The organism is Pseudomonas sp. ERMR1:02 (assembly GCF_002277815.1).
In the GTDB taxonomy this organism is placed as follows: Bacteria; Pseudomonadota; Gammaproteobacteria; order Pseudomonadales; family Pseudomonadaceae; genus Aquipseudomonas.
The window spans coordinates 1-57,671 of sequence record NZ_NKJI01000002.1; the positions used below are offsets into that span (position 1 = coordinate 1).

Annotated in this window: 41 protein-coding genes and 10 pseudogenes (1 of these 51 running past the window's edge); 24 read left to right on the forward strand and 27 right to left on the reverse strand. The window is 59.5% G+C overall.

The window, feature by feature from the left end; genetic code table 11:
- Positions 1 to 474: pseudogene (locus tag CES87_RS03590) on the forward strand (DMT family transporter); the annotation flags it as partial.
- Between the two features lie 558 nt (positions 475 to 1,032).
- Here the strand turns inward: CES87_RS03590 and CES87_RS03595 are convergent.
- The 5 genes and pseudogenes from CES87_RS03595 to CES87_RS03615 all read right to left on the reverse strand — a co-directional run bounded on the left by CES87_RS03595 (position 1,033) and on the right by CES87_RS03615 (position 6,737).
- Complete coding sequence (locus tag CES87_RS03595) at positions 1,033 to 1,764, reverse strand: hypothetical protein (RefSeq protein WP_128605003.1); 732 nt, start codon at positions 1,762 to 1,764, stop codon at positions 1,033 to 1,035.
- A 354-nt stretch (positions 1,765 to 2,118) separates the two neighbouring features.
- On the reverse strand, positions 2,119 to 2,373 hold the full coding sequence (locus tag CES87_RS03600; protein WP_128605004.1) for a hypothetical protein: 255 nt from the start codon (positions 2,371 to 2,373) through the stop codon (positions 2,119 to 2,121).
- 166 nt (positions 2,374 to 2,539) lie between these two features.
- The gene (locus CES87_RS03605) at positions 2,540 to 3,853 is read right to left on the reverse strand and encodes a hypothetical protein (RefSeq protein WP_128605005.1); all 1,314 of its coding nucleotides are present in this window, start codon (positions 3,851 to 3,853) and stop codon (positions 2,540 to 2,542) included.
- A 176-nt stretch (positions 3,854 to 4,029) separates the two neighbouring features.
- Positions 4,030 to 5,069 (reverse strand): annotated as a pseudogene (locus tag CES87_RS03610) (FUSC family protein).
- Positions 5,070 to 5,113: 44 nt separating this feature from the next.
- Positions 5,114 to 6,737: pseudogene (locus tag CES87_RS03615) on the reverse strand (NADP-dependent glyceraldehyde-3-phosphate dehydrogenase).
- 350 nt (positions 6,738 to 7,087) lie between these two features.
- Here CES87_RS03615 and CES87_RS03620 point away from each other — a divergent pair.
- The 11 genes and pseudogenes from CES87_RS03620 to CES87_RS03675 all read left to right on the forward strand — a co-directional run bounded on the left by CES87_RS03620 (position 7,088) and on the right by CES87_RS03675 (position 16,641).
- Positions 7,088 to 7,975 (forward strand): Dyp-type peroxidase, encoded by an 888-nt coding sequence (locus CES87_RS03620; RefSeq protein ID WP_128605006.1) that lies wholly within the window; start codon positions 7,088 to 7,090, stop codon positions 7,973 to 7,975.
- A gap of 197 nt (positions 7,976 to 8,172) precedes the next feature.
- Positions 8,173 to 8,955 (forward strand): GntR family transcriptional regulator, encoded by a 783-nt coding sequence (locus tag CES87_RS03630; RefSeq protein WP_128605008.1) that lies wholly within the window; start codon positions 8,173 to 8,175, stop codon positions 8,953 to 8,955.
- Positions 8,956 to 9,013: 58 nt separating this feature from the next.
- Positions 9,014 to 10,677: pseudogene (locus tag CES87_RS03635) on the forward strand (fumarate reductase/succinate dehydrogenase flavoprotein subunit).
- Between the two features lie 26 nt (positions 10,678 to 10,703).
- Positions 10,704 to 10,949 (forward strand): ferredoxin family protein, encoded by a 246-nt coding sequence (locus CES87_RS03640; protein ID WP_008060065.1) that lies wholly within the window; start codon positions 10,704 to 10,706, stop codon positions 10,947 to 10,949.
- A gap of 237 nt (positions 10,950 to 11,186) precedes the next feature.
- Positions 11,187 to 12,593, forward strand: a complete 1,407-nt coding sequence (locus CES87_RS03645) for an ABC transporter substrate-binding protein (RefSeq protein ID WP_128605009.1) — start codon at positions 11,187 to 11,189, stop codon at positions 12,591 to 12,593.
- A 139-nt stretch (positions 12,594 to 12,732) separates the two neighbouring features.
- Positions 12,733 to 13,515, forward strand: a complete 783-nt coding sequence (locus tag CES87_RS03650; RefSeq protein WP_128605010.1) for an ABC transporter permease — start codon at positions 12,733 to 12,735, stop codon at positions 13,513 to 13,515.
- Positions 13,515 to 14,363: an ABC transporter ATP-binding protein gene (locus CES87_RS03655; protein WP_128605011.1), complete on the forward strand. Its 849-nt coding sequence runs from the start codon at positions 13,515 to 13,517 to the stop codon at positions 14,361 to 14,363. The genes CES87_RS03650 and CES87_RS03655 overlap by 1 nt, the downstream gene beginning before the upstream one ends.
- Positions 14,360 to 15,322, forward strand: a complete 963-nt coding sequence (locus CES87_RS03660) for a HEAT repeat domain-containing protein (protein ID WP_128605012.1) — start codon at positions 14,360 to 14,362, stop codon at positions 15,320 to 15,322. The genes CES87_RS03655 and CES87_RS03660 overlap by 4 nt, the downstream gene beginning before the upstream one ends.
- Complete coding sequence (locus tag CES87_RS03665; RefSeq protein WP_128605013.1) at positions 15,319 to 15,594, forward strand: DUF971 domain-containing protein; 276 nt, start codon at positions 15,319 to 15,321, stop codon at positions 15,592 to 15,594. The genes CES87_RS03660 and CES87_RS03665 overlap by 4 nt, the downstream gene beginning before the upstream one ends.
- Positions 15,595 to 15,795: 201 nt before the next feature.
- Positions 15,796 to 16,323, forward strand: a complete 528-nt coding sequence (locus tag CES87_RS03670; protein WP_128605014.1) for a cupin domain-containing protein — start codon at positions 15,796 to 15,798, stop codon at positions 16,321 to 16,323.
- A 24-nt stretch (positions 16,324 to 16,347) separates the two neighbouring features.
- Complete coding sequence (locus tag CES87_RS03675; protein WP_128605015.1) at positions 16,348 to 16,641, forward strand: putative quinol monooxygenase; 294 nt, start codon at positions 16,348 to 16,350, stop codon at positions 16,639 to 16,641.
- Positions 16,642 to 16,751: 110 nt separating this feature from the next.
- On the opposite strand, the gene CES87_RS03680 is transcribed toward CES87_RS03675, so the two are convergent.
- From CES87_RS03680 to CES87_RS03690, 3 genes are all read right to left on the reverse strand, one after another.
- Entirely contained in the window at positions 16,752 to 17,660 is a 909-nt protein-coding gene (locus CES87_RS03680; RefSeq protein WP_128605016.1) for a LysR family transcriptional regulator, read from the reverse strand.
- 179 nt (positions 17,661 to 17,839) lie between these two features.
- Complete coding sequence (locus tag CES87_RS03685) at positions 17,840 to 18,577, reverse strand: TorF family putative porin (RefSeq protein ID WP_128605017.1); 738 nt, start codon at positions 18,575 to 18,577, stop codon at positions 17,840 to 17,842.
- Between the two features lie 119 nt (positions 18,578 to 18,696).
- Positions 18,697 to 20,439: an amidohydrolase gene (locus CES87_RS03690; RefSeq protein WP_128605018.1), complete on the reverse strand. Its 1,743-nt coding sequence runs from the start codon at positions 20,437 to 20,439 to the stop codon at positions 18,697 to 18,699.
- Positions 20,440 to 20,542: 103 nt separating this feature from the next.
- Here CES87_RS03690 and CES87_RS03695 point away from each other — a divergent pair, with 103 nt between their 5' ends.
- The 5 genes from CES87_RS03695 to CES87_RS03715 all read left to right on the forward strand — a co-directional run bounded on the left by CES87_RS03695 (position 20,543) and on the right by CES87_RS03715 (position 27,814).
- The gene (locus tag CES87_RS03695) at positions 20,543 to 21,466 is read left to right on the forward strand and encodes a LysR family transcriptional regulator (protein WP_128605019.1); all 924 of its coding nucleotides are present in this window, start codon (positions 20,543 to 20,545) and stop codon (positions 21,464 to 21,466) included.
- Between the two features lie 616 nt (positions 21,467 to 22,082).
- Positions 22,083 to 22,700: a transcriptional repressor LexA gene (gene lexA, locus CES87_RS03700; protein ID WP_128605020.1), complete on the forward strand. Its 618-nt coding sequence runs from the start codon at positions 22,083 to 22,085 to the stop codon at positions 22,698 to 22,700.
- On the forward strand, positions 22,700 to 23,317 hold the full coding sequence (imuA, locus tag CES87_RS03705; RefSeq protein ID WP_128605021.1) for a translesion DNA synthesis-associated protein ImuA: 618 nt from the start codon (positions 22,700 to 22,702) through the stop codon (positions 23,315 to 23,317). Before lexA ends, imuA begins: the two co-directional genes overlap by 1 nt.
- Positions 23,318 to 23,324: 7 nt before the next feature.
- Positions 23,325 to 24,740, forward strand: a complete 1,416-nt coding sequence (locus CES87_RS03710; protein ID WP_128605022.1) for a DNA polymerase Y family protein — start codon at positions 23,325 to 23,327, stop codon at positions 24,738 to 24,740.
- Positions 24,716 to 27,814, forward strand: coding sequence for an error-prone DNA polymerase (locus tag CES87_RS03715; protein ID WP_178081370.1), 3,099 nt, complete (start codon positions 24,716 to 24,718; stop codon positions 27,812 to 27,814). The genes CES87_RS03710 and CES87_RS03715 overlap by 25 nt, the downstream gene beginning before the upstream one ends.
- 130 nt (positions 27,815 to 27,944) lie before the next feature.
- Here the strand turns inward: CES87_RS03715 and CES87_RS03720 are convergent.
- The 7 genes and pseudogenes from CES87_RS03720 to CES87_RS03750 form a co-directional block, all read right to left on the reverse strand.
- A pseudogene (locus tag CES87_RS03720) lies at positions 27,945 to 28,345 on the reverse strand (flavin reductase family protein).
- Between the two features lie 12 nt (positions 28,346 to 28,357).
- Positions 28,358 to 29,844 (reverse strand): annotated as a pseudogene (locus tag CES87_RS03725) (amidohydrolase family protein).
- A complete protein-coding gene (locus CES87_RS03730) occupies positions 29,841 to 31,037 on the reverse strand; it encodes an amidohydrolase family protein (protein ID WP_128605024.1) in 1,197 nt (398 codons plus the stop codon). The pseudogene CES87_RS03725 and the gene CES87_RS03730 overlap by 4 nt, the downstream one beginning before the upstream one ends.
- A gap of 148 nt (positions 31,038 to 31,185) precedes the next feature.
- Positions 31,186 to 32,259, reverse strand: coding sequence for an extracellular solute-binding protein (locus CES87_RS03735; protein WP_371858172.1), 1,074 nt, complete (start codon positions 32,257 to 32,259; stop codon positions 31,186 to 31,188).
- An 18-nt stretch (positions 32,260 to 32,277) separates the two neighbouring features.
- Positions 32,278 to 33,066, reverse strand: a complete 789-nt coding sequence (locus CES87_RS03740; RefSeq protein ID WP_128605025.1) for an ABC transporter permease — start codon at positions 33,064 to 33,066, stop codon at positions 32,278 to 32,280.
- Entirely contained in the window at positions 33,063 to 33,980 is a 918-nt protein-coding gene (locus CES87_RS03745; protein ID WP_128605026.1) for an ABC transporter permease, read from the reverse strand. The genes CES87_RS03740 and CES87_RS03745 overlap by 4 nt, the downstream gene beginning before the upstream one ends.
- Before the next feature lies 1 nt (position 33,981).
- Positions 33,982 to 35,064 (reverse strand): ABC transporter ATP-binding protein, encoded by a 1,083-nt coding sequence (locus tag CES87_RS03750; RefSeq protein ID WP_128605027.1) that lies wholly within the window; start codon positions 35,062 to 35,064, stop codon positions 33,982 to 33,984.
- A 140-nt stretch (positions 35,065 to 35,204) separates the two neighbouring features.
- Between CES87_RS03750 and CES87_RS03755 the strand changes: the two genes are divergently transcribed.
- Together CES87_RS03755 and CES87_RS03760 are read left to right on the forward strand one after the other, a co-directional pair.
- Positions 35,205 to 35,894 carry a GntR family transcriptional regulator gene (locus CES87_RS03755; RefSeq protein WP_128605028.1) on the forward strand — a complete coding sequence of 230 codons (690 nt, stop codon included), beginning with the start codon at positions 35,205 to 35,207 and terminating at the stop codon, positions 35,892 to 35,894.
- Between the two features lie 185 nt (positions 35,895 to 36,079).
- Positions 36,080 to 38,710, forward strand: coding sequence for an excinuclease ABC subunit UvrA (locus CES87_RS03760; protein WP_128605029.1), 2,631 nt, complete (start codon positions 36,080 to 36,082; stop codon positions 38,708 to 38,710).
- Positions 38,711 to 38,838: 128 nt separating this feature from the next.
- Here the strand turns inward: CES87_RS03760 and CES87_RS03765 are convergent, their stop codons facing one another.
- From CES87_RS03765 to CES87_RS03795, 7 genes and pseudogenes are all read right to left on the reverse strand, one after another.
- Positions 38,839 to 40,782 carry a response regulator gene (locus CES87_RS03765; protein WP_128605030.1) on the reverse strand — a complete coding sequence of 648 codons (1,944 nt, stop codon included), beginning with the start codon at positions 40,780 to 40,782 and terminating at the stop codon, positions 38,839 to 38,841.
- A pseudogene (locus CES87_RS03770) lies at positions 40,772 to 41,646 on the reverse strand (sensor histidine kinase). Before CES87_RS03770 ends, CES87_RS03765 begins: the two are co-directional and overlap by 11 nt.
- Positions 41,639 to 42,649: an ATP-binding protein gene (locus tag CES87_RS03775; protein ID WP_128605356.1), complete on the reverse strand. Its 1,011-nt coding sequence runs from the start codon at positions 42,647 to 42,649 to the stop codon at positions 41,639 to 41,641. Before CES87_RS03775 ends, CES87_RS03770 begins: the two are co-directional and overlap by 8 nt.
- Entirely contained in the window at positions 42,646 to 43,050 is a 405-nt protein-coding gene (locus tag CES87_RS03780) for an anti-sigma regulatory factor (RefSeq protein WP_128605031.1), read from the reverse strand. Before CES87_RS03780 ends, CES87_RS03775 begins: the two co-directional genes overlap by 4 nt.
- Entirely contained in the window at positions 43,047 to 43,409 is a 363-nt protein-coding gene (locus CES87_RS03785) for an STAS domain-containing protein (protein WP_128605032.1), read from the reverse strand. The genes CES87_RS03780 and CES87_RS03785 overlap by 4 nt, the downstream gene beginning before the upstream one ends.
- A 4-nt stretch (positions 43,410 to 43,413) precedes the next feature.
- A complete protein-coding gene (locus CES87_RS03790; protein WP_128605033.1) occupies positions 43,414 to 44,265 on the reverse strand; it encodes an STAS domain-containing protein in 852 nt (283 codons plus the stop codon).
- Between the two features lie 305 nt (positions 44,266 to 44,570).
- Positions 44,571 to 45,092: a DUF4142 domain-containing protein gene (locus tag CES87_RS03795; RefSeq protein WP_128605034.1), complete on the reverse strand. Its 522-nt coding sequence runs from the start codon at positions 45,090 to 45,092 to the stop codon at positions 44,571 to 44,573.
- A 206-nt stretch (positions 45,093 to 45,298) separates the two neighbouring features.
- Here CES87_RS03795 and CES87_RS03800 point away from each other — a divergent pair, with 206 nt between their 5' ends.
- Both CES87_RS03800 and CES87_RS03805 read left to right on the forward strand, forming a co-directional pair.
- Positions 45,299 to 45,532 (forward strand): DUF465 domain-containing protein, encoded by a 234-nt coding sequence (locus tag CES87_RS03800; protein WP_128605035.1) that lies wholly within the window; start codon positions 45,299 to 45,301, stop codon positions 45,530 to 45,532.
- 120 nt (positions 45,533 to 45,652) lie between these two features.
- Positions 45,653 to 45,871, forward strand: coding sequence for a hypothetical protein (locus CES87_RS03805; RefSeq protein ID WP_128605036.1), 219 nt, complete (start codon positions 45,653 to 45,655; stop codon positions 45,869 to 45,871).
- Positions 45,872 to 45,883: 12 nt separating this feature from the next.
- Here CES87_RS03805 and CES87_RS03810 read toward each other — a convergent pair whose 3' ends face one another.
- A complete protein-coding gene (locus CES87_RS03810) occupies positions 45,884 to 47,029 on the reverse strand; it encodes an SRPBCC family protein (protein WP_128605037.1) in 1,146 nt (381 codons plus the stop codon).
- 115 nt (positions 47,030 to 47,144) lie between these two features.
- Positions 47,145 to 48,007 (reverse strand): annotated as a pseudogene (locus CES87_RS03815) (LysR family transcriptional regulator).
- A gap of 250 nt (positions 48,008 to 48,257) precedes the next feature.
- On the opposite strand from CES87_RS03815, the pseudogene CES87_RS03825 reads away from it, so the two are divergent.
- Positions 48,258 to 50,885: pseudogene (locus CES87_RS03825) on the forward strand (glucosidase).
- Positions 50,886 to 51,034: 149 nt separating this feature from the next.
- On the opposite strand, the gene CES87_RS03830 reads toward CES87_RS03825, so the two are convergent.
- From CES87_RS03830 to CES87_RS03840, 3 genes are all read right to left on the reverse strand, one after another.
- Positions 51,035 to 52,882 carry an amidohydrolase gene (locus tag CES87_RS03830; RefSeq protein ID WP_128605358.1) on the reverse strand — a complete coding sequence of 616 codons (1,848 nt, stop codon included), beginning with the start codon at positions 52,880 to 52,882 and terminating at the stop codon, positions 51,035 to 51,037.
- Positions 52,883 to 53,174: 292 nt separating this feature from the next.
- Entirely contained in the window at positions 53,175 to 53,489 is a 315-nt protein-coding gene (locus CES87_RS03835; protein WP_008154977.1) for an SCP2 sterol-binding domain-containing protein, read from the reverse strand.
- A 78-nt stretch (positions 53,490 to 53,567) separates the two neighbouring features.
- Positions 53,568 to 54,278, reverse strand: coding sequence for a histidine phosphatase family protein (locus CES87_RS03840; RefSeq protein WP_128605038.1), 711 nt, complete (start codon positions 54,276 to 54,278; stop codon positions 53,568 to 53,570).
- A 201-nt stretch (positions 54,279 to 54,479) separates the two neighbouring features.
- Between CES87_RS03840 and sohB the strand changes: the two genes are divergently transcribed.
- Complete coding sequence (gene sohB, locus CES87_RS03845; RefSeq protein ID WP_128605039.1) at positions 54,480 to 55,502, forward strand: protease SohB; 1,023 nt, start codon at positions 54,480 to 54,482, stop codon at positions 55,500 to 55,502.
- A 228-nt stretch (positions 55,503 to 55,730) separates the two neighbouring features.
- A pseudogene (locus CES87_RS03855) lies at positions 55,731 to 57,671 on the forward strand (dermonecrotic toxin domain-containing protein); it runs 1,960 nt beyond the window's last position.

Sequence of the window (57,671 nt, forward strand, 5' to 3'; positions counted from 1 at the left end):
CGCCCATGGCGGGCAGGGCGAGGGCGGTAACGAGTATCTGATTGGCATTGTGCTGGCGTTGGGTGCTGCGTTTCTCTACGCGATTGCCGCGTTGATCATCAAGCGCCTGACCGGAACGCCGCCGCATCTGATCGCGTTGGTTCAAGTCAGCACTGGCGTGCTGTTGCTTGCGCCGTTCGCGCACTTTTCGGCGCTGCCGCAGACATCCAGCGCCTGGGCAGCCTGATCACACTTGGCATCGTCCATACCGGCGTGATGTACGTGCTGTTGTATGGCGCGATCCAGAAGCTACCGACGACATTGACGGGCGCGCTGTCGTTCATCTATCCAATCGCGGCGATTTTCGTCGACTGGTTGCCTTCGGCCACCGCCTGGAGCCACTGCAATGGATCGGTGTTGCCGCGATATTGCTGGCCGCTGCGGGATGCAGCAGGCTGGAGCCTGAAGTTTCGGCGGCCTGTGTCGCACTCATAGGCCGTGTAGGCTCAGCGTGAAAAAGTATTTTGAATGGAGTCTATTTTCTCTTCCGTACACAGTAAGACGCATAGTAGTTATCTGCTCCAAGGGTGCTGAAGGCATGCGCTTTTTCGCTGTCTGCAATAAATGTCCCGCTGGCTTCAAGCCAGCCGGGAGCATTTTTGATATCTGAAGGTGCCAGGTTCCATTCATCCGAGCAGTCTTTTTTGAAAATCAGAAAAATCTCGATTTGGTCATGGTTCAACTTTCTGAACAGTGGCGTGGTACTGATGTGATGACTGTCGAGTAAAGTAGCGCATTGAGACTGCAGTTGTTCGGTTTGTGCTCTCCAATCAACGTTCTGCAAATGTATTGATTTGCGTAGGGTCGGTAGATACCAATCGACCCACTCGCCGTGGAGTGGCTAACATGTTGAGTTGCACGAGAAAATAAAGGAAGACAAACACCTTCAGGGATAAACACGAAGTGAGCCATGTTTTTGTCGGAACTAGTCTCTAAAGAATTTTGCACGATGAAATCTCCCGAGCTTCCTTTTGGATCAAGTAATCCATCATTTCACTGAAGTATTGCGTTTGTTAGGCGTTTCATTTTTGGTCCGGGAAATTGATTCTTTCTGATCAATATCTGCGTTGTGTTGCTGTAGCTGCACAATAGGAAATGAGTTGAAGAAAAATCTACTGTCGTCCCTGAAACCACAATCAAATAGGTTCGGCTTCGGGATTTCCGGCTTGGTTCGGTAGGCAGTAAAGTCTGGGGTAATAATTTTTGGTTGGCGAAGTAGGGTTTCGTCGGGCTCTGTTCCAAAAAAACAGACCCATTCAACGTGATTGTGGTTGAACGATTATTGTGAGACGCAAGTGAGTTCTGATCGTGACTATAGAAATGAGTGATATTTTTTTGAGTTATACGCCTCTCGGTTCGGCGTTTTGTTGCTTCAGGGTCGTCAAGGTTTAATGCAGCCAGTTTTCGATTTTCTGCCTCGTAGAGCACCTTTTCAGCAAAGGTTAACAGGGCTGGTTCATCAATTAAATGTAGCATGTAAGGTGAAAAGGCATCCTGTTCTCCATGCAATCGTTTTTCATCTGATGAAAATTTACCGTAATCTATATTTCTAGCGGTAGGCTGAGTCATGTGAATGATACTGCTGTCGCTTCCTCTTGGTATTTCATCGGCATTAACAAACTCGCCGATGTTTTTGCTAGTGGTAAGAGTGGCTATGTGAGGTTGGGCGCTCGCGCTGAGTGTATTGAATCCACTTACCGGCGTTCGATAGGTGCTAATTTGCATTGGGGCGGCCTAATGGGATGACATGAAAACGGATCGGTGTTAACCAGTCCGTTTGATTGAGGGTATGTAGTTATGAGAAGTTTACCTATTTTCGGAAAGACTATCATTCATCAAGCGTGCTGTGACGAAGTGTTGCAGGATTCGTTCCTTCTGCGATTTTAAGTTGTTGAAAATATGTTCGTCTGCCGTGATATTGTTGTCGAGGAATGTCTGATAAGCAGTGCCCAGATCATCAACCATGTAATACAGAAAAAGAGAAAGGTCTGATGGGTTTCAGGGTGGGTCGCTCTGAGTGGAAACTGGCTGATATATTCGTTGGCGAGTGCTGCCCGACTTTCAAATAGGCTCAACAATTTATTGTCGGGTTGCACGTTTCTTAGTTTTGAGTTGTGCTGCGTGTAAAGCATCTTTGATGCCTTTTACTATGCCAATGATTTCGCCCATAGGAATCAATCGACGAGGGTCAATAATAAATTTAATGTTGTTCAGGTCGCGCTTCAATGGAGCGCAAAACGCTTCGTTTGTTCTTTCTCTCAACTGAGTACGTGCGGGGAAAGCGTCGGTCTCTGAGCAGTCGGTTCTAAGCTTCGCATTTTGGTCATAATTCATGAGCATTGGAACTATTTCAAGTACTGTTTCTTTCAGTCCATCGCTTCCCTGTATCAACAGAGGGATTTTATCGAGCGCCTCTGGAAGGTTGTCATATGTACCATTTGTTTGTTGAAAAGGGGGGCGTTGGTCAGTTCAGTGCCGGAGTTGCTGAATGTTGCAACGGTTATGCTTTGCAGCGGCTTGATCCTTTTTTGGTAATGAGATCTCGTATTTGAGAGTTAAGGAGTTGCTTCTGATCTGTCATGTACTCGATGAATTTTTTCGGGTCGTTATTCTTAAAGCCGCCTAGCACAAAATTTTGTAAGGGAGTGAGATTGACGGCTTCCTCTAATTCTTGCTGACAAAGAAACGGCTGACACCTGTCTATGCCGTGAAATGTCATTAGTTCCGCACTCCGGCTCTCACCGTGATCAAGTCCGTCCTTGTTGCTGGCCGAACGATGGTGCGCAATCATTTCGGTGCGAATTCCGGTTTCTATTGGGATGTGGCTATCCGGGTTTTTGATGACTACATAACATGCGCCAGGGACTTCGCAAAATTCATTCTTGAGACTTTCGAATGTTGGAAATTTTGTGGCGGCTTCGCTGCGGGTGTAGCGAATGGATTGGTTGGTGTCGTAAGGGAAAGCCGCCAGGCATTGTTCTTTGTTTGCTTCTAGTGTTCCTGTTATACGAGTGGTTATGATTTTGAATTCGGCCGCATAGTTGCTGTTGTCAAAGTGAAACATCCACTCCCTGTACTTGCCGTCGTCTTTGCTGGCGGGGTTGTCCATAAATCGAAAGTTTGAAACGGCTGGGATATCACCCAATTGGAAGGCTGCCTTGAAAAGTTGCAAGGGCGTCAATTTTGCGTTTAGGCAACGAATATCTGTGATGTTTGGTTTTATATTTTGAGATGAAAAATCTACTTTCGAATAGTCCTCTTTCACGATGGCGTGGTTATACATGACGTCATCGTAGAAATCTTTGAAGTCGGCGTACGCTAATATGTCAACTTCGCTTGCGGATACGCCGAAGGTTGTCCATTCTTTTAAAGTCAATGAAAATTCATCTTTTAAATCTTCATCTATCAGCGATAACAGGTCGCAGCGCAGTGCCGCTGCTTGCTCATGATTGGACAGCTGTTTGTAATTCAGTCGTTCCGTTTTACTCAAGTCCATAATGGCTTGAAATCGATTGGGGATTGAGCTTGTCGTCTGAAATTGTCCGAGAATGGTATTGAACAAGGCTGGTTCTCTTGCTATCTGTGCAAGCGTGCATTGAATCATTTTGTCGGTAAATGTTATTGTTAGTTTGTTTATGTCTATTTCTATGATTTCGTGCGGTGAGAACAGGGCGTTAGTTGTGTTGTTTGTGCCGCGAAGTAGATAAACCATCTTGCGACTCTCATCATAAATGAGGCGCTCTGCGTAGTTGGTTTGTACTTTTGCGAGAGGAGAAGAGGAGGGTTGGGCACAAGAAATCCTGTTGACTAACACGATAAATTCCTTTTTATGTCTGTGGGGGTTGTGCATTCATTGAAGCGGGTCATTCTAGTAAGCAGTGTTGTTCTGGCTATCAAAAACAGCTTATTGGGTTTGGCGGAGGGATATGGTTTTTGAAGCAGGATTTAACAATCAAAAATCGTGATGAGTGGTCTTCTTTCAAAACTGCCTTAAATATTCCAACCCGGCGCGGTCTTGGCCAGCCGCTGGCGCATCTCGCCAATGTTGGCAGCCAGTTGTTGAGTCAATAATCGGTAACCGTCCAGCGCGTTATAGACTGGCGCATCGAGACCGACAGCCGGCAACTCCATGGTTCGACTCAACCGTTGGGTGGTGCCTGACTTCAGTGCCCGGGCCATACCGATCAATTGCACGCGATCAACCGGTGCTCTGCCTTTAGCGCCGATTGCAGGTGAGACATGGCGTCAGCGTCACTGGTATCCGGTCGGCTATTGCCGAGAATCTCCAGGGTGCTGACAATCATGCGCAGGTGACGTTGAATGGCATCGAGTTCGGTCATCGAAATCTTCACTTCTTTGGACACCGACGGCATCAGTGAGCGCAGTTGCACCATCACCGCGTTAAGGCGCCCCATAAGCTTGAGGTGTTCGTCTGCGGTGACGGGTTGACCGTTGATAATGCGCCCGTAGATCGACGCGCAGTCGCGCAACGCGTCGGCCAGGTTGTAACGCCAGGAATAGACAGCGTAGAGCGGTAGGGCGAAGGAAAACGCCAAGGCCAGGGCAATGCCAATCAGGATATCGACTCCGCGCCACACACCATCCGTGACCGGGTTATCACCGTGCCCCGCGACGATGAACACGGTAATGGCCGCCAGCAACGCGGTGTAGCCGCCCTTGCCGATGGCGTGGTACGAAAAAAATCCGCAAATCACCGCCATCGCAAAATAAGTCAGCCAAGGCATGCCGAGCCAGGCCTGTTGCACCACCAACACCAGACCGATAGCCGCCCCGACCAGGGTGCCAATGGCCCGCTCGGCGGCTTTTTTGCCGATATTGCCGTGGTGCTGCAAGCCACCGATTACCACCAGCATCGTGACTGACGCCCACTCGCCGTGGGGCAGGTGGATGCCGGTGGTCAGCAGGATCGAGGCAAGTAACCCCAGTGAAACGCGTACCGCGTGAATCACCCGGGCGTGGCGATAGCGCCGATACGGGTCCAGCAGCGGACGCAGTAGCCGGCGCAGCATCGGTGGTAATCGACTCGCTCTGGATGTGCTCAGGCTGGGTCTCCTCAGAAAATGTAGTCAGTGGTCAAAAAGCTCGAACTGCGCCCACTGATGATCTCGCTGATCAGCTCCTTGTTGGTCTCCTGAAACTTGGTCGCCACCAATGTCCGAATCGAAAACACCCGTAATGCGTCATGCACCGACAAGGTACCCTCGGCGGAGTTTTTGCGGCCATTGAACGGGTAGGTGTCGGGGCCGCGCTGGCACTGGGCGTTGAGGTTTATACGGCCGACTTGATTGGCGAAAGTGTCCACTAATCGGCCGACGGCTACCGGATTGGTACCGAAGATGCTCAGTTGCTGGCCGAAGTCCGATTCCAGGACGTAATCGATCACTGTGTCCAGATGGCGGTACGGTACGATCGGCACCACCGGTCCGAACTGTTCTTCCTGGTAGACGCGCATCTGCGGGGTTACCGGGTACAGCACCGCCGGATAGAAGAACGACGCCCGGGCCTCGCCGCCGTTGGGGTTCACCACTTTCGCGCCTTTGCCGACGGCATCGGCCACCAGCGCGTGCAGGTAGTCGACCTTGCCTGATTCCGGCAACGGCGTCAGGGCCACACCGCTGTCCCACGGCATGCCGGGTTTGAGGGTGGCCAGTTTGGCGTTGAATTTCTCGATGAAGGTGTCGACCACGTCTTCGTGGACAAACAGGATTTCAGCGCCGTGCAGCGCTGGCCGTTGAACGACAGTGAGCCGGTGAGCGCTTCGGTTACGGCGTTGTCCAGATCCACTTCCGGCAGGACGATACCGGGGTTCTTCGCATCCAGCCCAGCGCAGCACGCAAGCGATGGGGGCGCGGATGCAATTTCTTCAGGTCACTGGCGGCCTTGTTGGTGCCGATAAACGCAAAGATATCGATCTTGCCACTGGCCATCAGTGCGCTGACGGTCTCGCGACCGCTGCCATAGATCACGTTGATCACCCCGGCCGGGAAACTGTCGCGGAAGGCCTCCAGCAGCGGGCGAATCAGCAGCACGCCGAGCTTGGCCGGTTTGAACACCACGGTGTTACCCATGATCAGCGCCGGAATCAGGGTGGTGAAGGTTTCGTTCAACGGATAGTTGTAGGGGCCCATGCACAGCGCGACGCCCATCGGCACGCGGCGGATCTGCCCGAGGGTGTCTTGCTCGAGTTCGAAGCGGCTGGAGCGGCGGTCGAGTTCTTTGAGGGCGTTAATGGTGTCGACGATGTAATCGCAGGTGCGGTCGAACTCTTTTTCCGAATCCTTGAGGTTCTTGCCGATTTCCCACATCAGCAGCTTGACCACCGCCTCGCGCTGTTCGCGCATATGTCGCAGGAAGGTTTCGACATGCTGAATACGTTCGGCCACGCGCATGGTCGGCCACAAACCCTGGCCACGATCGTAAGCGCGGACCGCAGCGTCCAGAGCGGTCAGTGCGGTCTCTGCATCCAGCAACGGCGTGCTGCCAAGGATGACTTGTTCGTCACCCAGCGCACCGCTCAGGTACACCGGGCTGCGCACCAGGGCGAGGGGCCCGGGCCAGGTTTTCAGTACGCCATCGACCAGGTATTCACGCTGCTCGATCCGGCCTTCGAGGCGGTATTTTTCCGGGATGCTGCCGGCTTCGGGAAACAGGTTGCCAAGGAGATCTGCTGTGCTCATGTCGCTACCCCGTGTGAGATGTCAGCCGTACGCTAGGTTATATGCCCTGATGATGCCCCTGTAGGAGCGAGCTCGCTCGCGAAGGTCGTAAACGATGACGCGTAAAATCAGACGCCCCGCGGCGTTTATGAGTTCATCGCGAGCAAGCTAGCTCCTACAAGGGCCCGATTTTTTAAGTCGATCGAGCGGCGATGGGCAGAGTAGAGGGGTTGAGGGTCTGGATCTTGTGTCTCAAGCGTAGACCGCTTTGGGCGATTCTTGAAACGTAGTTGAAATGCGACTTTTGACCGCAGGGCACACAACGGCCGGTGCTGCGGTTAAACTTGGCGTTCTTTCTAAAAGGAGTTCATATGAGTTATTACCAGCCGGGCATTCTCGCCACCCCAGTTCCGCCTCACGCCCGTCATATGTTCTTCGCTCTCGAATCCGCTACTGAGCTGCCGGCCGCGCTCGACAAGTTGTTGCAGCTGGTGGACGGCAAGTCGGCTGTGGTCGGTTTCGGTGAATCCCTGGTCAAGGCGCTCGATAGCAACATTGAAGGGCTGCGGGTGTTCCCGGCGCTGACCGGCGTCGGCGTGGACAACCCATCGACGCAACATGCGCTGTGGTGCTGGTTGCACGGTACCGACCGTGGAGAGTTGCTCAATCGCAGCAACGCTTTTGCCGCCGCATTGGCCCCGGCCCTGCGCCTGGTGCAGGTCACCGAAGGCTTCCGCCACCGCGATGGCCATGACCTGACGGGCTACGAAGACGGCACCGAAAACCCACGAGACGAAGCCGCTGCGGCTGCGGCGCTGGTGGGTGAGGGCGCTGAAGGTACGGTCGGTGGCAGCTTTGCCGCGATCCAGCAGTGGCAACATGACCTTAAGCGTTTCCACGCCATGCCTTCCCATGAAACCGATGACATCATGGGCCGGCGCTTGAGCGACAACGAAGAACTCGATGACGCGCCGATCTCTGCCCACGTCAAACGCACCGCCCAGGAAAGCTTCGCGCCCGAGGCGTTCGTGGTCCGTCGTTCGATGCCATGGATCGAAGACGACCGCGCTGGCCTGATGTTCCTCGCCTTCGGTTTCTCCCTTGATGCATTCGAAGTCCAGCTGCGGCGCATGAGCGGGCTGGAAGATGGCATCACCGATGGCCTGTACCGTATCAGCCGACCGATCACTGGTGGCTACTACTGGTGCCCGCCGCTGAAAGACGGCCGACTGGATCTGCGCGCCCTGCGTATCGCCTGATTTGAATTAAATCTGTAGGAGCCGGCTTGCTGGCGATCAATGCGGCGCGGTTTGTCAGACAGCACGCGTTATCGTTAACGTTTTTCGCGAGCGAGCTCGCTCCTACAGAATCTAACCTTATACCCAAACAATATTTCTCAAGCCTGTCTTTAGAACTCTAAGATCACGTCATAACTCGTTATGACAAGTGATCTCAGATGACCGATAACGTTCTTTCTCTCAGCCTTCTATCCAATAGCAGTGTCCCGCTACACACTCAGCTGCGAGACGTACTCCGAGCACGCATTCTCGACGGCGAATACCCGCAAGACAGCCAGATGCCTTCCGAAAGCGAGCTCGGCGCGCTGTTCAAGGTCAGTCGCATCACCGTGCGCCAGGCCCTCGGCGATCTGCAAAAGGAAGGGCTGATCTTCAAGATCCATGGCAAGGGCACCTTTGTCGCCAAACCCAAAACCTTCCAGAACGTCAGCACCCTGCAAGGCCTGGCCGAGTCCATGACCGGTCGTGGCTACGAGGTGATCAACCGCCTGCGCAGTTTCAAGTTCATCGCCGCCGACAAGCTCGTTGCCGAGCGTTTGCAGGTTGCCGAAGGCGAGACCGTGGCGCAGATCAAACGCGTTCGCTTGATCAACCGCGAGCCAATTTCGCTGGAAATTACCTACCTGCCAAAAGCCGTCGGCGAGCGGCTGGAGAAGGCCGACCTGGTGACCCGCGACATTTTCCTGATCCTGGAAAACGACTGCGGCCTGGCGCTCGGCCACGCCGATCTGGCCATCGATGCGGTGCTGGCCGACAGCGATCTGACCCAGGCGCTGAACGTCGAACCCGGCTCGCCGATCATGCGCATCGAGCGTCTGACCCACGATGCCGAAGGCCACCCGCTGGACTTCGAACATCTTTACTACCGTGGCGATGCCTTCCAGTACCGCCTGCGGATCGACCGCCAAAAGGGGCGCAGGTATGAGCCACACTATGACTAGAAGCACTCTTGAGCAGGAATACGACATTGTCGTGATCGGCGGCGGCACCGCAGGTCCCATGGCGGCGATCAAGGCCAAGGAACGCAACCGCGATCTGCGGGTGTTGTTGATCGACAAGGCCAACGTCAAGCGCAGCGGCGCGATCAGCATGGGCATGGACGGCCTGAATAACGCGATCATTCCCGGCCATTCCACGCCGGAGCAGTACACCAAGGAAATCACCATCGCCAACGACGGCATCGTCAATCAGGCCGCGGTGTATGCCTACGCCACCCATAGCTTCGAAACCATCGAGCAGTTGGACCGTTGGGGCGTGAAATTCGAGAAAGACGAGACCGGCGACTACGCGGTGAAAAGGTCCACCACATGGGTGCCTATGTGCTGCCGATGCCGGAAGGGCACGACATCAAGAAGGTCCTGTACCGCCAGTTGAAACGGGCGCGGGTCAGCATCACCAATCGACTGGTCTGCACCCGTTTGTTGACGGACGAAGAGGGCGCGGTCAACGGCGTGATGGGCTTCGATTGCCGCACCGCCGACTTCCACGTGATCAAGGCCAAGGCGGTGATTCTCGCCTGCGGAGCCGCCGGGCGTCTGGGCCTGCCGTCCTCGGGGTACCTGATGGGCACCTATGAAAACCCGACCAATGCCGGCGACGGCTACGCCATGGCCTATCACGCCGGGGCCGAACTGGCGAACCTGGAATGCTTCCAGATCAACCCGCTGATCAAGGACTACAACGGCCCGGCCTGCGCCTACGTCACCGGCCCCTTGGGCGGCTACACCGCCAACAACAAGGGCGAACGCTTCATCGAGTGTGACTACTGGAGCGGGCAAATGATGTGGGAATTCCACCAGGAACTGGAGAGCGGCAACGGCCCGGTGTTCCTCAAGCTCGACCACCTGGCTGAGGAAACCATTCAGAACATCGAAGAGATCCTGCACAGCAACGAACGCCCGAGTCGCGGCCAGTTCCACGCCAATCGCGGCACCGACTACCGCACGCAGATGGTCGAGATGCACATCTCCGAGATCGGCTTTTGCAGCGGCCATTCGGCGTCCGGGGTTTGGGTCAACGAGAAGGCCGAGACTTCGGTCAAGGGTTTGTATTCGGCGGGTGACATGGCCGCGGTGCCACACAACTACATGCTCGGTGCGTTCACCTACGGCTGGTTCGCCGGGACCAATGCAGCGGATTTTGTTGCCGATCGCGAGTTTACCGCGCTGGATGCCCGGCAGATCGAAACCGAAAAACAACGGGTCTACGCACCGCTGGACCGCGAACACGGCCTGCCACCGGCCCAGGTCGAGTACAAGCTACGGCGCTTCGTCAACGACTACCTGCAACCGCCGAAAGTGACGAAGAAGATGCAGATCGGCCTGCAGCGCTTCAGCGATATCCAGCGCGACCTCGATCAGATCAAGGCCCACAACGCCCACGAACTGATGCGCGCCATGGAAGTCAGCATGATCCGCGACTGCGCCGAAATGGCCGCCCGCGCCTCGTTGTTCCGCGCCGAAAGCCGTTGGGGGCTCTACCACTATCGGGTCGATCACCCGCAACGCAACGACAGCGACTGGTTCTGTCATTGCCACCTGAAGAAGGGCGAAAACGGTTTGATGACCAGTTTCAAGAAAGCTGTCGAGCCTTACATCATCCCGCTCGACGCCGAAGAAATGCAGGCCTACGACCGATTGCGGGTCGGTGCCCACGCGGCTTGATGCCGTCAACAAAGGAGAGACCGAACATGGCCTATCAACCCCAGGAAATCTTCTTCCGTTCCAATGCGCCGGTCACGGTCGATGAGGACCTTTGCATCGCCCACAAAGGCTGCACCGTGTGCGTCGACGTCTGCCCGATGGACCTGCTGGCGATCAACCCGGCCACGCAAAAGGCCTACATGGCGTTCGATGAATGCTGGTACTGCATGCCCTGTGAAAAGGATTGCCCGACCGGGGCGGTAAAGGTAGACATCCCATATCTGTTGCGCTGACTTACAGGACGCAATCGCGAGCAGGCTCACTCCTACAGTGGATCGAAGCCGGCCGCAAATTTCGTGTACACCACCGTTCCCCTGTAGGAGTGAGCCTGCTCGCGATGGGGCCGTAACAGACAACCAAAAACGCCATCCGGTCACCCCCGGACGCCTGCTTCAAAAACCCCTCGTTTCCCACCGCGCCTTGATCGTGGCGGAGACGAACATCCTATAAATGATTCGAGGGGATTCATCATGTTCTTGCGTGCAACCCTGGCCGGTCTGGTACTGGCTTCATTCACCTTGTCGGCCTCGGCTGAAACCATCCGCATCGCCATCGGCACCCAGGACACCACCATCAACTGCGCCGCCGGCGGTCTGCTGATCCGCGAGCTGGGCCTGCTGGACAAATACCTGCCCCACGACGGCCAATACAAGGACGCCCAATACGAGGTGGAGTGGAAGAACTTCACCAGTGGCGCGCCGCTGACCAACGAAATGGTCGCCGGCAAACTCGACTTCGGCGCCATGGCCGATTTCCCCGGCTCATTCAACGGCGTGGCGTTTGAAACGGCGGGCAAGCACAGCCTGTTTATCAGTGTACTGTCGGGCAGTACCAAGGGCAGCGGCAACGGCATCGTGGTGCCGAGCGCCTCGGGTGTGCAGTCGCTGGCCGAGCTCAAGGGCAAGACCATTTCCGTGCCGTTCGCCTCCACCGCCCATGGCATGTTGCTGCGCGCCGTGGCGGCCCAGGGTTGGGATCCGCTGAAAGATGTGAACATCATCGCCCAGCCGCCGGAAGTCGCCGGATCTGCATTGCAGGCCGGCAAGATCGACGCCCACGCCGACTTCGTGCCGTTTGCCGAACTGTTCCCGAGCCGCGGATTCGCCCGCAAGATCTACGACGGCTCCCAGGCCGGTGCGCCCACTTTCCACGGTGCACTGGTCGATCAAAGCTACGCGAAAAAGTACCCGGAAATCGTCGTCGCCTACCTGCGCGCCAGCATCGAAGCCAACCAGCTGCTCGCCGCTGAGCCGGAGAAGTACAGCGAACTGATCGCCAAGGTCACCGGGGTCGATGCCGAGGTCAACTACCTGTTCCACGGCCCGCTGGGCGTACAGACCCGCGACCTCAGCTGGAAACCCGAATACCGCCAGGCCGTTGGCACTGCCATCGACACCCTTAAGTTGCTGAAGAAGGCTGATCGCGGTCTGGATCTGAATACCTTCATTGACGACCAGTACATCCGTGCTGCGTTCAAGGCGTCGAACCTGGACTACACGGCGCAACTCGCTAACTACGCGCAAACGCCGCTCAAAGCGGTGGATGCGTTGAGCGGCAAAGCCATCACCGACTTCAGCCACGTGGCGCAAATCTGGGTGCGCGGGGAGCCGAAAGTCCGTCAATACGCCTCGGCGGAGTCGGCGTTCAGCGCTTTGGCGAGCCTCAAGCAGGAAGGCAAAAACATCCGTGCGGTGTATGCCCAGGCGAGTGACAGCGGGATCAAATTACTGGCGGATCAGGCGTGGTTTGCCAGTGATGCGAAAGGCCGGCTCAGCGCGTTTCTTTTGAAAGGTCAGGCCCAACAATTTGCCACAGCCCAAGGCGGCAAGGTGTTCGATTTCACCGATGCCACGACCCAGGCCGTGGCCACCCGCTAATACAGCGCAACCCCTGTAGGAGCGAGCCTGCTCGCGATGGTCGTCAACGATAACGCTGGAAACCTGACACCCCGCGTCGCTCTCAGGTTCATCGCGAGCAGGCTCGCTCCTACAGGGACCCCGGATTAGAGGAACAATTGTGTACGGATCATTTATACGCTGGCTGCCCCGAGCCGCCTCATTGCTGCTCTGCCTGCTGTTCTGGCAACTCGCCGCCAGCCATCACTGGAACCTCGGCCTTGTGACCTTCGCCAACGTGCCGACGCCGCTGGCAGTTATGAAAGCGGCATTGGGCCTGGGCGACTCCGGCAAACTCGGCCAACACCTCAGCAGCAGCCTCGGTCGGGTGTTCGCCGGTTACCTCGCGGCACTGATCATCGGCATCGCTTTGGGCCTGGCCATCGGCCGCTCGAAATGGGCCGAAGATTTGCTGCTGCCACCACTTGAAGTGCTGCGCCCGATCCCGGCCGTGGCGTGGATTCCGCTGGCGATCCTGATGTTCCCGTCGTCGGAGCTGTCGATGGTTTTCATCACCTTCACCGGCGCCTTGTTCCCGATCCTGCTCAACACCGTGCACGGCATCGAAGGTGTCGATCCACGGCTGATCGCTTCGGCGAAAAGCCTCGGGGCAGGGCGTCGGGCAATGCTGCTGGAAGTGATCCTGCCGGGCGCAGCACCCAGCATCATCACCGGTCTGGCCATCGGCATGGGCACGTCGTGGTTCTGCCTGGTCACGGCGGAAATGATCTCCGGTCAGTTCGGCATCGGCTATTACACCTGGGAGTCCTACACCATCCAGAACTACCCCGACATCGTGGTCGGCATGTTGCTGATCGGCGTACTCGGGATGGGCAGCAGTCTGCTGATCAAACGCCTGGGCGGGTTGTTCACGCCCTGGCATCGACCACGAGGAAAAGCCTGATGAGTGTTTTCCAACAGCCTGAAGGGCGTATCGATATTCGCGGTTTGTCGATCAGCCTGGGCGAGGGCAGCGCGGCGTTCGAAGCCGTGCGGGGCCTTGACTGCCAGATCGAACCGGGCCAGTTCGTGTGCATTCTCGGGCCGTCAGGTTGCGGAAAATCCACCTTGCTCGGCGCCCTGGCCGGCCACCTGCAACCGCGTAGCGGCAGCCTCAATGTCGATGGTGCGCCAGTTTCGGGCCCGTCGCCGCAACGCGGCATGGTGTTCCAGCAACACACGCTGTTTCCCTGGCGCACGGTGCGCGATAACGTCGCCTTCGGCCCGAAAATGCGCGGCATCGGCAAAGTCGAACGGCACAAGGCCGCCGACGAAATCCTCGCTCTGGTCGGCCTCGAAGGCTTTGCCGAGCGCTGGCCGGATCAGTTGTCCGGTGGCATGCAGCAGCGGGTGGAAATCGCCCGGGTGCTGGTCAACCGCCCACGCTTGTTGCTGATGGATGAGCCCTTTGGTGCCCTCGATGCCTTGACCCGTTTGAACATGCAGGAACTGCTGCTGGACATCTGGACGCGGATTCGAACTACGGTGGTGTTCGTCACCCATGACATCGACGAAGCCTTGTTTCTCGCTGATCGCCTGCTGGTCATGAGTACGCGTCCCGGCCGGATCATCGAAGACCTGCGCCTGGACTTCCCCCGGCCCCGCACCTCCGAACTGGTGACCCGTCACGAGTTCACCCACTTGAAGCGTCACTGCCTCGAGTTGCTGCGTCACGAAGATGGTCGGCAGTTACCTCGCCTGAGCCCTCTCGGACTTCCCCCAGAAAACAAACTGCCGCGATTTGCCCTATGACCTCACTATTCGATGTAACCGATAACGATGACATTCTTGCCCTGCAACCTCGGCTGACCGATGAGGACGCCGGCGTGCGCCGCATCGCGCTGATCGAGCTGGCCGACCTGGAAGAACCGGACGGCTTGCTGTGGCTGGTCAATCGACTGGCTGAAGATCCGGCCGAAGAAGTCCGCGCCGAAGCCGCGCGGTTGCTGGAAGCCTGGGAGGACACGCCGGTGGTCGAGGCGTTGTGCCAGGCGCTGACCGATCCATCCAAAGCAGTGCGGGCTGCCGCCGCGCAAAGCCTCAGTCTGCTCAAGAGCGAAGCAGCGGGACGTGTGATTTTGCCGTGGACCGGCCATGCCGACATCGGCGTGCGTATCGCCGCGTTCAGGGCCTTGCGTGAACTGCGCTGCGCCGAGGCGGCTCCGGCGGCAGTGTTGGCGCTGCGCGACAAGGACGCCAGTGTCCGGCGTGAAGCGGTCGGTGTGCTGGGTTGGCTCAAGCAGCTTGATGCTTTGCCGGCACTGGCGCGCCTGGCCAGCGATGACCCTGACACCGAAGTCCGCCGCGCCGCTACCGGGGCATTGGGGCTGGCCTCTGATGCACAGGTGCTGCCGGCGTTGCGCCAGGCATTGCAGGACGCGGCCTGGCAAGTACGCGAAGAAGCCGCGACCACGCTGGGCAAGGTCGGCCACACCGATGCCGGTCCAGCCTTGATCGAAGCCTTGCGCGACGATTACTGGCAAGTCCGCCTGCGCGCCACCCGCAGCCTCGGTCGCTTGCGCTACACCCCGGCCCTTGATGAGTTGATCGAAACCCTCGGCCACCGCATCAGCAACCTGCGCAAAGAGGCGGCCCTGACTCTCGGTGAATTGAACGATAAAGGCGCCATCGCAGCGTTGCAGGCCGCGCAAGACGACGGCGATCCGGAAGTGCGCAAAGCGGTGCGCATTGCCTTGAGTCAACTGCAATGAATCCGTTGGCGATTGGTAATTCGCCCAGCAAAAATCAGCTGCGACTGAACTGGCCGGATGGGCGTGAGCAATTGTTGGATCATGCCGAGTTACGGCGTCAGTGCCCCTGTTCGCAATGCCGGGCGTTTCGCCTGCAAGGACTGACGCCAATGGTCGATGCCCGAGTTCGCGTCATCGAATTGAATGCCCAAGGCTACGGCCTGCAACTGGTCTTCAGCGACGGCCACGAACGCGGAATCTACCCTTGGACCTACCTTTCTGGCCTGACTTGAACCTGTAGGAGCGAGGCTTGCCCGCGAAGGCTGTTTGCCTGACACACCGCCTTCGCGGGCAAGCCTCGCTCCTACAGGTATTGTGTAAGCCCCTGGCTTTGAATATTTTTCAAAGATCATGTGCCGTTCCTCCCGCTTATGCAGGGAATCGAGTCGTTTGATACTGGTCACGTCAACCACTCGATTCCATGAGGAACTGCCATGAAACACTCCCTCGATCTCAAGAAATTGTTCACTCTCGGCGCCATGTTGATCGCCCTGCAAGGCGTCACTCAAGGTGCTATCGCCGCCTCCAGCGCAGAGCCGACGGCCAGTCAGTTGGCGCCCGAACTGATCAATCCCGGTCAGTTCAAATGGCAAAAGACACTTCCCGAACTGGGCGACAAATCCCCTGAATACGCGATCCTGCACGCTGATTCGAAAACGGGCCTTACCACCTTGATGTTCCGCACGCCTGTCGCCGTGCACATCAAGCCCCATACCCACGATCGGGCGGAAACTCATGTGGTGTTAGTGGGAGGCACCCATGTGTTCGAGTCCAATGGGGTGCGCTACAACATCGAGAACGGCGGGTTTTTCCGCGCGCCCGGCGGTGTTGAGCATGAAGCCTGGTTACCGGCCGGCTCTCAGACCTTCAACATTCTGGAAAGTGGCTGGGTGGTGAACTGGTTGCACGGCGGGCCCTCTGCCGAAGACATCGATCAGTACCCACCTCAAACCACTCATTGATCATCCCTTCGCAGGAGACTGAACATGTCTGAACCACTGATCATCATCGCCCGTGCGCGGGCCCGGCAAGGTTTCGAGGCGCAGATGATCGCCGCCCAGAAAGCCTTGGTCGCCGTCACCCGTGAGGCCCCCGGTTGCATCAACTATGAGTTGCATGTTTCCAACCATGAACCCGGCCTGGTGACGTTCTTCGAACGTTGGGAGTCCGCACAGGCCTGGCACCAGCACATGCAGGGCGATGCGGTGCGTTTGTTCCGCGAGACAGCGGGGCATTGCATCGGCGAGTTCGAACTCGACGAAATGCATCAGGTGGCGTAAACGCCCACGCAATACTGTAGGAGCGAGCCTGCTCGCGATGGACGTGAACGATAACGCGCAAAACCAGATGCCCAGCGGCGCCCTTGAGTTTTTCGCGAGCAGGCTCGCTCCTACAGGTTCGGTTCCAGCAGCGGGCTGATGCGTTCGACCATGAAGTCGATAAACACCCGAACCCGCTGGGGCATATAACGCTGGCTGCTGAAAATCGCGTGAATCTCTTCGATGTCCCCAGGGTTGTAGTCACTTAGCAACTCCACCAGACGCCCCGCCTGCAAATCATGAGCGATGTGAAACATTCCCAGGCGACTGATCCCCAACCCTTCGATGGTCAGTTGGCGCATGGTCTCGCCATTGTTGGTCAACAGGTCGCCGCGAACCGCCAGGTATTGGGTGTGGTGGTCGATCTTGAACGGCCATTCATCCCGTGAGCGGTGGAAGTTGAAATTGAAGCAACGATGGTTCGACAGGTCTGCCGGCGTCAGTGGGATACCGTGGCGTGTCAGGTAGTCAGGCGAGGCGACCACGGCTCGACGGCTGGTACCCAGAATGCGCGCCCGAAAACTCGCATCGTCCAGCGGCCCCATGCGAATCGCGACATCAATGCGCTCACGTTTGAGATCCACCAGCGCGTCGGTCAGCGACAGGTCGAGGGTGATGTCGGGATAGCGCTGGTTGAACTCATTGATGATCGGCAGCAATTGGTGCGTACCGAACGGTACCGAAACGTTGATTCTCAGCAGGCCGCTGGGCGCTATGGTGGTGCCTACAGCGTCCTGCTCCGCCTCCTCGATGTCATTGAGAATACGGATGCAACTGTCGTAAAAACGCGCTCCTTCGCTGCTGATCGCCAACTGCCGCGTCGAACGCTCGAACAGGATCACGCCCAGGCGTTCTTCGATGCGGGTGATCAGCTTGCTCACGGCCGACGGCGTGAGGTTCAGCAGCTTGCCCGCCGCTGAAAAACTGCCGGTTTCCACCACTTTGGTAAAGACCAGCATCTCACCGCTTCGACTGTCCACGGCTACCTCATAGGTGAACTGAATTCGGCAACTCTATTCCATTAGGTGTACACCGTCGCGCAATCAACACAAATCCACTGTAGGAGCGAGCGGTGCGGCGATCCGACTTGCCCGCGAAGGCGATTAACCTGACACACCCCTTCGCGGGCAAGCCTCGCTCCTACAGGTATCGGTGATTATCAGAAGGATTTGCTGACACTCGCCACTACCGTCGCGCTGCACACATCATCAAACCCCCAGTTGCTCAGGCACTGGCTCTTCGACAGGTCGGTGTCGATGTAGCTCAGCCCCAGCATCACACCGGCCAACTCATGGCTCAGCTTGACCTCCCATTCGCGGTACGAATCCTCGGCCTTGCCCGAGTTGGAATGCAGGCGCGGATCCTTGAAATCCATCTCGCCATAGCGCAACTTCAGGCCCGTGCCGTAGGGCAACTCGGTCTCGTAGCCAACATAGCTATAAAGCGTATTCTGCTCGCTGTCGATGCCGGGCGAATCGTCGGAATAATAGGCCCCGAGTTTCACGCCATAGACGCTGAGAATGCCGTACACCTCACTCTGATTGAACTGATTCTCTTTTGGGTAAGTGTATTGGAGGTACCCGATATCGAGGCTCACAGCATCGGTGGCTTGCCATAACCAACCGGCGTAGTAGTCCAGTTCCTGTCGGGTTTTCGATTCGCCGCCAAAGTCTACGTTGGAGCTCCACGCGCCGAGGTACAGGCCACTGCTGTGTGCAAGCGTGACGGCGCCTTGCACGGCAGGGTCGTTCTGGGTCTGCGAGATGCCGCGGGTGCGGTAGTCGCTGACCAGGGTCGCGTCCAACAGCAACGAGAAATCATCGTTCAAGGTCAATGCCTGGCTGCTCAAGGGCAGCAGACTCAGGGAGCCGAGGGCGAACAGGGTGAAAGCTTTCATAAGGTACGTCCCGCTATTGTGATTGTTGTGGGCAGGGCTGGTGTGGATAGACGGCAGACAAAGCTGCGCCGGGCCTCGTGTGGAAACGCGAGGTCGGGCAGCAGGTGTGGCGGTTTTTGTCAGAGGGTAGGGGCGTAGACTTTGCGACCCGCGAACCAGGTCTGCAGCACTTGGGTGTCGTGCAGGGCTTTGTTGTCGACGCTGAACACATCGCGGTCCAGCACGATGAAGTCAGCCTGTTTACCCGCGCTCAGCGAGCCGATCTGTTTGTCCAGGCCAATGGTGCGGGCAGCATTGAGGGTGTAGGCATAGAACATGGTTTCGCGGTCGAGGCGTTCATCGGCATTGAGCACGCCCAGCGGTCCTTCACGGGTAATGGCCTGGGCCATGGCGTTCCAGGGGTTGGGCGAAGACACCGGCCAGTCGCTGGCCCCGGCGATGGTCGCGCCCTGTTTGAGCAACGAATGCGCCGGGTACTGGTAACGGAACGCCTGCGCGCTGACGTAAGGCTTGATCATGTCCGTGGTGTAGTCATCGGCGCTGGCCCACAGCAGTTGCATCGAGGCGATGACGTTGAGCGGTTTGAAGCGGGCGAATTCTTTCGGGTTGACCATCTGCAGGTGGGTGATGGAGTGAGTCACGCCGCTCTGCCGATCCTTGCGTGCCTGGGCAATGCCGTTCAACGATTCGCGTACGGCGCGGTCGCCGATGGCGTGGATGTGAACCAGCCATCCCCGTTGATCGATGGCGCTGACCAGCTCACCAAAATGCTTCGGATCGATCAACAGTTCGCCTTGTTTATGCGAGTTGTTGTAGGGATCGATCATCGCTGCACTCTGCGCCGGGTACTCAATCACCCCGTCGGCGAAAATCTTGATGCCCGGCAGGGTCAGGTTGGGGACGTTTTGAAATTGCTGGCGAACCTTGTCCAAGGTGTCGAGATCGGCCGGGACGCTTTTCGGGTTGGCCACCAGCAGCGCGGCGACGTGAGCGGTCATGCCACCGCTTTCGGACAGGGCCTTGTACGCCGGCAGCACGCCGACGGTTTTCTCCGTGGGCTTGAGGGCGAACACCGGTTCGCCGGGCGCGGCGTTGGCGGCGGGATCCATCCACGCGGTGATGCCAAGGCTGTTGTTGTAGCTCACGGCGGTTTGCGCCGCTTTGAGCAACTCGGCGTCACTGCGTACCGGCATTTTCGAGGCGACCCGGTCCCAACCGGCGTCCACCAGAAAACCGTTGGGGCGGCCATCGGCGAGTCTACCAATGGTGTCTTTCTCGGCGTCCGGCAGTTTTTCCAGCAACGCCGTATCGACACCGGCACGCTTGAGCATCACGTCGTTGGCCCAGGCCGTGTGGTGGTCCATGCCGGTAAACACCACCGGCACGTCGGCCCATTCTCCGCTGTTGAATATCTTGCCCAGGGCTTCGGACTGCGCCCAGTAAGCCGAGCTCATGCCGGCCACGGTCAGGATGTCGCCATGCCGGGCCTTACCGTCGTCACGCCAGCCACGCAGGCGTTTTTCCAGCTCATCAAGGTCGACGAGCTCGTTATCCATGTTGGCCGCGACCATCTCCAATCCCCCAAAAATAGCGTGGGAATGGCTGTCGATCAGGCCAGGCATTATGGTCTTGCCGCCCAGATCGATGACCTGGGTTCCCGACTCGATCAATGCCTTGATCTGCGCATCGCTGCCGACTTGCAGCACTTTTCCGTCCTGTATCGCCAGGGCCTGGACCTTGGGCTGGCTACGGTCGGCGGTGAAGATCTTGCCGTTTAACAACACCAGATCAGTGGCCGCCATGGCTTCCAACGAGGCAAAAGTCATGGCTGCCATCAATAGATTCGGGATGAATCTTTTCATTGAATATTTCCTTGTTATTACGTCTGATGGCCAGAATAGTGACTTGTCGCGACCCGCAGAACGCCTCGCTCACGAAAAACGTTTTTGCCTGAATGGAAAAAGAATGGACAAGTTGGGTGCACTGAAAATGTTCGTGGTCACGGCGCAACTGGGCAGTTTCAGCCGTGCCGCCGAGCAAATGGGCAAGACCCCGTCGGCTCTGACCAAAGCGGTCAATCACTTGGAGGCGGAGCTCGGCGCGCGCCTGTTCGAGCGCAGCACCCGGCGGATTTCGCTGACGGAATCGGGGCGGCTTTACCTGGAAACCGCACGCCAGGTGTTGCAGCGGCTGGACGAAGCCGGCGAGGAAATCGAGCAGTTGCAACACGGTCTGCGCGGCAGCCTGAAAATCACCGCGCCGCTGGCCTATGGGCAGGCTTTTCTCGATCAGGTGTGTGGCGGTTTTCTCGAGCAATACCCGCAGATCAACCTGCAAGTGGACCTGTGCGACGAGTTCGTCAATCTGCTGGAAAGCGGCTACGACCTGGCTCTGCGTGAAGGTCATGACGACCTGCCGGGGCTGATCGCCCGTGTGGTCGGCAGCAATCGCCTGGCGCTGTGTGGCAGCCCGCAGTACCTGGCGCGCAAGGGGCTGCCGGTCACCCCGCAGACCCTCGATGAGCACGAATGGTTGCTGTATCACCATCCTTTGCTCAGCCGTGAGTTCTGGTGGGCCGAGCGCGACGGCCAGCGCCTGAGCCTGCCGCAGCCGCAGGCACCGCGCCTGCGCAGCGACAATTACGACTTGTTGCTGGCCAATGCCCTGGCCGGGCGCGGGCTGCTGCACACACCGCTGTGGAGTGCCGCCCCGTATCTGGCCGACGGGCGGCTGGTGCAGGTGATGGCTGACTACGACATCGACCCGGACAGCTTTGGCCCGCATATTCTGGCGGTGTACCCCAGCCATCGACGGGCCACGGCCAAAGTGCTGGCCTTTATTGATTACATCGCAGAATTTCTGGCGTCTCGCGCCCTTTCTCCCTTGTAGACGCCGCGTAGGAGCTATGTAAGAGCTGTTGTAGGAGCTGTTGTAGGAGCTGTCGAGTGAAACGAGGCTGCGAAGGCTGCGAAGGCTGCGTGTCAGGCGACGTATTTTTCGATGGTGTACATATCCATGCCTGCGGTAACGGCTGCTATTGGTTTCGCTTTTACAGCGAGTCACTTGGAGAAGCGCCAAGTAACCAAGCGCTCTTGCCCCTTTCGTTCGGTGCCTCGCCAGGGCTCGGCATGCCCTCGCTCCGGTCCTGCTCCGTGGGTCGCCGCCATCTGCCATCCCTGGCAGAGGGCGGCTAAACCGGCATCCATGCCGGTTTACCCACTGCGCAGAACCTCCACTCGGCCTCTCGATGTGGCAAGAAGATCAAGATAAAAAGCCAGATCAAAAGCGCTCGAGGCGGCCTGACAGCCGACCTGATTTTGCGGATGGACTCTGTCACCCGTAGGAGCCGGCTTGCTGGCGATGGAGGTCAACGATGACGTGGGCTGCCTGAATGCCTGGGGTGTCTGGGCGTTTTTTTCGCGAGCCGGCTCGCTCCTACAGGATTTTTGGCGCGTCCTACATCTTGTCTGTAAATCCTTGTAAGAAAAATCGCAAAAGAGTACAAATGTACTCCATGACGACTCTTACTCCCCGCCGTACCGCTATCCTGACCTTTATCCGTGATCGAATCGCGGAGCATGGTCAGTCCCCGAGCCTCGCTGAAATCAGCGAGGCGTTCGGCTTTGCCTCCCGTAGTGTGGCGCGCAAGCATGTGCTGGCGCTGACCGAAGCCGGGTTTATCGAAGTCAATGCGCATCAGGCCCGGGGCATTCGCCTGCTCGGGCAGCCGCCGCGCCCCGAGCTGCTGGACATCCCGGTGCTCGGTCGGGTGGCGGCCGGGGCGCCGATCGGTGCCGATGCCGAAATCCATAGCCGCTTGCTGCTCGACCCGTCGATGTTCTCCCGGTTGCCGGACTACATGCTGCGGGTTCGCGGCGACTCGATGATCGAGGACGGCATTCTCGACGGTGATCTGGTGGGCGTGCACCGCAACCCCGAGGCGCTCAACGGCCAGATCGTCGTGGCGCGGCTCGACGGCGAAGTCACCATCAAGCGCTTTGAGCGGGTCGGCGATACGGTTCGCCTGTTGCCGCGCAACCCGGCCTATCAGCCGATCATCGTCGAAGCCGACCGGGACCTGGCCATCGAAGGGGTGTTCTGCGGTCTGGTGAGGCAAGGCTGATGGGTGCCGTCGTCGCGCTGGATACGCTGTTCAATGGCGGCCAGGTCTGGAAGGGCCGGCCTGCGCCGCCGGCCACCAGCCCGCAACCCACCGGGCATGCCGCGCTGGATGCGGCGCTGCCGACGGGAGGCTGGCCGGAAGCGGCATTGACCGAAATCCTCTTGGCCGGGCAGGGCGTGGGCGAGTTGCAACTGGTGTGGCCGGCGCTGGCGCGGCTGTCGGCGGCGGGGGAGCGCATCGTGCTGGTGGCACCGCCTTACGTGCCGTACCCCCAGGCCTGGCAGAGCGCCGGGGTCGATCTGCGCCAGTTGTCGATCATCCAGGCCAGCGAGCGCGATGCGCTGTGGGCGGCAGAGCAATGCCTGCGTTCGGGCAGTTGCGGTGCGGTGTTGTGCTGGCCGCACAAGGCCGATGACCGCGCCTTGCGCCGCTTGCAGGTGGCGGCGGAAACCGGCCAGACCCTGGCGTTTGCCTATCGCTCGCTCAGTGAAGCGGTGAACCCTTCGCCAGCGGCCCTGCGCATCGCCATCGATGCCAAGCCTGCGCAATTGCGGGTCCTCAAGTGCCGGGGCGGTCTGGCCCGTTCGGCGCCGATTGCCTTCGCCGTGGGGCATTGAGGTTGCCATGCGCTGGGTCTGCATTCTGTTCCCGCAATTGGCGCTGGACGCGGTACTGCGTCAGCGCTCCGATCCCGACGAGCCACTGGTGCTGCTGACCGGCCCGGCCCAGCGCCGGGTGTTGCAGGCGGTCAATGGCCCGGCGCGAGCCCTGGGCCTGCGTCCCGGCCAGTCCATGAGCGCCGCCCAGGCCTTGAGCAAAGGCTTTGCCACGGCCGAGTACGACGTCGCCGAAATCGAACACTGGCAGCAGTTTCTCGCCGCGTGGGCCTATCGGTTCAGTTCCCAGGTCAGCGTGCATTACCCGCGGGCATTGGTGTTTGAAATCGAGTCCAGCCTGGGCCTGTTCGGCGCCTGGCCGCAATTCGAGGCGCGCTTGCGTAGCGAACTCGGCGAGCTGGGCTTTCGTCATCGCATTGTCGCCGCGCCCAACCCGGTGGCGGCGCGGATGCTCGCCAACGCTTATGACGGTCTGGTGGTGCCCGACGATCAAGCCTTGCAGCATCACCTCGGACAATTACCCATCGACCGGATCGGGCTGGAGGCCAATGTCGCCACGGCGTTGTCGCGCATGGGGCTGCGTACCTTCAGTCAGGTGCAGGCGTTGCCCCGGCAGAGCTTGGCCCGGCGTTTCGAGGCCCAGGTGCTCAAGCATCTGGACGCTATGCTCGGGTTGCGGCGGCTGGCGCTGGCGTTCTATCTGCCGCCGGATCGCTTCGATGTGCGCATCGAGCTTAATTTCGATGTGCAATCGCACCAAGCGTTGCTGTTTCCGTTGCGCCGCTTGACCGGCGATCTGTCGGCGTTCCTCTGCGGCCGGGACAGCGGTGTGCAGCGCTTCGATCTGCACCTTGAACATGCAGGGCTGCCGGACACGCTGATCAAGGTCGGCCTGCTCAGTGCCGAGCGTGATCCTGCGATGCTTTTCGAACTGGCCCGGGGGCGGCTGGAACAGGTCCAGGTCGAGGCGCCGGTGCGTGGTTTTCGTCTGCGCGCCGAAGACTTGCCAAGCTTCGTACCGCAGTTTCAGGAGCTGTTCGACGACCGTCCGCAACAGTCCTTGCCCTGGGAGCAACTGCGCGAACGCCTGCGCGCACGGCTGGGGGATGACGCGGTGCATGGCCTGCGCTTTCAAGCCGATCACCGACCTGAATGCGCGTGGCAGGCCAGTGCCGACAGCCGGCCCTGTGCGGTCTTCCCGGCTGTGAAGCGCCCGGGCTGGTTGTTGACTGAGCCGTTGGCCGTGCATCAGGGGTCGGCGCGCATTCTCATGGGGCCGGAGCGCATCGAATCGGGTTGGTGGGACGGCGACGACGTACGTCGCGATTACTACCTGATCGAAACCCGCGCCGGCCAGCAAGGCTGGGCCTGGCGTGCGGTCGGCGAGGACGGCCCGTTGTGGTTGCAGGGCTGGTTCGCATGAACGCTGGATATGCCGAACTGCACTGCCTGACGAATTTCAGTTTCCAGCGCGGTGCCTCCAGCGCCCTTGAGCTGTTTCAACGGGCAAAAAAACAGGGCTATCAGGCGCTGGCGATCACTGACGAATGCACCCTGGCCGGTATCGTCCGTGCCTGGCAAGCGGCGAAGTCCGTGGAGCTGCCGCTGATCATCGGCAGCGAGATGCGCATCGAAAACGGCCCGAAACTGGTGCTGCTGGTGGAGAACCTCGAGGGTTACCAAACTCTATGCCGACTGATCACCCGGGCCCGCCGCCGCACGCAGAAAGGCCATTATCAAATCCTGCGGGAAGACTTGCGCGAGCCACTGCCGGGGGTGCTGGTGTTGTGGGTGCCGGACGCGGTCGATGAATTCGAGCAGGGCCGCTGGCTGAAACAGGTTTTCGCCGAACGCCTGTGGCTGTCGGTGCAACTGCATCGTGGTCAGGACGACACCCGGCGCTTGAATGATCTGATGAGCCTGGCCAGGGAACTGCAGATTCCCGCAGTGGCCAGCGGCGATGTGCACATGCACGCGCGCGGTCGCCGTGCCTTGCAGGACACCATGACCGCGATCCGTCATCACCTGCCGGTGGCCGATGCCGGGTTGCGCCTGCACCCCAACGGCGAACGGCATCTGCGCGGCCTCGACGTCCTGTGCGAGCTCTATCCGCCAGCCTTGCTCGACGAAACGCTGGCCATTGCCCGGCGCTGCACTTTCGACCTCGGGCAATTGCGTTATCAGTATCCGCGGGAGCTGGTGCCCCAAGGACACAGCGCAGCGTCCTGGCTTAGAGAATTGACCGAACGTGGCGTTCGCCAGCGCTGGCCCGCAGGTGCGAGCGAGAAGGTGCGCGGGCTGATCGACAAGGAACTGGGGCTGATCGCCGAGCTGGGTTATGAAAGCTATTTCCTGACCGTGCAGGACATCGTCGCTTTCGCCCGGCGCGAGAAAATTCTCTGCCAGGGACGCGGCTCGGCGGCCAACTCGGCGGTGTGTTTCGCCTTGGGCATCACTGAGATCGATCCCGATCGAATGAACATGCTGTTCGAGCGCTTTCTCTCAAAAGAACGCAACGAGCCGCCGGATATTGATGTCGATTTCGAGCACGAACGGCGTGAAGAAGTCCTGCAGTATGTGTTCCAGCGTTATGGCCGCACCCGTGCCGCGCTGACGGCAGTGGTCAGCAGTTACCACGGTGCCGGCGCGGTACGCGACGTGGCCAAGGCGCTGGGTTTGCCACCGGATCAGGTCAATGCGTTGGCCGACTGCTGTGGGCACTGGAGTGATCAGGCTCCGCCAGTCGAACGCCTGCGTGAAGGTGGATTCGACCCGGACAGCCCGGTGTTGCGCAGGGTATTGAGTCTGACCCAACAGTTGATCGGTTTTCCCCGGCATCTGTCCCAGCACCCCGGTGGCTTCGTGATTTCCGAGCAGCCGCTGGACAGCCTCGTGCCGGTGGAAAATGCCGCCATGGCCGAACGCACCATCATCCAGTGGGACAAGGACGATCTGGACGCGGTCGGTCTGCTAAAGGTCGATATCCTCGCATTGGGCATGCTCAGTGCTATTCGTCGTTGTTTTGATCTGTTGCGCCGTCATCGCCATCTGGATTTGAGTCTGGCGACGATCCCCTCTGAAGACTCGCAAACCTACGACATGATTGGCCGCGCCGACACCATCGGCGTGTTCCAGATCGAATCCCGGGCACAAATGTCGATGCTGCCCAGGCTCAAGCCGCGTAAGTTCTATGATCTGGTGATCGAGGTGGCCATCGTTCGTCCGGGACCTATTCAGGGGGGGATGGTGCATCCCTATCTGCGGCGACGAAACAAGGAAGAACTCGAAAGCTACCCCTCCGAAGAGTTGCGGGAGGTGTTGAAACGCACGCTCGGCGTGCCGCTGTTTCAGGAACAGGTGATGCAGATCGCCATCGTCGCCGCCGACTACAGCCCCGGTGAGGCCGATCAGTTGCGCCGTTCCATGGCGGCCTGGAAGCGTCACGGCGGGCTCGAGCCGCACAAGGAGCGGCTGGCCGCCGGCATGAAGAAAAACGGTTATACCGCCGAATTTGCCGCGCAGATCTTCGAACAAATCAAAGGCTTCGGCAGCTACGGTTTTCCCGAGTCCCACGCCGCCAGTTTCGCCTTGCTGACGTACGCCAGTTGCTGGTTGAAATGCCACGAGCCGGCAGCCTTCGCCTGTGCGCTGATCAACAGTTGGCCCATGGGTTTCTACAGTCCGGACCAGATCCTGCAGGATGCGCGCCGGCATCATTTGCAGATTCGCCCGGTGGACGTGCGGGCCAGCGACTGGGATTGCAGCCTGGAGCCGATTGCCGGCGCACAACCGGCGATTCGCATGGGCATGCGAATGATCAAGGGATTTCGCGAGGACGATGCCCGGCGCATCGAGGCGGCGCGGTCCAGGGGTGCATTTGCCGACATCGCCGACCTTGGCGAGCGCGCACGACTCGACGCCCGAGCTCAGGAGCAACTGGCCGATGCCGGCGCACTGAGGGGCATGGCCGGTGACCGTCATCGGGCGCGCTGGGAAGTGGCGGGGGTGCACAAACAGCTCGGCCTGTTTGCCGGCCTGCCCCGTCAGGAGGAGGGCGCGGTGGCGCTACCCAAACCCACCGTCGGCGAGGATTTGCTGGCCGACTACAACAGTCTCGGCACCACCCTCGGCCCTCATCCGCTGGCCTTGTTGCGCGGCGAGTTGAAAGCCCGGCGTTGTCGCAGTTCGAAAGAACTGCTGGAAGTCGAGCATGGACGGCCGGTGAGCGTTGCCGGACTGGTGACCGGTCGACAACGGCCGGGCACCGCCAGTGGCGTGACCTTCCTCACCCTGGAAGACGAGTTTGGCAACGTCAATGTGGTGGTCTGGCGCGACCTGGCCGAGCGACAGCGGCAGGTGCTGGTCGGCTCGCAGTTGCTCAAGGTCGATGGACGCTGGGAAAAGGAGGGCGAGGTGCGGCACTTGATTGCCGGGCGTTTGAGCGACCTGAGCCCCCTGTTAGATGGCATCAGCGTGCGCAGCCGGGACTTCCACTGAACCAAACGGTCCCCTGTAGGAGCGAGCATGCTCGCGATGGACGACTGAACACCGCGGGGCGTCAGGCTGCCAGCGTTATCGTTGACGTCCATCGCGAGCATGCTCGCTCCTACAGGGGGGCGTGTGCAGGTCATTTTGGCCAAAACCGCTCCCCAACCCGCGGCGCATCCGTCCACGCCTGTAACGAGCGGGTCGGCAAATCGAAATAATCCCGCGTACGCGCATAGCCATGCCCACCCATCCGCCCGATCGCATCGAGCCCCAGTTGGTCGATGTACAGGGTTTTCGGGTCGATCAGCTCGTCTCGCACATGGGCCTGTCCTTGGGGCTCTGGTCACCGTAGTTTTCCACGCCCAGCGCAAGGATCGGCGGATCGGCCGAGAGCGCATTGAAAAAGCTGAACGGTGCGGCGTTGATCCGGCCTTCACCGTCGACGGTGGTGACCAGCGCTATCGGGCGTGGCACTACGCTGCCGATCAGAATCTTGTACTTGTCCCTTGGGCTCAGTTGGCTGAAGTCGAAGCTTTGCATGGGCAGAGTTCTCTAAAGAAGTGGATCAATGGCGCAAAGTGGCGCCTGTGCGCTGTAGTCGTCGGCATACGGGATGGCCGGTTGGAACAGGGTTTCCAGTCCGGTTGGCCAAAGGCCCGGTCGCTGTGGCTGCGCATCAGTTTTTCGAATTGCTGTTGGGCCTGGCGTTGCAGGGTCGGGTAGTCGACACCCTTGACCTGACCGTCCTGCATCACGCAGCGGCCGTCGATGTAACTGGCGATGCAGTCGTCACCGCGCCCGGCCAACACCAGGTTTTTCAGCGGATCGAACAGTGGCCCCAGGTGCAAACCGCGCAGGCTGAACACGGTGATGTCGGCTTTGGCTCCCGGCGCCAGACGTCCAAGGTCATCGCGGCCCAAGGCCCTGGCACCACCGAGGGTGGCGGCGTTGTACATATCCAGTGTGCTGGTCAGCGAATTGCCGCCCTCCATCAATCGCGCGATGTTTAAGCCCTGACGCATGTTGTCCAGCAAGTCCGCCGGCCAGGTATCCGTGCCCAGGGCGAAGTTGATGCCCTTGGCCCGATAGCGACCGAACGAGTTCAACGCCTCGCCGTCCCGGGCGAACACCACCGGGCAATGCACCAGACTCGCGCCGCCATCCACCACCCGTTGCAGGTCGTCATCGCCGTGGGTGTAGATGCCGTGGGGCAACAGACTGCGAGGGCTCAAAAGCCCTAGCTGCTGCAACCAGCCCAGCGGTGAGGCACCGCGCAATTGCTCGACCATTGCCACCTCACCGAGGCCCTGACAGCAATGCAAACGCATCGGTGCGTTCAGTTCGCGGCTCAGCGCAGCGGTGCGTTGCAACAGCGCCGGCGTGCATGTCTGGATGCGGTCCGGCAGCAGCGCACCGCGAATCAGGCCGCCATTCGCACCCTCGAAATCCCGGAAAAACCGCTCGGCCGCATCGAGTCCGGCCATGCCTCGGGCTTCATCCCAGTGGTGGGACAGCGTGCCGTCGGCCTGCCAGTAACTCATGCCGCTCATGTAGCAGGGACCGAGGTAGATGCGCAGTCCCAGCTCGGCAGCTACGCCGGCCACCGCCGCAAACTCGTCAAAGGTCTCAGCCCACTCGCGGTAGTACATCGAGGTGATCGGCATGGCCGTAGTGATGCCGTTGCGGATTAATTGGGTGAAGGCGTAACGGTATTTGAAAACCTCTTCATCAGGGCTGTAGCTTTCCCGTGACCCGCGCGCCAGATAGTCGGCGGACCACATCCGGCCCATGTCGCGTTCGTCGCCGTTGTCCAGGGTCAACACCGTGGAATCGAGATCGCCCAAGGCATCCAGATCAATGAAACCGGGGCCGATCAGCGCGTTGCCGTAGTCGATCCACTGATCCACCGGTCCTGCATAATCGCGACCGACGAACGCAATGCGCGAGCCTTCAAAAACCACCTCGCCGTTACGCCAGAGCACATGTTGCGTGCCGTCGAAGCCGACCACGCAGCTGCTTCTGAGACCGATGCGCTTCACAAGCGGCTTTCCAGCAATCGGCCACCGCAAGCAATCAACTGCCCGCCGCGATAAACCTGGCGCAGCGGCCGCGAAACCACGGCTTCGCCCAAGGTCTGCACCGGCATCAGCAAAAAGTCCGCTGGCCGCCCGATCTCGACGCCATAACCTTCACAACCCAGCGCCCGGGCGCCATTCACCGTCGCCGCGTCGAACGCCGCTGCCAGTTCGTCGTCCTTGTTCAAGTCAAACCGGAACGCCAGCAGCATCGCCCGTTCCAGCATGTCGCCGTTGCCCATGGGCGACCATGCGTCGCGAATGCCGTCCGAACCGAGGCAGACGTTCACCCCGGTTTCGCGCAGGGCGAGGTACGGCGGTACGGCGCAATCGGCCGGTGCCGAACTCATCAACGAAATACCCAGCGCCGCCAGACGTTCGGCCACCGGTTTGACCTGGCTCCACGGCAGCATGCCAAGGCAGTACGCGTGACTGATCATCACCCGGTTTTGAAGCCCGAAGCGCTCGGTGTAGTCGGCGATCAGTGCGATCTGCCACAGACCCAGCTCGCCCTTGTCGTGCAGGTGAATGTCGACGCCACGGTCAAACTCGCTGGCCAGTTTGAACACGAAGTCCAGTTGCGCGATGGGGTCGTTGTCGATACCGCAAGGGTCGAGACCGCCAACGTTCTCCACGCCCAGCGCCATGGCTTCGCGCATCAGCTCGGCGGTGCCGGGGCGACTGATCAGGCCGGTTTGCGGGAATACCACCAATTGCAGGTCGATCAGGTCGCGGTAGGTTTCTCGCAATTGCTGCATGACTTCGACATGGCGCAGACCGAATTCCGGGTCGACGTCGACGTGGCAACGCATGGTCAGCGAGCCTCGGGCGATGCAGTTTTCCAGCAGGGCACCGGCGCGTTGTGCAATAGGTGATTCGACTTCACGCAGGATGCGCCGCTCGTTGGCGATGTAGTCCTTAAGGGTCGGGCCGGCGCTGTTGGGGCGCCAGGGTTGACCCCAGAGGGTTTTGTCCAGATGCACGTGGCTTTCCACCAAGGCTGCGGTGAGCAATTGGTTCTGGCCGTCGATGTCGGTGGTCAGCAGTTCGTTGGTCGAGGCCGGGCGGCGCTGGGTGAAGTGGCCATTCTCGATCAGCAGGTCTTCGGCGGGCGCGCCGTAGGGGCGTACGTTGCGTAGCCAGCGGGGTTGGGTCATTGCATACCTCAAATTTTGTGTTGTTTGGGCGGGCCTCTTCGCGGGCAAGCCTCGCTCCTACAGGTCATAGGCCGTACGCGGCATTTGCGAACAACACAAAACTTGTAGGAGCGAGGCTTGCCCGCGAAGGCCGCGACTCGGTTTCGGATCAGCCCTTGAGCTTCGCCCAGATCCGGTCCTGCAGTTCCCGCGCCTTGTTGCTGCATTCCTTTTCAGGGCGCAGGCGCGAGGCGAATTCGTCGGGCATGTTGATGGCGTCCATGACTCGCCACTTGGCGTCGATCAGCTTGTCGCTCTGGATGCCATTGGCGTAGGCGATGGCGTTGGACACGGCGGCGGCGTTTTCCGGTTTCATCATCCAGTCGATGAAGATCTTCGCGTTGCCGGGGTGCGGCGCGCTTTTCGGTACAGCGAAGTTGTCCTGGAACATCGCCACGCCTTCTTTCGGATACACGTACTTGATGGTGCTCTTCTGCAAGGTGGCCCGCGCTGTAGAACCGTTCCAGTTCTGCATCATGATCACTTCACCGGAGGCCATGCGGTCGACGGTGTTGTCCGAGCTGTACATCTTCAGGAACGGCTTCTGTTTTTGCAGCAGTTCGAGGATGCGCTTGGCGTCCTGCGGGTTTTCCGAGCATTCGTCGACGTTCAGGTAATGGCTGGCGGCATTGATCACGCTGCTGGAAGTGTCGAGGGCAGCGAGTTGGCCTTGCAGCTCCTTGCGCGGCTCGAAAAACTCCTTCCACGAATCGTCGAGCTTGCCGCCGGGCACGCGGGCACTGTCATAGGAGAACCCGGTAGTGCCCCACAGGTACGGTGCCGAGAATTTGCGGCCGGGGTCGAAGCTTGGGTCGCGGAACGCCGGTTTGACGTACTGGAAATTGGGTAGGGTCGAGGCATCGATTTCCAGCAGCAGATTCTGGTTGATCAAGTTCCGCATAATCGACTGCGACGGCACGATCACGTCATAGGCCGCGCCACCGGCCTGCAACTTGGCCAGCAGGGTTTCGTTGCTGTCGTAACCGTCCATGGTGACCTTGATCCCGGTCTCCTTTTCGAACTTGGCCAGCAGGTCGACCGGGTAGTAATCGGTCCAGTTGTAGAAAAACAGTTCCTTGGGCTCGGCGGCCTGGGCGCCGAACGCAGTGAGTGCGGTGAAGCAGCTCAGGGCCAGACCGGTGACTGCGAAACACATGTTTTTTATTTTGATGTTCTTTTTCATGAGTCAAACGCTCCAGGATTATTGGTTTTTGCCGCGCTGTCCCAGCCAGAAGGCCAGCACCACCAGCACGATGGAAATCACCAGCATCAGGGTCGAGATTGCGTTGATCTCCGGCGTCACGCCGGCCTTGATTGCCGAGAAGATGTACACCGGCAGGGTCGTGGAACCGGGACCGGCAACGAAGAAAGTCATGATGAAATCGTCGAGGCTGACCACGAACGCCAGCACCGAACCAGACAACACCGCCGGCCACAGCAGCGGCAAGGTCACCCGGCGAAACACCTGCCACGGGTTGGCGTACAGGTCGTTCGCCGCTTCCAGCAGACTCTTGTCCAGGTCATTGAGACGTGCACGGATCGGCAGGTAGGCGAAAGGAATGCAGAAGCCGATGTGCGCAACGATCACCGTCAACAAACCGAGCTTGATCCCCAGCGCCATGAACAACAGCAGGGTGGCCACGGCAGTGACGATCTCCGGCAGGATCAGCGGCAGGTTGATCCCGCCTTCGACCATCTTCTGTCCGTAGAACGGCCGGTAGGTCGCCAATGCCGCGAGCAAGGCAATCGCCGTGGCGCACACCGTGGCAATGCTGGCGACGATGATCGAGTTCAGCGCTGCGGTCTGGATCGACGGGTTGGCCAGAATGCGTCCGTACCAGGCGAACGAAAACTCGGTCCACACCGTCGCCGAGCGGTTGGCGTTGAAGCTGTAGGCGATCAGGACGAAGATTGGCAGGTACAGATAGGCCAGGATCAGCAGGCTGACTTCCCGGGTCATCGGCAGTTTTTTCAGGTGCAGGGCAATCATGCGGTGGCTCCCCGACGAAGAGTTTTGGCGGCGCTTCGGCTATAGAGGGCGTAAAGCACCAGAGACAGCAGCAGAATCCCCAGCAACAGGAACGACAGCGAACTGCCCAGCGGCCAGTTGCGCGCGGTGCCGAACTGTTGCTGGATCAGGTTGCCGATCATCAGCGTCTTGCCGCCGCCGAGAATCGCCGGGGTGATGAATGCGCCAAGGCTAGGCACGAACACCAGCAGGGAACCGGCAATCACCCCCGGCATCGACAGCGGCAGGATGATCCGCCGCAACGCGTGCCAGCGATTGGCGCCCAGGTCATAGGCCGCCTCTACCAGGCGCCAGTCGAGTTTTTCCAGGGTCGAGTAGATCGGCAGAATCATGAACGGCAGGAAGCTGTAGACCAGCCCGACGCTGACCGCGAAGTCGTTGTAGAGCAGGGTGATGCCGCCGGCACTGGGGAACAGCGCGTTGAGGCTTTGGGCGACCCATCCTTGTTCGCGCAGGATGATCAGCCAGGCATAGTTGCGGATCAGCAGGTTGGTCCAGAACGGAATGGTGATCAGCAACACCATCAGGTTGCGCCGGCGCGGTGTCAGGCTCGACATCCACAGCGCCACCGGAAAGCCGAACAGGAAACACAACACCGTCGTGCCGCCGGCCTGGAACACCGAACGCAACAACGCCTGGGCATAGACCCAATTGAGTTCCAGTTCACCGTCGAATCCTTCCTGGAAAAACAGCTGTACATAGCTTTGCAATTGCCAGTTGGCCTGCCAGTCGACGCCGCCATAGACGTTGCGCGGCAACAGGCTGATGTAGCCCATGATGCCCAGCGGAATGGCGATCAGGGCCAGCAAGGTCAGAACCACCGGGCTGAGCAATAGCGCGCGGTTGAGGGCGGGAGAAGTGCTGCTGACGCTCATCTCAGGCCTCCATCAACAGGCAGGCGTGAGGCGGCAGGTTGACCGCCACGCGATCACCGACCCCGCGATTGCGGTTCAGACCTTCGTTGTTTTCACGCAGCATGACCTTGATGTCGTTGTTCAAGCGGCACTGGTAGAGGGTCGCGGTGCCGACGTACAGCACGGCTTCGATCACCCCACGCAGGTGGTGCGGTTGCGCCGGGTCCACCAGTTGCGAACGTTCCGGGCGGAACGCCAGTTGCACCTTGCCGTCGATGCCTTGGGCCGGGCAGGGGATTTCCACCGGCATGCCGCTGGGCACGAACAGATTTTCGTTGTGCTGGCCGCGCTTGAGGTGGCCGGGGAGGAAGTTGATATCGCCGATGAACTGGGCGACGAATTGATGCTGCGGCCGTTCGTAGATGTCATTGGGCGTGCCGATCTGCAGGATCTTGCCGGCGGACATCACCGCGATGCGATCGGACAGGGTCAGGGCTTCTTCCTGATCGTGGGTGACGAAAATGAAGGTGATCCCGGCTTCCTTCTGCACGCGCTTGAGTTCGACCTGCATTTCCTTGCGCAGCTTGAGGTCCAGCGCCGACAGTGGTTCGTCGAGCAACAGCACTTTTGGTTTCGGCGCCAGGGCTCGTGCCAGAGCCACCCGTTGTTGCTGACCACCGGACAATTCGGCCGGTTTGCGTCGGGCCAGATGCTGCATTTGCACCAACGCGAGCATTTCATCGACCCGCTGCGCGATCTGCTTGCGATCAAGACCCTGCATCTCGAGGCCGAAGGCGATATTCTGCGCAACACTCATGTGCGGAAACAGCGCGTAACTCTGGAACACCGTGTTGACCCGACGCTTGAACGGCGGCAGGTCATTGACCGGTTCACCGGCGAGGCGGATTTCACCGTCGCTGACGTGCTCGAAGCCAGCGATGGTGCGCAGTAGGGTGGTTTTGCCACAGCCGGAGGGGCCGAGCAGGGTGAAGAACTCGTTGTCGGCAATATCGACCGAGACGTTGTCCAGTGCTGGAGCCAGTCCTGGATCGTCGGAATACCGTTTGGAGACGTTTCGCACTTCAATTGCAACTGTATGACCCATAATGGTGCATTCCTCTAATTATTGTATGCAAAATCTGGATGCAATTTAGAAATACCCGGATTAACCTGCTCGTGCAACCCCCTTTTTCATGGCTGTTCATTCGCCCGGGGCTGGTTGCATAGCGCTGAAGGAGTCATCGAATGGCGGAAAAGAAACTGGAAACCACGGTCGACCGCGTCTACCAAGGGGTTTACGAGGCGATCAGCAAGCGCACCCTGCGTCCCGGCATGAAGCTGGGCGAGGCCTCGCTGGCTGAACTTTTTAATGTCAGCCGCACATCGGTTCGTGCCGCCCTCAAACAATTGGAGGCCGATGGCCTGGTGACCACCGAGCCCAATAAAGGCGCGTCGGTGTCGTTGCCCAGCGATGAAGAGATCCGTTCGCTGTTCGAAACCCGGCGTCTGGTCGAGATCGGCATCGTCAGCGAGTTGTGCCGCCGCCGCGACAGCGCCGTGACCCAGGATTTGCGCGATCACCTGTTGCTCGAGGACGAGGCGCACCAAAGCGGCGACCGTGAGCGGTTGATTCATTTGCTCGGTGAGTTCCATATCAAGCTCGCCCGCAGCCTGAACAATCCAGTGTTGCTGGACTGGTTCCAAAAGCTGATTTCCCGGGCGTCGCTGTACGCCGCCGCGCTGGATGACGACAGCCACGAAGCCTGTCGCGACAACGAACACTTGCGGCTGATCGAATACATCGAGGCGGGTAACCAGAGCGCGGCGATCGAGTTGACCTGCATGCATCTGAATGGCATCGAGAAAGCCATTCTCGACGTCGCCGCCACCTTGAAAATCAGCTACAACCCGCTCAAGCATTTGATTGAGGTGTAGCCCCAATTTCCAGGCTGTTGATCGTTCCCACGCTCCGCGTGGGAATGCAGCCCGGGACGCTCCGCGTCCCAAGAGCGGACGCGGAGCGTCCGGTGAGGCATTCCCACGCAGAGCATGGGAACGATCAGTGATCAGCGTGGGAGCGATCGTGGTGTTTATTTCAGCTATCCAATCAAGGCGACCCGATGACTTCCAAGCGCACCCTAACCCCTCCCTCAAGCATGGTCAGGGTGCGCGGCGCCCGGGAGCACAACCTTAAGAACATCGACGTCGATATCCCCCGTGATGCCTTGGTGGTGTTCACCGGGGTGTCCGGTTCGGGGAAGTCGTCCCTGGCATTCTCGACCCTCTACGCCGAAGCGCAGCGTCGCTATTTCGAATCCGTGGCGCCTTATGCGCGGCGTCTGATCGATCAGGTCGGGGTGCCGGATGTCGATTCGATCGAAGGCTTGCCCCCGGCGGTGGCCTTGCAGCAACAACGGGGCACGCCGAGCACACGTTCTTCGGTGGGCAGCGTCACGACCTTGTCGAGCCTGATCCGCATGCTGTATTCCCGCGCCGGCAGTTACCCGACGGGCCAGCCGATGCTGTACGCCGAAGACTTTTCACCGAACACGCTTCAAGGCGCATGCCCCGAATGTCACGGCCTGGGCCGGGTGTATGAAGTCAGCGAAGCGCTGATGGTGCCGGATCCGGGCCTGACCATCCGCCAGCGCGCCGTCGCCTCGTGGCCCATGGCCTGGCAGGGCCAGAACCTGCGGGACATTTTGGTAACCATGGGCTACGACGTCGATATTCCCTGGCGCGACCTGCCGAAAAAGCAGCGCGACTGGATTCTCTTCACCGAGGAAACCCCGACGGTGCCGGTGTATGCCGGGCTCACGCCGGAAGAAACCCGGGTCGCCCTCAAACGCAAGATGGAGCCCAGTTACCAGGGTACGTTCACCGGCGCGCGCCGCTATATCCTGCACACCTTCACCCATTCGCAAAGTGCGCTGATGAAGAAGCGCGTTTCGCAATTCATGCTCGGCAGCCCTTGCCCGTTGTGTGAAGGCAAACGCCTCAAGCGCGAGGCGTTGTCGGTAACCTTCGCCGGTTACGACATCGGCGAGTTGTCGCAGATGCCGTTGCTGCAAGTGGCTGAGGTACTCAAACCGGTGGCGGCCGAGCAGTATTTGCAGGAGAGCGAAGAGGCCGGTGAAGTGCTGACCCACAGCCAGACCCGCGAGGCCCGCGAACAACGCGTAGCTCACGGCGCCAGCGGCCACGCCAATGCCCCGGATGTGCGCCATACGCCGAACCTGTCGGTTGAGAAACGCCTGGCCGCGCAACGCATCGCCCAGGACTTGCTGGAGCGGGTCAGCACCCTGACCGACCTTGGCCTCGGGTACCTGGCCCTGGAGCGCAGCACGCCGACGCTGTCGTCCGGCGAGTTGCAGCGCCTGCGCCTTGCTACGCAGTTGGGATCGCAGTTGTTCGGGGTGATCTACGTGCTGGACGAGCCCTCGGCCGGTCTTCACCCGGCGGATGGCGAGGCGTTGTTCGAAGCCTTGCAACGCTTGAAAGCCGCCGGCAACACCTTGTTTGTGGTCGAACATGACCTGGAAACCATGCGCCGCGCCGACTGGTTGATCGATGTCGGCCCGGCGGCGGGCGAGCATGGCGGTCGAGTGCTGTACAGCGGCGCGCCGGCCGGGCTGGCTGACGTGGCCGATTCGCAGACCCGCGCCTACCTGTTTGCCGAGCAAGTCAGCCAACTGCAAACCCGTCGCCAGCCGAGCGACTGGCTGCGTCTGGAAGGCATCACCCGCAATAATCTGAACAACCTCAGCGTCGAGTTTCCGCTGGGTTGTTTTACGGCGGTCACTGGCGTTTCGGGTTCAGGAAAATCGAGCCTGGTCAGCCAGGCATTACTGGAACTGGTCGGCGCGCACCTTGGACGTCCCGCAGTCGATAACGAGCCTGAAGAACCAAGCCTGGAAGACGATGCGCCGCAAACCAGCGGCGGCCAGGTCATGGCGGGGCTGGCGTCGATCAAGCGTCTGGTGCAAGTCGACCAGAAACCCATCGGCCGCACCCCGCGTTCCAACCTTGCGACCTATACCGGGCTGTTCGACAACGTGCGCAAGCTCTACGCTGCCACGCCAGAGGCCCAGGCCGCGGGTTACGACGCCGGGCAGTTTTCCTTCAATGTCGCCAAGGGTCGTTGCCCGACCTGCGAGGGCGAGGGTTTTGTCAGCGTCGAGTTGTTGTTCATGCCCAGCGTCTATGCACCATGCCCGACCTGCCACGGCGCCCGCTACAACCCCGAAACGCTGGCAATCACCTGGCAGGGCCGCAACATCGCCCAGGTGCTGCAACTGACCGTGGATCAAGCCGTGGACGTGTTCGCCGATCAGTCGGCCGTGCGCCGCTCGCTGGAGGTGCTGCGCGATATCGGCCTGGGTTATCTGCGCCTCGGCCAACCGGCGACGGAACTGTCCGGCGGCGAGGCCCAGCGCATCAAACTGGCTACCGAACTGCAGCGCAACCAGCGCGGGGTGACGCTGTATGTACTCGACGAACCCACCACTGGTCTGCACCCGCGGGACGTTGACCGCTTGCTTGAACAGTTGAACAACCTGGTGACAGCGGGGCACACGGTAATCGTCGTCGAACATGAGATGCGCGTGGTGGCGCAGAGTGACTGGGTGATCGATATTGGCCCGGGGGCCGGGGATCAGGGGGGCAAGATTGTAGTTGCCGGGATGCCGCAGAAAGTGGCGAAAAGCAAGAAGAGCCGCACAGCGCCGTTTTTGGCCAAGGTACTTGGATGATCGTTCCCACGCTCTGCGTGGGAACGCCTCAAGGGACGCTCCGCGTTCCAGCTCGCGAAAGGGACGCGGAGCGTCCCGGGCTGCATTCCCACGCAGAGCGTGGGAACGATCAAGCGCAGATAATCGATTCAGGCACCGTCGAGGGTACGCCGGACCTTGTCCAGCAATTCATTGATCTGGAACGGTTTGATCAACATTTCCATGCCATCGCCGAGAAACACCTGGCGGTTGGTCGCGGTTTCGGCGTAGCCGGTCATGAACAGGATCGGCAGCTTCTCGCGCCAGCCTCGCGCCACATCGGCCAGCTCTCGGCCGCTCATGCGTGGCAGGCCGACATCGGTCAGCAGCAGATCAATGGATTCGTCGTTCTGCAGGCGTTCCAGTGCGGTTTCAATGTCGGCTGCCTGTGAGCACCGGTAACCGGCGTCCATCAGCACTTCGGCCACGAACATACGCACCGACGGCGTGTCCTCGACGATCAACACATGCTCGCCGGCACCTTGAGGATCAACGTTGGCGGGCTCGACTGCGCTTGAAGTGGGGTCGGAGCTGGCCGGTAGCATGATGGTCACTTCAGTGCCGCGCCGCGCTACGCTGCGGATGTGCGCATCGCCTCCGGATTGTCGGGCAAAACCGTAGATGGTGGATAAACCGAGCCCGGTGCCCTGGCCCAGTGGTTTGGTAGTGAAGAACGGGTCGAACACCTTGTCGATGACGTTGTGTTCGATCCCGGTGCCGTCATCGCGCACTGATAACGCGACATACGCGCCGTCGGCCAGGTTCGGGTCGCCATGGGAGTAAACGGCATAGGTGTTGACCCAGATATTGCCGCCCTGTGGCAGGGCATCGCGGGCATTGATCACCAGATTGAGCACGGCGCTTTCCAGCTGAATCGGATCGACCAGCGCGATGGCGGCTTTGGAGGTCAGTTCCAGTTTCAGCGCAATGCGTTCGCCGATGGTGCGCACCAGCAATTCTTCGAGGGAGCGGATGTGTTCGTTGATATCCACGGGCCGGGTGTCGAGGGGCTGTTGCCGGGCGAAGGCCAGCAGGCGATTGGTCAGGGAAGCCGCACTCATGGCCGAGTTCAAGGCCGCCTCGGCGTAGAACTGAACCTTGTCTGTGCGGGAATCGGCGACACGTTTCTGAATCAGTTCCAGGCTGGTGATGATGCCGGTAAGCAGGTTATTGAAATCGTGGGCAATACCACCGGTCAGCCTGCCCAGTGCATCCATTTTCTGCACCTGCAACAGTTGAGCTTCGGTGCGCACGCGTTCAGCCACTTCCTTGGCCAACTGCGTGGTGGCGTCGTCCAGCCGTGCCTGATGCGAGCGTTCGCGGTGGCGGTGCTCGGTGACATCCTCGACAAATACCAGGCTCAGTTCCGGGGTGCGATAGGGTGAAATCTGCCATTCGGTTTCGCGGATCTCGCCCTGGACGCGCATGCTCAAGGTACCTTTCCAGCGCTCGCCATAGGCCAGGCGCAGGCGCAGTTCCTCGATGACCGCGAGCTGGTCGTCGGCAATGCACTCGTGCAAGGTGTCAGCGTCGAGGTTGTCTTGAATCAGTTGGGCGAATGCATGGTTGCATTCATGAACTTTCAGGCTGGCATCGAGCACTGCGATGGGCGCCGAGACATTGAAGAAAATCTCGCGAAAGCGCGCTTCGCTTTCCCGCAGGGCATTCTCTGTTTCCCGCACCCGCAGCAAGGTGCGCAGGGTTGCCAACAGCACATCCGGGTCGATCGGATGGATCAGGTAAGCGTCGGCCCCGGCGTCGAGGCCAGCGATGATGTCACCGGACTGGATCGATGCAGCGGAGACGTGAACCACCGGGAGCAGGGCGGTGGCGGGGTCGGCGCGCAGTTTGCGCACGATGTCGAAACCGCTCATGTCCGGCAGATTGACGTCGAGCACCAACGCGTCGAGGGCGACGTTTTTGATCAACTCCAGGCCCTCGCTGCCGGTTCCTGCTTCGAGCACTTCATAGCCATGACGTTCCAGGCGCCGGCGCAGGGCATAGCGCGTGGCGACGTTGTCGTCGACGATCAGCAAGCGCATGTCACGTTTCATCGGCAGGCTCCAAGGCGATGGCCAGCGGGATAATCACAAAAAAGGTCGAGCCTGCGCCCGGCATGCTCTGAACCCCGACTTCGCCGCCCAGCAATTGCGCGAATCGTTTGCACAGGGACAAACCAAGCCCGGTTCCACGCAGGCGCTTTTGCAGCGGTGAGTCGACCTGGGAAAAGTCTTCGAACAATGCGCCATGCAGCTCGGGCGCGATACCTATTCCGGTGTCGCTGACGGCGAAGCGCACGTGGGTGCTGTTTTCCATCTGTGCCGACACCCGGACTTCCCGCGGGTGGTGAACTTCAGCGAGTTGGAGATGAAGTTGCGCAGGATTTGCGCAAGTTTCTTGTCGTCACTGTACAACCGCGGCAAGCCTACCGGCTCCTCGAAAATCAGGTCTACGGCAGTGGCATCGACAATCGGGCGAAACATGCCGCGCAGGGCCGCGAACAGGTCGAACATGTCAAACCAGGCCGGGAAAATGATGATGCGTCCGGCTTCGATCTTCGCCAGGTCCAGCAGATCGTCGACCATGTCGGTCAGTTCCCGCGCGGAAGTGCTGACGAAGGCCACTTGCTTGTGCTGTTCGGGGCTCAATGGCCCGTCTAGCTCGTCGGTCAGCAGGCTGGCGATGCTCAGGATCGAGCCCAGTGGTGTGCGAAATTCATGGCTCATGTACGACAGGAAACGGCTTTTCAGATCCGAGGCCTGCCGCAATTGCTCGGCCTGGGTGTCGAGTTCGGCATACAGCGCCAGAACGCCCTGGTTGGTTTCATCCAGCTCTTCGCGCAGGGCGTTGGCTTCGCCTTGCAACTGTGCGATCAGCGCCGCTTGATCGTCAATCCGACTGATGGGTGTTTCAGGCATGGGCGGCCTCCAGAGCAATGACCAACACCGTGACATCGTCCCGTCCACGACAGAAATCACGGTGCAAAACAGCGGCAATCACGGCGGGATGGCGATACACCAGACCGGGGTAATCCTGCAGGTTCCAGCGCGACTGCAGGCCGTCGCTATACATGATCAACAGTTGTCCGTTCACTTGAGCATAGTCAAAGGGTTGCGCCTTTCGATACTGGACGCCGACGATGCCGGGATGGGAGGCCAGACCACGAGACTTGTCCGGTGCGATCAGGAAGGCACCGATGTTGCCGATGCCGACGAATTTCATCGTGTCACTGTGACTGTCGAACTGGGCAATGGCCAAGGCACCGCCACGGGTGCCGGTCATGGCCTGGTGAATGTCTTCCAACAGCAGTAGCGGTGATGAAAACGGTTGCCGGGCGAAGGCTTGCTCGCCGACGCGGGCGGCCCGTTCGGCTTCTTCACCATGGCCCAGACCGTCGATCACCAGGGCACTGATGCGCGGCCCGTCAAAGGCCAGGTGCCAGACATCGCCACAGGCAGGATCGTTGTGCATCGAATGCTGGCTGATGCCGATGCGTTGGTCCGCGACCTGGTGTTGGCGCGGATACAACCGTGTGAGCAGCACGGCACCCCGTGAGTCGGCATAAACGTCGAACACCTCAGTCTGACGAGATACGGCGCCAAGTCCGGTGCCTTGGGTGCCTCCCGTGGAAAAACCATCGGTCAGGCACGCCTGCAAATCAAATCCGTTAGCGCGGTCTATGGCGAGCATTTCAATGCCGGCGCCACCCGAACCGGGCAAGACCCTCAGGTGCAACTCCCCACGACTTGCATGCTTGAGAATATTGCTGGCGAGTTCAGTGGCTACCAGTGCCACTCGCCCTGCATCGGTGTCGTCGAAACCGTTTTTTTCCGCCAGTTGCTGCGCGGTGCGCCGTGCATGACCGACCTGGCTGCTGTCTTCGATCGTCAGCACCAGCGTCATCGTCCCGCCAATGTTCATGTCCATCGCGTGATCGTCACGCGGGTGCCCTTGCCTGGCGTGGTGTCCAGCTCGAACTCGTCCACCAGGCGCTTGGCTCCGGGCAGGCCCAGTCCAAGGCCCTTGCCGGAGGTCCAGCCGTCAGTCATCGCCAGTTTGATGTCGGCGATGCCCGGGCCTTCGTCGCGAAAAACCAGGCGCAGACCGACGCGCGCATGATCGTCGAGGATTTGCCAGTCCATGTCGCCGCCACCGCCATACACCATGGTGTTGCGGGCCAGTTCGCTGACAGCAGTCACCAGTTTGGTCAGGTCGATCAGGCGCATGCCGCATTCGTTGGCGAGCTTGCGCGTCAGTTGCCGGGCCAGGACCACATCCTGTTCGCTATGAATCGGATGAGTGCCGCTGCTGCCTACGTTCATTGCCCACGTACTCGATCCTGAAGCAGTTTCATCCCGCGCTCGACATTCAGCGCGGTACTGACGCCGGGCAGCGTCAGGCCGAGTTCCACCAGGGTGATCGCCACCGCAGGCTGCATGCCGACCAATACGGTCTGGGTATCCATGATTTTCGACAGGCCGGAAATGGTCCCGATCATTCGGCCAATGAACGAGTCCACCATGTCGAGGGCGGAAATGTCGATCAACACGCCTCGGGCGGAGGTCTTGCTGATGCGCTCGGACAGGTCGTCCTGCAGCGTCAGCGCAAGCTGGTCATGCATGTCGACCTGAATCGTCACCAGCAGGAAGTCGCCCATTTGCAAAATCGGAATGCGCTCCATGGGCTCAGTCCGCCTTGCTGATGGACAGTCCTAGCCGGGTCAGGGCCAGTTTCAGGGCATCGGCCAGGTTGGCCTTGGTTACCACGCCTTGCAGGTCCAGCCCAAGGTGCACAATGGTCTGGGCGATCTGCGGGCGCACGCCACTGATGATGCAGTCGGCACCCATCAGGCGAATGGCGGTGACTGTTTTGAGCAGGTGCTGTGCGACGAGAGTGTCGACGGTCGCCACGCCGGTGATGTCGATAATGGCGATCTCGGAGCCGGTGTCGACGATTCGCTGCAGCAGCGATTCCATCACCACCTGGGTGCGTTGCGAGTCGAGGGTGCCGATCATCGGCAGTGCCAGAACCCCATCCCAGAGTTTGATCACTGGGGTCGACAGTTCCAGCAGCTCTTCCTGCTGACGCTTGATCACTGATTCGCGGGATTTCTGGAAGGTGCGAATGGTGTGCATGCCTAGTGCGTCGAGCAATTCGGAAATTCCCCAGACCTGTTCGACCAGCGTTGCCGGGCTGTCCTGGTAGTGATTCTGCAGCAATACGAACAGTGGGCCTTTTAGCGCGAAGATGAAGCTGGCGGTCTGCTGCGAATCGTGGCCGAGCAGGGCGCGGCTATGGGAGAGTTTTTCGAGGAACTGGCGAATTTCGTCCCAGCCGGGCGCGGCGACATTCTGGCCATTGCCTTTATCGAGGCCGGAGAGAAGCAGGTGGAAAAACTCCGAAGTCTGTTGCTTCAAGTCCAGCTCTTTGAGGTTGCGCGTGGCGCCGCTGGCCTCAAGGTTGTTTGTCCATTCGACAAGCAATTGCGTCTGGTTTTTTTTCATCGCATCGAGTGTGCTCGATTGCAGTGCCGGCATGATTTTTGGCTCCTTTAGGGTATGCGCCGATTCCCTAAAAAATAACCGGTGCAAAGTCAGTGACATTTGCTGGATGAAATAGTTGGTCGCTTTTTGGCGCGATTTTTCATCCGCTGCCTATGGACTTTAGTCGGCGTCGGCCTCAGCGCCGTTTTTTTCATTATGAATCAGCGATCTGATGGTACCTCGCCAAATGTGGCGACTTCGAAACTACAAGGCCCGACGATTAAGGCCGCGTAATTGCGCCCAATAAAAAGCCGCATCCCGGATGCGGCTTTTAACTTTTTGCTTTTAAATCAACGAAATTACTTGTCTGGATGGGCAGCCTGGAGTTTTTTCGCCATAGCCAAGTGTTTTTCCAGCCCCGGCAACATTTTTTGCGCAAAGCCTTTCAAGTCTGTCGCGCCTTTGGTTTTGTCGTCCGTCACTGTATTGGCTTCTTTCTTGAACAGCTCGATGGTGTCTTCGTGGGCTTTGACCTGGTTGTTGGCATAAGCCGCATCGAAGGATTCGTCACGCATGTCGAGAATTTTTTCCTTGGCCTGCTTCACCAATGTCGTGCTGTCCGGCACTTCGATGTCGTTCTTTTTCGCGATGGCGGCCAGTTCATCGTTCGCCTTGCCATGATCGGTGATCATCATGTTGGCGAATGCCTTGACGTCTGCCGATTGGCTTTTTTCCAGCGCCAGCCGGCTGGTCTCGATCTCGGCGATGCCGCCGGCGGCTGCCTTGTCGACAAAGTTATTGGAGGTCGCCGCGAATGCCGCGCCCATGCTGGTACACAAGGCGATGGCCAGAGCGAGATTGCGCAAGTTAAATCCGTCCATTGGTACTTCTCCACGCAGATGATCGAGGTGATCGTTAACCTATGGAGGCTGGCGCCCGGGTAAAGGTTTGATCGCATTTGCCAGAGGGTGACGAACGGACCGCTGGTCAGACAGATGGTCGACAGAACCTGCCATCCGAGGCCATTCTGATAGTTCGCGAACGCAATCAGTCGCGTTTGCTACCGATTAACAAACGGAGGTGTTCCATGCCGGTGCCCCACGACCTTTTTCAGGACCTGAGTTGCACAAAGGAAGAAATCCAGCAGAAACGCACCAAGGATCCGTTATTGGATTCACTGATCAACAAGTATTCCCAGGCGGATGCCGAGGTGGTGAAGGCGGAGCAAGCCAAATCCAGCGATGACGCGGTGACGAAGCTCAAGGCGAAGCGCTTGGAGGTCAAGGACAAGATCGTCAGACAACTCCAGTCGTCGTCCTGATGTTGTAAAGAGTCCGGCAATGGGTCACCGACGACCGGTGACTGAAAAGTTGGAACGGCGATAAAAACCGGCACCTCGAATGTTCAGAGTCCGACAATAAGGCTCCATGCGAGGTGCCACATGAATGACGCAAAATTCCCTTCTGAAGAGCAGGCTGGCTACGATCCGATTCCCACCCATCCCGAACCCCTGAGCCCAGGCCGCACGGCCGTCAATCCAGAAGACGAGCCAGGCATTGATGAATTGCCGAACAACGAAGGCGCCATCCCCACGAAACAGAGCGATGGCACGGACATCGATCCGGAGCGCGTGCGCGATGGAGAAATGGATCCTCGGTAAATGCTCACCATTTCACGCGTTGACTCCTGACTGTGCCAGATGTTTTTGCGCCATTTCGCGCAATGCCAGCATCGACGCGGCCGACTCGCGATCGATCCGGCGCCTGAGCAGCCATTTATTGGCAATGCGCATCCCGAGGCCGCTGAACTGATACTCAAGAGTGCGGACAAACCGCGTGCCATTGCCGCAGGCTTCGCATTCGTAAGTCAGTATCAGTGACAGGCCATGATCGCCTTGGGCCTGAGCGACCCAGCGCCGCCCCGGCAGATACTCGTCGACCATCCAGCTTAAATGCCCGTCACGTCCGCCAGCCCGGATGTCCTCTTCGAACCGCGCGCCAGCATACAATGAGCCCTTCTGCCCATTGATCTTGAGGGATGAAGGATGCCACTGGGGCCACTGGGTCACGGTGCTGGCGTAAGCGAGCACGTCGATGGGATTTGCGGCAATCTCGATCTGATGCTGCATGCGGGTCATGGGCGTTCTCGGCAGGTACGGGGTAGCCTGCTCCGGTTCCCAGTAGAGGGTGCCGAACAGGTAATCCATCAACGGAAAAACGATGTTGAAATTGCGCTCCTGCATCATCTCGCGGCGGTGATGCAGTTCATGCAGGCGACGCATCTGGCGGATCCACGGCAGACGCGTCAGCGGATTGTGCGGCGGCAGATGCTCGCAGGCGTGAAACACCTCATAGGCCAGGTAACCGAGGACCAGACAGCCACCGACCATCCCGGCGACGTTGGCATCGAATCGGGTGAACAGCCACCAAAGGGGCAAGGTAACGACCAGCGTATGCAACACGACCAACCACGCCGGAAACAGAATCACCCGCCAGTCGCGGGCGCTGTCGTAGGTCATGTGGCCGGGCGCGAAAAAACTGTGGTGGTCGCCGGCATGGCGGGCGTAGAACATCCGTGCGAAGGTTTTTTTGTGATGCCCCAGGTGCCGATGCACCATGTACACGCCGCAGTTGAAGATCAACAGGGTCAGCGGCACCGCCAGCCACTCCAGCGGTCGCACCTGATGCACGGTGCTCCAGAATGCGGCGATGGCCAGAATGCCGAACAGCAGCACAAAGGTGCCATGCAGCCACGGGTTGTAGAGTGGATGAACATTGGCGCGGTAACGGCTGCGAAATGCTTCGGTGGTCTGCCTCACTGCAATTACCTGTTGTTGTTATTGTTGTTGTTATCTCCTGCAGACTAGTCGATCCCGGCGTTTTGGCTGGCCGAACCTTGAGGACACAACTGCCATGATCCGGTGCAAACCGGACTCAGGTCAGCGGGTCCCAGCGTTGCGACCAGTCGTCATCGGTGTTGATCACTTCACGCAGCAAATCGAAAGCCTGTTGCAGGGTTTGCGAGTCGCGGTCGCGGGAGTAGACCAGATAGGTCGGGTAACTGAATTCCGGGGCCTTGGGCACTTGTTCCAGCACGCCGCTTTCCAGATAACTCTGCACGACGCGGGTGCGGAAATAGCCGCTGCCGCCGTTTTCCAGGATGTATTGCAAGCCCAATGGACCGAGATTGAAACTCAGGGCAGCCTTGGCCTTTTCGGGCAGTGCTGCATCGTGCCGACGACGGAAGTCCTGGCCCCAGTCGATGTAGACGTAGGGATCAGGGCGTCCGGGCAAGCGTACGAGAACGAGTTTTCTTCCAGTACCTGCTCGACTTGCAGGCGCGGCCAGTATTCGGGCTGATAGACCAGCGCCGCATCCAGCACCCCCAGCTCCAGTTGGCGCAGCAGGTTTTCACCGTCGCGAATCTCCATGCGCAGGGCATGGCTGGGAATTTTTTTCCGCAGTTCGCCGGCCCAACTGAGCATCAACGGGTTGCACAGACTGACCTCGCCGCCAATGTGCAGCACATCGTGATAACCCTCGGGCAACGGCAAATCCCGTCGCGCGGCTTCCCAGGTTTCCACCAGTTGATTGGCATACACCACGAAGGCTTCGCCATTGGGCGTCAGGCGGGCACCAGCGCGGTTTCGCACAAACAGGGTGCTGCCCAGCTGGCTTTCGAGTTTTTGGACCCGCGCGGTAATCGCGGTCTGGGTGACGTGGAGCTTATCGGCAGCCGCGGCCAGGCTGCCGTGGCGGACAATTTCCAGAAAGGTACGGGCGAGATCGATGTCCATGGGGTGGCCGGTGTGGGAAGTGCTCGCATTGTAGGAGCACTCATCACCAGCGGATATACCTCGACCCTGTAGGAGCGAGCCTGCTCGCGATGGACGTCAACGATAACGCGTGCTGCCTGGATGCACGCGTTGTCTGGACGTTTTTCGCGAGCAGGCTCGCTCCTACAGGGGGACGCAGGTTTGCCTGCGGCTACATGTTCAGTCAAGCGAGGCACTACACTGCAACCGTCTCTCGCCCAACGGACACACCATGACAGCCAAACCCGCTGCGAACATTCAAGGCACTGTCGAAGGCCAGCGGCTGGTCGGCAGCGAGGCCGATGCCTGGCGCGAATGGGGGCCTTATCTGAGCGAACGTCAGTGGGGCACGGTGCGCGAGGACTACAGCGCCGATGGGGATGCCTGGCGCTATTTTCCCCACGACCATGCCCGCAGTCGGGCCTATCGCTGGGGCGAGGACGGGCTTGCGGGGTTTTCCGACAGGGCTCAGCACTGGTGTCTGGGATTGGGGTTATGGAACGAGCGTGACCCGATTCTCAAGGAACGCCTGTTCGGCCTGAACAACGGCGAGGGCAATCACGGCGAAGACGTCAAGGAATTGTATTTTACGTCGATGGTGTGCCGAGTCATGCCTACATGCGCATGCTCTACAAATACCCTCAAGCCGAATTTCCCTACGCTGACCTGATCGCCCAGAACGCCCGCCGTGGCCTGACCGATACCGAGTACGAATTCTCGACACCGGCGTGTTCGATGACGACCGATATTTCGACGTCACGGTGGAGTACGCCAAACACGCGGCCGACGACATTTTCATGCGCGTCACGGTGCACAACCGCGCCGACCAGCCAGCGCGCCTGCATGTATTGCCAGGGCTTTGGGCGCGCAACACCTGGAGCTGGGTGGCCGACGGACAGAAACCGAGCCTGACGCTGGCCGGCGATCGGGTTCTGGCCCGGCATCCACTGCTGGCAGATCGGCAAGCCAGTGCCTGGGGCGATGAAGACTGCGAATGGCTGTTCTGCGAAAACCAGAGCAATTTCCCGAAGCTCGATGGTGTGGCGGCGAACGGCCCGTTCAAGGACGGGATCAACGACTTCCTGGTCGATGGCGTTAACGATGCGATCCGCCGTGACGGCGGAACGCGGGTGGCGGCTCATTTCGTATTGGCATTCGAGGGCGGCCAGAGTCGCTGCGTTTATCTGCGCTTCGCCCCCTCAGGCGCCACTCGGGTGAATGCCCAGGCGCTGTTCATGCGTCGGCGCGCCGAGGCCGACGGGTTTTACGCAACGCTGCAACACGCGATCATCGACCCTGATGCGCGCAACGTACAACGCCAGGCCCTGGCGGGATTGCTGTGGTCCAAGCAACTGTATTATTTCGACGTCAATCAGTGGCTCGACGGCGATCCGGCGCAACCTGCGCCTGCGCCCGGGCGTTCGCACATTCGCAACACCCATTGGCGGCACCTGTCGAATTTCGACATCGTTTCCATGCCCGACACCTGGGAATACCCGTGGTACGCCTCGTGGGACCTGGGCTTGCAGGCGGTTGCCTTCGCGCTGATCGATCCGGGATTCGCCAAGCACCAGTTGTTGCTGCTGGTCAAAGACCGCTTCATGCACCCCAACGGCCAGTTGCCGGCCTATGAATGGCGTTTCGACGACGCCAACCCACCTGTCCACGCATGGGCCTGCTGGCGCGTGTATCAGCAGGACAAGCAGCTGACCGGGACAGCGGACATGGATTCCTTGAGCGGATTTTCCATAAACTCCTGCTGAATTTTTCCTGGTGGGTGAACCGCAAGGATGCCGAGGGTCGCAACCTGTTTCAGGGCGGCTTCCTCGGTCTGGATAACGTCGCGCTGTTCGATCGCTCGACGACGTTACCACCCGGCTACCAGCTCGATCAGGCCGATGGCACGGCGTGGGTTGCCGCCTATGCGCTGGACCTGATGCGCATCGCCCTGGAACTGGCCAAACGCAACCCTGTGTACGTCGATATCGCGGTGAAGTTCTTCGAGCATTTCCTCTATATCGCCGGAGCGATCAATAAAATCGACTCCGACGCTGAAGGCTTGTGGGACGAGCAGGACCGGTTTTTCTACGACGTGCTGCACCGCCCAGACGGCGTCAACGAGCCGCTGCGCCTGCGCTCTATCGTCGGTCTGATGCCGCTGTTCGCCGTGCAGGTGCTGGAGCAGCACGAGCACGAGGGCTTGCCTGGATTACGCGAACGCCTGCTGGGTTTTATGCGTCATCGACCGGATCTTGCCAGTCTGGTCTCGCGCTGGACCGAGCCGGGTGAAGGCAACCGGATGCTGCTGGCGCTGTTGCGCGGCGAACGCACCAAGGACTTGCTCAAACGCATGCTCGACGAGGCTGAATTTCTCTCCGAATTTGGCATTCGTTCGCTGTCCAAAGCCTTCGCTGAACTGCCCTTTGACGCGCAGATCAATGGTGATCGGCTCTGTGCCCGTTATGAGCCCGCGGAATCGGGTTCGCGGCTGTATGGCGGCAACTCCAACTGGCGTGGGCCGGTGTGGATGCCAATCAACTACATGCTGATCGAATCCTTGCGCGAGTTTCATCGTTACTACGATCAAAACTTCTCGGTGGAATACCCCACGGGGTCAGGTTTTCTGGCCTCGCTGGAGGAGGTTGCCGATAGCCTGAGCCAGCGTCTGACCAAGCTGTTTTTGCGCGATGAAGAGGGCAATCGACCGTCGATGGTGGCGTACGCCCAATTGCAGGCTGACCCCGCCAGCCGCGACCTGGTGTTGTTCCATGAGTATTTTCATGGGGAAACCGGGCGTGGTCTGGGGGCCAGTCATCAGACCGGGTGGAGCGCGTTGGTGGCTTTATTGTTACAATCTTGATCACAAATTTTCGACCCCATGCAGATCCAATGTGGGAGCGGGCTTGCTCGCGAAAGCGGAAGGTCAGCTACATCAATGTCGACTGACACTCCGCTTTCGCGAGCAAGCCCGCTCCCACATTTGGTTATCTGTGTTTGCGAGATCGCCGGTTAAAACGCAAAACACGAACAGCCAAACGCCCCCCAGAACCCGCGGAAGTCGCTGACCGGCGCATTCGATAATCTCGCCCGTTCATGACTATGCGCATGCACCGCACACGCCCCGACGCACTGATGAACCTGCGCCCTCAGCGGCGCCTGCGGCTTCCAATGCCCCGGCACCTTGACCACCGGCGACCACTCGGGAACCACCGGAATCGGCGGCGGCCCGAGTTTTTCGAATTCGACGCTACCGTAGACAATCTTGCCATCGACAATGGTCAGCACCGCTTCGATGTCCTTGATGCCTTTGTCCTCGATGTGGAAATAGTCCGCCGACAGCGCAATCAGATCCGCCAGTTGCCCGACCTTGATCTGGCCTTTCTTGCCTTGCTCGGAAGAGAACCAGGCGCTGCCGTGGGTATACAGCTCCAGCGCGGTGTCGCGGCTCAAGCCTTGCGGGTACAACGCCAACCCACCGACGGTGCGCCCGCTGACCAGCCAGTACAGTGAAGTCCACGGATTGTAGCTCGACACCCGCGTGGCGTCGGTGCCGGCACCCACTGGAATACCTTCGGCCAACATGCGGGCAATGGGCGGTGTATGTTCGGCTGCTTTGGCGCCGTAACGGTCCACGAAATACTCACCCTGGAACGCCATGCGATCCTGAATCGCAATGCCGCCGCCAAGGGCTTTGACCCGCTCGATGTTTTGCGGGGTGATGGTTTCGGCGTGGTCGAAAAACCATGGCAGGCCATCGAACGGGATGTCGCGATTGACCTTCTCGAACACATCGAGCATTCGGCTGATCGACTCGTTGTACGTGGCGTGCAAACGGAACGGCCAGCGGTGCTCGACGAGATGGCGGACCACCGGTTCCAGATCCTGCTCCATGCTGGCCGGCAGATCCGGGCGCGGTTCAAGGAAGTCTTCGAAGTCGGCGGCGGAGAACGCCAGCATTTCCCCGGCGCCGTTGTGCCGCAGGAAGTCATCGCCCTGGCCGTAACGGGAGGTACTGGTCCAGTTTTTGAAGTCGGTCAGTTCTTCCTTGGGTTTCTGGGTGAACAGGTTGTAGGCGATACGCACCGTGAGCTGTTGATCCTTGGCCAGTTGCTGGATGACCTGATAGTCGTCCGGATAGTTCTGATAGCCGCCGCCCGCATCGATCGCACTGGTGACGCCCAGGCGATTGAGTTCGCGCATGAACTGGCGGGTCGAATTGGCCTGGTACTCCAGCGGCAGCTTCGGTCCCTTCGCCAGGGTCGAGTACAAAATCATCGCGTTGGGCCGGGCGATCAGCATGCCAGTGGGGTCGCCATTGGCATCGCGCTGGATTTCGCCGCCCGCAGGGTTTGGCGTGTCGCGGGTATAACCCACCACTTTCAATGCGGCCCGGTTGAGCAGGGCGCGGTCGTAGAGGTGCAGGACAAACACCGGGGTGTCGGGCGCTGCCTTGTTCAGTTCGTCGAGGGTGGGCAGGCGTTTTTCGGCGAACTGGAATTCGGTCCAGCCACCGACCACTCGCACCCACTGTGGTGTTGGCGTGCGGTCAGCCTGTTCCTTGAGCAGGCGCAAGGCATCGACCAGCGACGGCACGCCTTCCCAACGCAATTCGAGGTTGTAATTGAGGCCGCCACGGATAAGGTGCAAATGCGAGTCGTTGAGGCCGGGAATCACCGTGCGCCCGTGCAGGTCGATGATTTGCGTAGCGGGGCCTTGCAAGGCCATGGCCTGAGCATCGCTACCGACCACCACGAAGCGACCGTCCTTGATTGCGACGGCACTGGCCTGGGGTTTCTTGCGGTCGACAGTGTGCAGGCGTCCGTTGTACAGAATGAGGTCGGCGGGTACTTCTGGCATGGTTTTACTCCCTGCGGAAAGCGGACTGACCCAGGCACCGACAGCGCCAGCGTAATGCTCTTGCAGTACGTGGCGGCAATTGAAACTGTTGATATCGTCAGTTGGGCTCATGCCAGTGCTCTGCGCAACTTGAGTGAGGACAAACAGCCGATGGCTGACGCATGCGGCCAGATGGAATATAGACGGCAAATCCATAACCGGCCGTTTCCCGCCGCCGAAAACGACGAATCCCGCCACAAGGGGCGGGATTCGTGTGCAGCCAGAGAGGCTCCCGAAGCAGGGAGCCGTCGTCTTAGGCCGGGAACAGCTCGGACAGTTTCATGGCCAGCATCATGTCGCCTTCAGCGCGCAGTTTGCCGCCCATGAACGCTTGCATGCCGTCGGTTTCGCCGCTGACAATGCCTTCCAGGGTTTCGCCGTCCATCACCAGGGTCACCTGGGCGTCTGGGTTCTCGCCTTCTTGCAGCTCGCAAGTGCTGTCCTTGACGATCAGGGAAAAGTTCTTGGTGTCGTCGATGCGGAAACCGAAGACCAGGTCCAGACCGGCAGCAGCGGCTGGGTTGAACTTGGCTTTCATTGCTTGTACGGCATCAGCTACGGAGGTCATGGTTCGATCCTTTCTTGAGTAATTAGAGCTGGGTAATAAGAGCTGGGTGATTACAGCCAGGGTCACAATAGTCCGGACTCAGCGAAACGTGATGAGTTCCGGGGCCTTCAGCAGTTGCAGGTGCGCATGACTGTTGAAGGAAGCCAGGGCCACCTCGCGACCACGAAACTTCAGGTGGTTGAGCGAGGTGTTGACGATTTGCCAGTTCAGTTCAAAGGCCTGTCTGGCAGGCATTTGCGTAATGAGGTGGAGCAGGGCGGTAATGGTGCCACCTGAGGTGAACACAGCGATTTTCTGCGTGTTATCGGCCTGTTCGAGGATTCTGTGCAGCCCGGCCCGAACCCGCTCGACAAAGCCCAGCCAGCTTTCCAGCTCCGGCGTGTCGTAGGTGCCGGCAAGCCAGCGTTCGATAATCAGGGCGAAGATACGCTGGAACTCGGCGCGGTTCTGCGCAGCGTTGCGCAGGATGTTCAGCGCATCGGGTTCATCCGGCAGCATCGCCGGCAAAAGCGCACGGATCACCGCGTCGGCGTCGAATTCATTGAAGGCGGAGTCGGTTTCCAGGATCGGTACCGGCAGGCCCACGGCAGCGAATTGCTCCAGCGCGCTATTGGCCGTATGTTGCTGGCGGCGCAGGTCGCCCGACAGACAACGGTCGAAGCTCAGACCGAGTTCGGCCAGGTGCTGGCCGAGAATTTCTGCCTGGCGAATACCGATGGGCGACAGGACGTCGTAGTCGTCTGCACCAAAGGAGGCCTGGCCATGTCGAATCAAATAGATGCTGCCCACGTCCGCGTCGTCCCGGTACGTTGAAGGTTCGGCGAGGTTATGAGGATGGCGATGAGCTGTCAATGAAAAAACATACGCTTGTTTGAAATGCTCGTTACAGGCCTGTTGCCAGAGCTTTCACGGCTGGCCGCAAGGCCGGCGCATGGGTATGCTGGAGGTATCCCGCGCGCTCTCATGCCGTGCATTGTTTAAGGAGTCCCTGTGGAGTTTTTTTCCGAGTACGCCGTTTTTCTGGCCAAGACCGTGACCCTGGTGATCGCCATTCTAGTGGTCCTGGCCAGTTTTGCGGCATTGCGCAGCAAAGGTCGACGCAAATCGGCCGGCCAGTTGCAGGTCAGCAAGCTCAATGATTTCTACAAAGGGCTGCGCGAACGCCTGGAGCAAACCTTGCTCGACAAGGATCAGCTCAAGGCCTTGCGCAAGTCCCAGAGCAAGTCCGACAAGAAGCAAAAGAAAAAGCCCGAAGCCAAACCCCGGGTGTTCGTGCTTGATTTCGATGGCGACATCAAGGCATCGGCCACAGAAAGCCTGCGTCACGAAATCACCGCGCTGCTGACACTTGCCACGCCCAAGGATGAAGTGGTGCTACGCCTGGAAAGCGGCGGTGGCATGGTCCACAGCTACGGTCTTGCATCTTCGCAACTGGCACGCATCCGTGAGGCTGGCGTGCCGTTGACCGTTTGCATCGACAAAGTGGCGGCCAGCGGTGGCTACATGATGGCGTGCATCGGCGAGAAGATTATCAGCGCACCGTTTGCGATCCTCGGATCGATCGGCGTGGTCGCACAGCTGCCTAACGTCAATCGCCTGCTAAGAAAACACGACATCGACTTCGAAGTCCTGACCGCCGGCGAATACAAACGCACCTTGACCGTGTTTGGCGAAAATACCGAGAAGGGCCGGGAGAAGTTCCAGGAAGACCTGGACGTTACCCATCAACTGTTCAAGAACTTCGTTTCCCGCTATCGCCCGCAACTGGCCATCGACGAAGTGGCTACCGGCGAAATCTGGCTCGGCATTGCCGCACTGGACAAGCAACTGGTCGACGAACTCAAGACCAGCGACGAATACCTCGCCGAACGCGCCAAGCAGTCTGAGCTATATCATTTGCACTACGCCGAACGCAAAAGCCTGCCGGAGCGCATCGGCATGGCGGCCAGCGGTTCGCTCGATCGGGTATTGCTGAACTGGTGGAGCCGACTGACCCAGCAGCGTTTCTGGTAACACCCTTTGTAGGAGCGAGCTCGCTCGCGAAGATCGTGAACGATAACGCGGAAAAGCAGATGCTCTGCGGCGCCTTTCGATTTTTCGCGAGCAAGCTCGCTCCTACAGGCAACCACCGTTTCCGTCTGGAAACAGCGAACTTTCCTAAAATCGCTGTCGATCACTCCCACGTTGCAGAGCGCTCAGATTGGTTAGGGTGACATTCCTCAATCTGCAACGGACTGCAAAATGAACGAGTTTTCTGACGACCACATCTCCCATCCGCACCCTGCATCACCACCACCCATGCGTGACGAGCTGAAAACAGTCGTCGACACCGCGCTTCCACAAAACCCCGCTCAGTTTGGCGAACAGTTGATCAAGGAAAGTGGGGCGCGGGCATTGATCCGCAGTCAGCCTTGCTGGTTACCCTGGATTACGATTACAGGGGCCATCCTGCGCAGAACGGCATTGAGCAAGGGCAAGTGGCGAGTTCGCGAACGCTGGTACAAACGCTGCTTTCCAATTACCAGACCGTGGGAGATGGGCGTTTCGGTGAGACCGCCTTCGGTTTGTACACACCGCCGGACGTCGGACCGCCGGTTCGGATCGTCGAAAATGTCGACGCTTTCGCCGAGCAAGGCAGCGGCAATCACAAGACCTATGAAGGCATTTATCGCCGCACAATTCCGCAATCCTATGGGCCGCAGACACAGATCGGTCTCAGGCCTGCCGACTTCAAGGATTGGGTATGGAAGCTGTTTTTCAAGGAGTTGTACCAAGCCTATGTCGACAAGGCATGGCCATCTGATGAGGCGATCACCAATGTCAGGCCTTACGCTATGAGAACATCGACCAAAGCCGCTTTTGTCATGACGGCCTGGTTGCAATATCAAGAAAACAGCCTTTCTCAAAAAGGTCTGGAACTGGCCATGCAGGCGGCGGGTTTACCGCCTGACCAGACATGGGACCTGCTGAAAATCGCGCAACTGCAAGCGCCCACCCGCCTGTCCTCGCAGGTTGAGGCAAGCAGGTTGAGGCTCTATCGGTATACCGCAACGGATATCTGGTGCTTCCGGGAACGGGCCAGTGGCAGAGTTCTGTTGTATGTCCCGGGCAACTCCTCACCCTTGCATGAATTTACCGATAACGCTCACCTGCGCCGATGGATTGTCGATCAGGGCAGGGCTGTCGACACAAAACAGGCGTTTGCCTTGCACTTTGCCGATGAAGATCGCCGTGACGGCACGTTTCACGCCGGCGTGCTTACTGCGCTGGATGGCATGGCGCAATACCCGGATCAGCATCGGCTGACCAAAGAAGCCGGTTTATTCAACAACGATGGATACTGGGACCCTGCCGACTACATCGGATTCGATCTGCCTCCCTCTGGCACCGATCCCTTTGCGCAGCTTGTGCTGACCATGAAACAGGCTGCACAGGCCAGTGTCGAAACCATCCGCGATGATGCTCAGGTCAACCGCGACAATTTGAGCGCTGTCATTGAACCGATTGTCCAGTGGGTGAACCAGTTCGGTCCCCTTGCGTTGTTTGTGCCGGGAGGAGAGGGCTTGATGGCCTTGGCCGGGCTTATCGACGCCGGCTACGGCCTCGATCAGATCGTCAACGGTGAGACCGCCAGCGAGCGTTCTCAGGGCTTGAGCCGCACAGTGTTCGGTTTGCTGAATGCACTGCCGTTGGCTGCGGGTGTTGCTTCGATCAGTCGCGAGGGGCTGGAGAGGTTGCATTGGCCAAGGCAGAGCATGCCGGCGGCGAATCGTCAGCACACCACGGCACGGAAGTTTCCGAATCAGCCGTGAACAAAGCGCCAATACTGCCGATGCCGACCCGTGTCGACCTTTTGCGCGGCGTCGGTGCCCCGGCAGGTACTTTCAGTGATGAGGTGCTCGCACAGATTGGCAAGGTCAGCGCAGTCGATGATGACATGCTGCGACTGATGCAGGCCGGGCGAGCACCGACCCCTTTGCTGGCTGATACCGTTGACCGCTTCAGGATCGATCAGGAGGTTTCGCGGCTGATTGATCCATCAGGCACACCCGCCGAGTTGTTCAGTGCTCGTTACCAGGCACTGCAAAAGTCGGAGCACGAATGGGTGCGGTTTTTTCAACGGCAATATCCCGACTTGCCCAAAGCTGCCGTCGAACAGATGCTCGACCGTTACGGCATTGA

Coding starts and splice junctions, on each gene's coding strand:
- CES87_RS03765 (WP_128605030.1), bottom strand. CDS start 40,782: ATGAAACGTGACATGCGCTTGCTGATCGTCGACGACAACGTCGCCACG.
- CES87_RS03595 (WP_128605003.1), bottom strand. CDS start 1,764: ATGCAAATTAGCACCTATCGAACGCCGGTAAGTGGATTCAATACACTC.
- CES87_RS03630 (WP_128605008.1), top strand. CDS start 8,173: ATGACCGATAACGTTCTTTCTCTCAGCCTTCTATCCAATAGCAGTGTC.
- CES87_RS03800 (WP_128605035.1), top strand. CDS start 45,299: ATGCCGGTGCCCCACGACCTTTTTCAGGACCTGAGTTGCACAAAGGAA.
- CES87_RS03620 (WP_128605006.1), top strand. CDS start 7,088: ATGAGTTATTACCAGCCGGGCATTCTCGCCACCCCAGTTCCGCCTCAC.
- CES87_RS03710 (WP_128605022.1), top strand. CDS start 23,325: ATGCGCTGGGTCTGCATTCTGTTCCCGCAATTGGCGCTGGACGCGGTA.
- CES87_RS03640 (WP_008060065.1), top strand. CDS start 10,704: ATGGCCTATCAACCCCAGGAAATCTTCTTCCGTTCCAATGCGCCGGTC.
- CES87_RS03835 (WP_008154977.1), bottom strand. CDS start 53,489: ATGACCTCCGTAGCTGATGCCGTACAAGCAATGAAAGCCAAGTTCAAC.
- CES87_RS03645 (WP_128605009.1), top strand. CDS start 11,187: ATGTTCTTGCGTGCAACCCTGGCCGGTCTGGTACTGGCTTCATTCACC.
- CES87_RS03745 (WP_128605026.1), bottom strand. CDS start 33,980: ATGAGCGTCAGCAGCACTTCTCCCGCCCTCAACCGCGCGCTATTGCTC.
- CES87_RS03755 (WP_128605028.1), top strand. CDS start 35,205: ATGGCGGAAAAGAAACTGGAAACCACGGTCGACCGCGTCTACCAAGGG.
- CES87_RS03780 (WP_128605031.1), bottom strand. CDS start 43,050: ATGAACGTAGGCAGCAGCGGCACTCATCCGATTCATAGCGAACAGGAT.
- CES87_RS03830 (WP_128605358.1), bottom strand. CDS start 52,882: ATGCCAGAAGTACCCGCCGACCTCATTCTGTACAACGGACGCCTGCAC.
- CES87_RS03655 (WP_128605011.1), top strand. CDS start 13,515: ATGAGTGTTTTCCAACAGCCTGAAGGGCGTATCGATATTCGCGGTTTG.
- CES87_RS03775 (WP_128605356.1), bottom strand. CDS start 42,649: ATGAACATTGGCGGGACGATGACGCTGGTGCTGACGATCGAAGACAGC.
- CES87_RS03760 (WP_128605029.1), top strand. CDS start 36,080: ATGACTTCCAAGCGCACCCTAACCCCTCCCTCAAGCATGGTCAGGGTG.
- CES87_RS03805 (WP_128605036.1), top strand. CDS start 45,653: ATGAATGACGCAAAATTCCCTTCTGAAGAGCAGGCTGGCTACGATCCG.
- CES87_RS03750 (WP_128605027.1), bottom strand. CDS start 35,064: ATGGGTCATACAGTTGCAATTGAAGTGCGAAACGTCTCCAAACGGTAT.
- CES87_RS03790 (WP_128605033.1), bottom strand. CDS start 44,265: ATGCCGGCACTGCAATCGAGCACACTCGATGCGATGAAAAAAAACCAG.
- CES87_RS03670 (WP_128605014.1), top strand. CDS start 15,796: ATGAAACACTCCCTCGATCTCAAGAAATTGTTCACTCTCGGCGCCATG.
- CES87_RS03685 (WP_128605017.1), bottom strand. CDS start 18,577: ATGAAAGCTTTCACCCTGTTCGCCCTCGGCTCCCTGAGTCTGCTGCCC.
- CES87_RS03660 (WP_128605012.1), top strand. CDS start 14,360: ATGACCTCACTATTCGATGTAACCGATAACGATGACATTCTTGCCCTG.
- CES87_RS03795 (WP_128605034.1), bottom strand. CDS start 45,092: ATGGACGGATTTAACTTGCGCAATCTCGCTCTGGCCATCGCCTTGTGT.
- lexA (WP_128605020.1), top strand. CDS start 22,083: ATGTACTCCATGACGACTCTTACTCCCCGCCGTACCGCTATCCTGACC.
- imuA (WP_128605021.1), top strand. CDS start 22,700: ATGGGTGCCGTCGTCGCGCTGGATACGCTGTTCAATGGCGGCCAGGTC.
- CES87_RS03695 (WP_128605019.1), top strand. CDS start 20,543: ATGGACAAGTTGGGTGCACTGAAAATGTTCGTGGTCACGGCGCAACTG.
- CES87_RS03730 (WP_128605024.1), bottom strand. CDS start 31,037: ATGACCCAACCCCGCTGGCTACGCAACGTACGCCCCTACGGCGCGCCC.
- CES87_RS03675 (WP_128605015.1), top strand. CDS start 16,348: ATGTCTGAACCACTGATCATCATCGCCCGTGCGCGGGCCCGGCAAGGT.
- CES87_RS03785 (WP_128605032.1), bottom strand. CDS start 43,409: ATGGAGCGCATTCCGATTTTGCAAATGGGCGACTTCCTGCTGGTGACG.
- CES87_RS03600 (WP_128605004.1), bottom strand. CDS start 2,373: ATGAATTATGACCAAAATGCGAAGCTTAGAACCGACTGCTCAGAGACC.
- CES87_RS03690 (WP_128605018.1), bottom strand. CDS start 20,439: ATGAAAAGATTCATCCCGAATCTATTGATGGCAGCCATGACTTTTGCC.
- CES87_RS03740 (WP_128605025.1), bottom strand. CDS start 33,066: ATGATTGCCCTGCACCTGAAAAAACTGCCGATGACCCGGGAAGTCAGC.
- CES87_RS03735 (WP_371858172.1), bottom strand. CDS start 32,259: ATGAAAAAGAACATCAAAATAAAAAACATGTGTTTCGCAGTCACCGGT.
- CES87_RS03665 (WP_128605013.1), top strand. CDS start 15,319: ATGAATCCGTTGGCGATTGGTAATTCGCCCAGCAAAAATCAGCTGCGA.